Consider the following 57,671-nt stretch of genomic DNA (forward strand, 5'->3'; position numbering starts at 1 on the left):
AAAAATGATGGATAAATTGATTGAAAGCCCCTGGTTTTTAAGAATTACAGCCCTAACATTAGCTATGCTCCTATTTTTTACGGTTCAGCCAAAAGAAAAAGATAGTTCTGATGGCTTTTCATCAGGGACACAAGCGGACGTGCTTCATAATGTACCCGTACAGGTTTACTATGATGATGAGAGTTTAATCGTTACAGGAGTTCCAAAAACCGTAGATGTTACGATCAAGGGTCCAATGGCCATCGTCTTACAAACGAAAGCAGTGAGTGATTATACTGTATTCGTAGATTTACGTAAGCAAACAATTGGGGAACATAAAGTAACGATTCAACATGAAAATTTTTCTGATAAATTATCAGTACAAATGGACCCATCAACAATTGATATTTCAATTGAAGAAAGGGTAACAAGAACATTTAAAATCGATCCGGAAATTAATGAAAGACTACTGGCAGAAGACTATTACGTGAAAAGTATGACAGCGAATCCTAATACGGTAACAGTTACTGGCGCTAAAAGTGCAGTAGATAGCATAAGCTATGTAAAAGCGACAGTTACTGGCGAGCAAGGACTGAAGAGTTCCTTTGAACAGGAAGCAAATGTAAAAATACTTGATCGTGAAATGAACAAATTAGATGTCCAAGTGAAGCCAGGGAAGATTAAAGTGAATGTTGACATTGGAGAGTATACTAAGGAAGTACCTGTCGTCTTAAATCAAAAAGGGACGCCAGGTAAAGATATCACGATAAAGTCATTGACGCCCATAACGAGCAAGATGACTTTATTCGGATCAAAAGCTGCTCTTGAAAATATGGAACAACTTAATGTTGATGTAGATGTATCTAAAATCAAAAAATCTGGTATCTTTAATATTGATATTGATAAGCCAGAGGGCATTTCACGGCTGTCTGAAGACAGCATAAAAGTCCAAGCTGTAGTTGAGAAAAACGAATCGAATACTGATGAAGAAGTAATTAAAGACGAAGAACAAGAGACTGACGAGAAAGAAACTTCATCAATTATAAGCTCGAAAGAATTTAAGAATGTAGCTGTTGACGTTCGAAACCTAGATGAGGACTATAGTAGCGACTTTATCACACCAAAGAATGGTTTAGTTACATTAACTGTTAAAGGTGATGAAAAGGATTTAGCAAATCTAGATATTGATGATTTCGATATATATATTGAAGCAGCAGATAAACACATTGGAAATCATAAGCTATCTATTCAAGTTGATGGACCAAGGGATCTTACCTGGTCACTTTCTAATAACATCGCTAATCTTCGAATAGAACGAATATCTTAAACGAATTTGATTGAAGGATCGTAGATAGTTTTGAAGGAGAGAACAAAATGGGTAAATATTTCGGTACAGACGGCGTCCGCGGAGTCGCCAATAGTGAGCTGACGCCTGAGTTAGCATTTAAACTCGGTCGCTTCGGTGGATACGTTTTAACGAAAGAAGCCACAGGACGTCCAAAAGTATTAATTGGTCGTGATACACGTATATCTGGACAAATGCTTGAAGGAGCACTTGTAGCCGGTTTGCTGTCAGTAGGAGCAGAGGTAATGCGCCTAGGCGTCATTAGCACACCAGGAGTGGCTTATTTAACACGTGTTATGAGTGGTCAAGCAGGAGTTATGATATCAGCATCTCATAACCCAGTCGCAGATAATGGTATTAAATTCTTCGGTCCCGATGGTTTTAAACTTACTGATGAACAAGAAGCAGAAATTGAAGCTTTATTAGACCAAGAACAAGATGATCTACCTCGCCCAACAGGTGGTGACTTAGGATCATTAAGTGACTATTTAGAAGGCGGTCAAAAGTACATTCAATACCTGAAACAGACAGTAGAAGAAGAGTTTACGGGTATCCATATTGCATTAGATTGCGCACATGGTGCAACATCTTCACTCGCAGCACACCTATTTGCAGACTTAGAAGCAGATTTATCAACGATGGGTGCTTCACCAAACGGCTTAAACATTAACGAGAGTGTAGGTTCTACACATCCTGAAGACCTAGCTAAAATGGTAGTTGAAAAAGGCGCAGATGTTGGACTTGCATTTGATGGTGATGGTGACAGATTAATCGCTGTCGATGAAAAGGGTAATATCGTTGACGGAGATCAAATCATGTATATTTGCGCTAAACACTTCCAAGAAAAAGGACGTTTAAACAAAGATACAGTTGTATCTACGGTTATGAGTAACATGGGTTTCTATAAAGGTCTAGAAGAACATGGTATGCAAAGTATTCAAACTGCAGTAGGTGACCGTTATGTTGTAGAAGCTATGCGCGAAGGCGATTACAACTTAGGCGGAGAGCAATCAGGGCATATTGTTTTCCTTGATTACAACACAACAGGTGATGGCTTACTAACAGGTTTACAACTTGTTAATGCGATGAAATTAACAGGTAAAACATTATCTGAGCTAGCAGCTGAGATGACGATTTTCCCTCAAAAGCTAATTAATATTCGTGTAACAGATAAATACGCTGTTACAAAAAATGCACAAGTAGCGGCAGTAATTACTGAGGTAGAGCAAGAGATGAATGGTAATGGTCGTATTCTTGTTAGACCATCAGGAACTGAACCATTAGTTCGTGTAATGGTCGAAGCATCGACAACTGAGAATTGTGAAGCTTATGCAGAACGAATTGCAGCCGTTGTAAAAGAGGAAATGGGATTAACTGAATAATAGAAGAAAAAGGGCAAGCATATTTCGAGATGCTTGCCCTTTTTGTATTTTAAATCATATTAATTTAACTAACTTCTTAATCTCATAACTCGAAGTTTATCAATGGAGTAATGTATAATGCTATTTTTCGTAGAAATAGTAGTACTAATCACCAGCCTACGTTGAAATTAAATGTTAATGTTTAATTTACTTCAAATGTGGAATAGTTTTAGTGTAGGGTTGATAATGTACCCTTATTCAACAAACAACTTAGGAGTGATTGGAAATGGCAAAAGTAGCAACAGTCATAACGAATATGTTTGAAGATGTGGAATTTACGGATCCTGCAAAAGCTATGAGAGACGCTGGACATGAAGTATTTACAATTGAAAATGAAGTAGGCAATCAAGTAGAAGGTAAGCATGGTGAAAAGGTGAAAATTGATTACGCCATTGATAATGTGGAACCAGAAGATTTTGATGCATTATTTATTCCAGGTGGATTTTCACCGGATTTACTAAGAGCTGATGATCGATTTGTCAATTTTACAAAAGCATTTATGGATGCAAGAAAGCCTGTATTTGCAATATGTCATGGTCCACAATTATTGATATCCGCGAAGACTTTAGATGGCCGTGGGGCAACTGGCTATAAATCTATTCGTGTAGATATGGAAAATGCGGGAGCGATTTATAAAGATGAGGAAGTATTCGTATGCCAAAATCAATTGGTAACAAGTCGTACACCCGATGACATACCAGCATTTAATAGAGAATTACTAAAATTATTAGATAAATAATAATGAACTAACCGTTAATGTATACACATTAACGGTTGATTTTATGAAAGTGGGGAACAAAAGGTGCAATTTGAACGTATAATATAGTGGGAAATATTATTTTTCCTTGTAAACCTTTTCAAAGCATGTTTCTGATTGACTATGAATAGTGATTTAAGTATGATGAAGGTGCTGCTGTATAGAGAATTAATCTTTATACTAAAATAGTAGCTGCGCAGAAGGAGAAATCAAAAGTAGCGCATAAAACAAAGGAAAACAATTATAGCGCCAGCGCTGAAGAAATTGGACGACATAGATCTTCAGCAGACGAGGTGGAGGAGTATCGAAAGTTTCGGCGGATGCCTCCCGATCGCCATTGCCCGATCGAAATTTTGCTTATAAAACGTTTGAGTAATCGAACGGACAAAGAAGCAAAATGGCAAAGACACAGCAGCATAAGAATGTTTCCCCGACTTCTTAGGAAGACGAGGTATACTTTCTTGCGGCTAATTTTGCAAACTTCGGAGGAATTTAATATGTGTGGAATTGTTGGATATATCGGCTTTATGGATGCGAAAGAAATCCTTTTAAAAGGCCTTGAAAAATTAGAATACCGTGGATACGACTCTTCAGGAATTGCACTTCGTAATGAAGCAGGGATTACAGTCTTTAAAGAAAAAGGACGTATCGCTGATTTACGTGCAGTAGTAGAAGAAGACGTTCTAGCTAACACAGGAATTGGTCATACACGCTGGGCAACTCATGGCGTGCCAAACCAACTAAATGCGCATCCACATCAAAGTGCATCAGGTAGATTTACACTTGTGCATAATGGTGTTATTGAAAATTATCATTTATTGCAAGAAGAATTTTTACAAGGCGTGGACATGAAATCCGATACAGATACAGAGGTTATTGTGCAGTTAGTTGAAAAGTTTGTGATTGATGGAATGACTACAGAAGAAGCATTCCGTCATACATTAGCTTTACTACACGGTTCATATGCTATTGCTTTACTTGATGCAGCTGAAGAAGAAACAATCTTCGTCGCTAAAAATAAAAGTCCGTTACTAGTAGGTGTGGGTGAAGGTTTTAACGTCGTGGCATCTGATGCTATGGCAATGCTACAAGTAACAGATCAATTTGTAGAACTCCATGACAAAGAAATCGTAATCGTACGAAAAGAAGCGATGACGATTAAAAACCTAGATGGCACAGTAATAGAACGGTCTCCATATACAGCTGAGTTAGATATGAGTGACATTGAAAAAGGCACATATCCTCACTACATGTTGAAAGAAATCGATGAACAACCAAGTGTTGTTCGCAAAATCATTCAAGCTTATGAAAATGAACAAGGTGAACTGGCTATCGACCCTGCAATTGCAGAAGCATTGCACGAAGCAGATCGCTTATATATTATTGCAGCTGGCACAAGTTATCACGCTGGTTTAGTAGGTAAAGAATACTTCGAGAAAATCGCACGTATTCCAGTTGAAGTGCATATCTCAAGCGAATTTGGCTACAATATGCCACTACTATCTGAAAAACCTCTCTTTATTTTCATAACACAATCTGGTGAAACAGCAGATAGCCGCCAAGTATTAGTGAAAATTAAAGAGCTTGGTTACCCAACGTTAACAATTACAAACGTACCTGGTTCAACACTGTCACGCGAAGCAGATTACACAATGCTCTTACATGCAGGTCCAGAAATCGCTGTAGCCTCTACTAAAGCATATGTAGCCCAAGTAGCGGTATTAGCAATTGCAGCTTATGTAGAAGCAAAATCTCAAAGAATTGAAGTAAACTTCGACCTGAAAAAAGAGTTAGCTATCGTGGCGAATGCAATTCAGTCAATTGTCGATTCAAAAGAGGTCTTTGAAATAGCATCTAAAGACTATTTATCAACAACACGTAACGCATTCTTCATCGGTCGTAATATCGATTATTGTGTAAGTGTAGAAGGTGCACTGAAATTAAAAGAAATCTCTTACATCCAAGCTGAAGGTTTTGCTGGAGGAGAACTAAAACATGGCACAATAGCTCTTATTGAAGAAGGTACGCCAGTAATAGCACTTGTTACGCAAAAATCAGTTAGCCTGAACATCCGAGGGAATGTGAAAGAAGTCACAGCACGTGGTGCAAATCCATGTATCATCTCTATGGAAGGTATGGAACAAGATGGCGACGCTATTGTCCTGCCACAAGTACACCCATTACTAACACCACTTATGTCAGTAGTACCATTACAGCTTATAAGCTACTATGCAGCACTATACCGCGGTTGCGATGTAGATAAACCACGTAACTTGGCTAAATCAGTTACGGTTGAGTAGGAAATTGTTATTATAAGGATGAATTGTTGCTTTATAAAAAAGTTTGATTATTTGTAATAAAGTTTGATTAAAATCATCTCACCTCTTTAGATTTTTGGAGGAGAGATGATTTTTTTGTTGGATATTTATGTTAATATCACTATAAAGATTGTGAAGAAATGTACTTAAACTAACGGGGCAGTTTAGTTGAAGAAGGAGATTTAAAATAATCATACTCTTCTTAAAAGAAGAACCAAAGAAGTATTTCATACATAAAAAAGCGAGGTATTTGACAATTTAATCGTCAAATACCTCGTATTTTGGAACAATACTTTTTAGCAAAATGATTAATGAATATATTTAGAACTTACAAGATCATTTTTTAGGACATCGGTTGGGATTTCGAATTCTACTATACCCATATAGCCTTGTGCTACTTCGTATTTATCGAAGGAAATAACAAGTTTACCTTTATCTGAAATATAGAATTGTTGATTAGCTTTAATAGTTGTAAATTCATCTATAACTTCTTCATCAGGGTGACCTCCTCCTTTTACCCAGTACGTTTTATCTGGGTCGGATGCAGCTTGTTCACGCATTTGTTCAATAATGTTTTCACTGATCGTTTTAATATAACTATCGTCTTTAAATAGCATCGGTAGTGTAATTAAAATTTCATTTTGTTTATCAATTGTATCGTAGTGCATAGTTGTAGAAGATGATCCAACTGTATTGGCGGTATAACGGCCAATTGATAAGATTTGGTCAGTAACTGTTTTGATTTCATAACCACTATCAATCCCTGCATGACCGCCTCCAATTTCCTTTACATAATCAACCTCAGAAATAAAGTCATCATAAAGAGCCTTACCTTCTGAACGGTATTTTTCATTTAAAGTATTGGCAAGATCTTTATTTTCTAAGTTTTCAATAGAAGGTACTTTAATGTCAGCGTCATATGTGTCTTCTTTAACTTCATATTCAGTCCATGTTAAAACTTTTACGATGCTGCCAACAACAGGAATTTCTGAAAGTGTTTGTGCCATTGCAGGACTGACATTTAAACTAGCTGTAAAAAGCATTGCTGCCGCTGCAGATCCAAGTAACCATAGTGGTGCTCGGTTTTTTCTCTTCTTTTTGCCTTGCTCTAGTGCGTTTTCAACCACAAAATCAAGCTCTTTTGGAATGGGTACCTCATTATATTGCTTTTCTATTTCTTCTAATTTTTCATCCATGTGTTGTTTCTCCCTTCACATCTTGCAATTGAATTTTTAAGAGTTTTAACGCTTTATAAAGGCGAGTTTTGGCTGTACTCAACTTAATGTTTAGGATATTGGCTACATCAGCGAGCTTTAAATCTTCAAAATAGTGTAAAATGACAACTTCACGATACATTTGAGGTAACTCGTCTAACGCATGCTCTAAATCAACGTCTTCGTAGACATCCTCTTGTGCAGGTGTTAAATATTGCAATGTATCATCGTCTGTCACATGTAAGCGTTTATGCTTACGTAAAAAATCAATGGAAGTACGTACGACGATTTTATAAAACCAGCTTTTCATATACTCGACATTTTCTAGTCGATCGAGAGAAAGCATTGCTTTTTGAATACTGTCTTGTACAACATCAAGTGCGTCCTGTTCATTTTTCGTATAGTTATAAGCGAGCAAATAAAAACGTTCTTTCTGTTCACGAATAAACTGGACAAATTTCTCTTCATGTTGAAATGCATTTCTTGTTTTCATGTCCAAAGAAGCTCCTTTTTAACATTTTCAAATTGTATACAACTACTAGACGTGTGAAATGAAGAAAAAGTTGATAGCAATAAAAAACTTACCCCAATATGAGATAAGTTTTATCATTCCAAAGTAGTTACATACCAAAACAAAATAAGCCCGTATTCAAACAACGTTTATAAACAATAAGACCCCTTGGTACGTTGAACGTATCAATTAAAGGAGCTAATATGATGGTACTAATAATTTTAAAATGTATGGCTCTTTTTTCTTTATTGAACTAACGGGGCAGGATAGTTTAAGAAGGTGTTTCTTCATTCAATAAAGAATTTGATGTAAGGGGTGAAAACATTGAGTAGAATTGAATTTATTCGAAATGAAGAGAAGAAATATCACGATTATTGTTATGATAAATATAAATTATTTGAAGAAGGTTCTTGGTTACACAAACCTGTAAAAACGGTAACCGATTTATTACATTTATTTGATGGTAAAGAGAACGTAAAAGTCCTAGATTTAGGTTGTGGGGTCGGTAGAAATAGTATTCCGAAAGCTGAAGTAATCAAGAGTAAAAACGGTAAAGTTGTTTGTGTTTATCGGAAATAATTCTTATTGATGACTTAAAGTAGAGTCAAAGGTTAATTACAGCTCATGAATCGGGAGTAAAAATAAGATTGCAAAAAATTTTTAAAAATAACAACGTAGGTTTAAGAGTATTTGAAAAAACAATCGACCGAATAGATCGAATGATGAGAGGGATGGGAAAATGAGCGATATAAGGACCAAATTGATGCTGGATTTGCAAAGAATTGAGAAGGATGAGTATCAGTTACGCGAAGGTGAGCAGCATCAAGATTTCTTACCTTTGTTACTTCAATATATTGGCGATCCTCAGCCAGAATTACGGGATAACCTGATTTATCCGATGTTTTATATGTGGATTAAGGAAGAGAATAGGTTCAGTGGAGAGGTGCTGCGTAGTCTCTTAACTGTTCTGACTGGTGAAAACCATTTGTTCTATAATATTGGCAGCGAGGATGATCAGTCAGTTTTTACAAGGACGTTCTCTGCCTTGCCTATCGCTTTGATTGTGCAACGCCACAGACAGAATCCGTTTTTCAATCTAGCCGAAATTGAGCAATTAATGCATGCAATGCTACGTTATTATAAAGAGGAGAAGGATCTGCGGGGTTACCTTTCAGTAGGAGGCTGGGCTCACAGCGCGTCTCACGGTGCGGATGTTTTTGTCGAGCTGGTGCAGTGCGAGGAGAGCAGCGTCACACTGCTGCGTGAGGTTCTTGTCGCTATTTCTGGCATGCTTCATAATGGTAGACACATTTTTAGCGATGAGGATGATGAGCGGTTGGTCAACATCGTGGATACGATGATTGACAAAGAGTTAGTTACACATCAAGAAATCGCTGATTGGATTAACGGCTTAGCGCAATGCTGCAATTTGCCGAGAAGTCGCAGTCAGGTGATTGCTCGCGTGAACAGCAAGAATTTTTTACGCAGTCTCTATTTCAGAAGGGGACAAGATAGCCGAGGGAATGAGCTTAATACTGTCATGCTTGGTACTGAGGCAAAATTGAACAGGTTTTCTATCAGTTAAAGGATTAGAGTAGCGGTCCCAAAAGCCATGGGAGATATCATAGAAATAATCAAACTTTTTTATAAAAGAATGATTCAATAAAATATATTAAGAGCGTGTTTTGATTAATCTTTTTTAAAAAACATGCTCTTTCTTTTTGCTTGTTTATCAAGGCTATTAGTATTAATTTGATTAATCTTTATTATAAATATACATTTATATCAATCTTACGATTTGACCTCGTTCTTTTTCCTGTCTTTTTTTCTGGCTCTTTTATCACTCGCCCGGCTTCTCTCTCCATTTTTCCTTATCTCTCTTCCTAACTTTACTCTTGGATACAATCATTTTGTTCGGGATATAAAAGTGTATGAAAACCGGTAGGGGAGTAGGCTGAAAGCGATTAAAATTTTCATAATTGTGCATACTATATTAAAAACGGAGCTATAGTCGATGGGATATAAAGTGAAAATGACATCAGAAGAGTCGAAAAAAATTATGCAAGGTTGCAAGATCAAGGGGGAAAATACGAATTACCAGGGAATAAAAAAATCAAAAGCTATAAAAAAATAACGAATTAAATGGGGAAATAATCATTGGCGTTTTATATGTATTTAGAATGCTTGTCTAAAAAAGTGGGATTCCTACTAATAATTTATTAGAAGTAGAAAAAATTTCTTTGAATTATAAAGCCGATTTATATGTAATGAGGGGCTAACTCGTATGCTGGTTGGGGTACTACTTGGAAGAAAACATTTATAAGTTGGGCGAGGGAAGTTATTGAACCTTACATAGTTGCTGGCAATACCGCTTCCGATACAAAGAAGCACAACGAAACATTAATAAGTTGTTTTGTAGGCATCATGACTTCAGTAATGGAGGTGCTGAATTGCATATAAAAGATACTCCGTCTTCTATTGTGTAGATTTATAATAAAGTTTGATTAAAATCCTGTATTAAAATAAATAAAAGACTACTGTTCGATTTAAATGATCCACGATATAATGGTGAGAGTTTGTTCTTAGTAAATATTTCTATAAGCAGTGAGGTAGTATATGAAAAAAAGAACCACAGACATTATTTTTATCATTATTGGTGCGTTTATTTTTGCGTTAGGTGTTAATTTATTTGTTATTCCGAACGAGCTTGGTGAAGGAGGAGTAACTGGTATCACGATTATTACCTATTATTTATTTGAGTGGTCACCAGGTTTAGTCAACTTAATTCTGAATGCATTTTTGTTAATAGTCGGTTATAAATTTTTGAATAAAATAACAACGATTTATACGATTATTGCTGTAGTTTCGAACTCGCTTTTTCTTCATCTGACAGAAAGCTGGGATATTGCTTCTAATGAATTGATGGTAAATGCCATTTTTGGAGGAATATTTGTAGGGTGCGGGATTGGCCTAATCATTCGGGTTGGGGGAACAACAGCAGGTACTACAATCTTAGCAAGGATAACACAAAAGTATTTAGGATGGAGCATCAGCTATGGTCTATTGTTTTTTGATTTAATAGTTGCTTTTTCATCTTATTTTATCATTGGTGCGGAAAAGCTGATGTTGACAATTATTATGCTATATGTAGGCACGAAAGTAATGGAATTTGTAATCGAAGGCTTGAATCCGAAGAAGGCCATTACGATTATTTCTGATAAACCGAATGACATTGCCAAACAGGTGACTACATTAATGGACAGAGGGGTAACCGTATACTCAGGTCATGGTTATTACACAAAAACCCCTAAGGAAATTCTTTATATTGTTATTAGTAAGCAAGAAGTTATAAAGTTGAAACGGATTGTTCAATCTACTGATCCGAGTGCTTTCATCGCTATACACGATGTTCGTGATGTGTTCGGAGAAGGATTTATTGATATTTCTAAAGCTTAGTAAGAGGTTGTTTTAAAAGGGGTATAATTTGTAGAGTTGGTATTAGATAGATACAAAGTTTGATCAATCTTTATAATTAGCTTATACAAATAATTGCTCAAATAAAAAAGGCTCAAGAACTTTGATACGTTCTTGAGCTTTTTGGCATTTCCTAAAAGATCATTATGTAAGCATATTTTCTTGGTGTCATGAAATCAAATGGGGAGACTCAATTATTTCTATTACAGCATAACCCACCACTTCTTCTTCTATTTTGCTACTAAGATTTCACTATTAGCCCCTTCTAATAATTCGTAAAAATAACTTTGTGGAATAACTTGATCTACTGCTTGAAAATAGGTGGTAACGCTTTGGAATGATCATCCTGTCATTCTTTAACAATGATATTAACAGCATTGAAATCTTTTATATCAGCATTAACAACTCTTATATCCATTGAGTTTTTTTATTTAACAAAAATAATTTATCCATATTAACGCAAAATTTTTTTGTTATAATATACAATATGATGTTTTTTTAGTAAATAAAGGGAGTGTTAATATGATGAAATTGTGGTGGATAACTAGTCTATTTTGGTTAGTGTTATTTGCTGCTACAGCAATATTTATTGGGGTTAGAAAAGTAGATGGTTCTGGCGTAGAACAAACACCGGAATTAAGAATAGTAGCATTAATTGTATTGGGAGTTGTTTTCGTTTTTATTTTATTATTTCAATTACTTCTTCTATACTTTGCCCGAAAAAACAAAAAAATATCTACCCAATAATAAAAAAGCACCCAAATTCACCTAAAGCTACAGAACTTAAAACTCTTAAATAAAGTTGCAATGTTTTTGCCTTAGATTATTTTTCTAAGGTTTTTTTATTTAACTAAACCAGATAATAGCTTATGGATAAATATACTTAAACAAACGGTGCAGGTTAGTTCCATAAGGAATGCGTAAGTTTGTATTAGAAACACAAGGGGATATAGAAATGATGAAAAAAGTAAACACAATGCTTAAAAAACAGTTATTTAAAATTCTTAATTTCAAAAATTTAGGAGGAATTTAGCGAAAAGAATAGAATAGAATAGACACAGCAAAGAATAGCGGAGTTTAGAAAATCTTTTCAACTTCACCGTCCTAAATGCGCCTAGAGGATGGGTGTTTAGTTCTAATAATATATTTGAGTGGTTTTAAAAATTGGTGATGCTATCGAATATTCAAAATAATAATCATTACATACCGATAATACTGCGTGGTTAATTCTCAACTTACCATGTCTAGTCCACACACAGTAAAAACTGTTGGTATATTTCATACCTACAGTTTTGGTATGTTGATTGACTTTTGAAAATATAATATTTCGATACTACTAAATATAAAAATTTTAGTACTAATTATTATGTTCGTATTTAATACAGAGATTAAAATAAATTGTTTTTTACAATAATTTATTTGGGGGATGCTTATGTGGAAGATGTTAAGGACTTTTTTAATCCTAGAGAAATCAAATAAAAAAAATATTTTTGCTTGTATTATCGTTGCATTATTTGTTTTTGGCTTAGTTTTATTTGTGAAAACTGAGGATTTAGGAAACTCAGTCATAGAAAAATCGGGTGAATATCAATCGCTTTCTTCAGCTTTGAATAGATTTCAAAATGTAGATGCTACTGATAGTGGGAATGGTAGTGACTTGTATAAGAACTTAGTACTTCAGCAACAATTTGTAGCTAAGCAACGTATGGCACTAACAATGAATCTACCAGAATTGTTTTTGGATACAGCAATAGACCTTGCAAATTTAAGAGCTCAGTCATTTGATATGGAGGGGTTTGATGATGTCGCGATTTATCTACCTTCGAAAGTAGAAAATCAATTGGATAGTGTATTTTATCAATATATGAAGGAAACAGGGATTTTACTAACTATTGATTCATTATCTTTCTTTCAATTTCTCGCTTACCTATTTGGTGTGTTAGGTTCGGTTTGGTTTATATTCATGTGTATTTATTCATGTGGAATCATGATAGAAGAATTCCAACATACATCTCTGATTAAGGGTTATCCTATAGCTTTTGATAAATACGTTGTAGCTAAATGTACTTCATCGATGCTCATAGTAGGTGTATTTCTTCTAGAGTTATTTGTTTGTAGCCTGCCATTGGTTTATTTTAAGGGATTAGGAAATCCTTCTTATCCTATTGCCATCTTTAATGGTATTTTTGAAGCTTATCCAATATACAAATACATAGGTTTATCTATACTTTATATGATTAGTATTGCCATTTTTGCAATTCTATTATCAGTAATTTTAAATGTTTTATTGAAGAATATGTATTTGACGCTATTTTTAGAATTGTTATTGTTTATTTTCCCTATGTTATTTCCAAACATGATGAATCTTGTTCCATATAATCCATTTAACTATTTGAACTTTTCTAATATATTGAATGGGCAGACGCTCGATCTTGAAAACCCAGTTATCTTAAATAGCACATATGGACTTCTTTATATCTGGATGAGTATTGCCATAATGGTAATTGCTGTAAAGCTATTCTTGACTACTGGAAAACTAAAAAGGGTATAGGGGATGAGATCATGTGGGCGTATTTTAAGTTTGAATTTTTACAATTTATTAGCAATAGAAAAAATATTGCAATTTATGTCATTCTACTTTTCTTCTCGTGTGATTTTGCACTAAAAATAGCTCCAACATATAACCCAATTGAAAGAGTAGATGTAAGTGAAATTGAGGCACGGTATCTAACGAGGGAAGCATTTCTAAATAATGTTGTGATTGATGAAGGGACGCACTATTTATCGAGTTTTGCGGTTTCAATATTTCAAGAATGGAATGAATATGAAGGAGAAAGATTAGAAGCTATCAAACAGCACAACCTGAAAGAGTATGCTGAGGCTACATCTAAGTGGTATACGTACGCTGATAAGTTGACTTTTCCCAATGCAATGGGTGTCCTATACTACAATCCGGGTTACTATACGTTTGGAAATATTTATGCAACGATGGACGGACACTATGCGTATTTATATTCTGCAAGTCGTTACAAAGCATATACAGAAGGGAAATCTAATTTATCTGTAAATGTTTTCGAAGAAAGGACAGCGTTACAAACATTGCAACGCCTGCTAAACTCTTATCTGCCGCTAATTCTTATTGTTAGCTGTATACTCCTCACTGTGGATATCGTGTTGAAGGATCGACGGAATCCTACATTGTTACAAGGTTTGCCACTTTCAGATTGGAGAAAGTTAATTGTTAAAGGATTAGTTTCCTTATTAGGAAGTCTCATATCGATTATCCCACTTTCTGTAGGTCTATTGATAATTGGTGGTCGAAATGGGTTTGGTGATTTTGATTTACCTGTTCCAATTTATTCTTCTGGTAAGGATGCATTTTCAAATATATTGATGGGGGAATATCTAGTTCAAAACATGCTATTCATTGTTTTTTGGTTTTTGTTCATCATTTCATTGTTACTATTTGTAAGTGTGTTGTTGAAAAACGAGTTTGCAAATTTAGTGGTAGGTTTCATGTTTGTTATTGCTGAATTTATTTACTTTGAAAGAGGGCTTGGTGCTGTTTGGAATGTTCAATGGTATCCAACGAGCTATGTTCAAGTAGGACAAATAATTTCAGGGTATCGGAACTTTCTCTATGGCTCTGAAACACTCACTTTTGGAAGTGGAATCTTGGTAATGGGATTGTGTACGTTTATTTTTCTGGTCTTCACTTTCTTGATAAGTAATCAAAGAAAATTTAAGCTACTTTAGTTTAACAGAGATGGAGGAAAGTTATGATTGAATTAAAAAATATTGCTGTTCAGTTTTCGGGGAGAGACATTTTAAAAGACATCTCTGTAATGTTCAATTCAGGCGAAATTATTGGTTTGGTAGCTCCCAATGGAACGGGGAAGTCAACGCTTATGAATGTCATCATGAATTACATAAATCCAAATACTGGAAAAGTCATTTTAAATGATGAGTTAGAATATACAAATAAAAAGAATGAAGTGAAAATGCATCAATTAGTATCCATGATGCCTGATCAAAGTGACTTATATAATCAGATTTCTGGAAAAGAGCATCTAAAAATTTATTCCTCAATGTGGAATAGTAATCCAAAATTGATCGACAATACGATACAAGAACTAGGAATGGCATCATATATACATAAGAGTACAGGGACGTATTCTTTGGGAATGCGCCAAAGGCTGTGTTTTGCGATGCAAATTGTATCAGATACCCAAGTCATGTTAATGGACGAAGTGATGAATGGGTTGGATCCTACTCATGTTGAGCTTATTTCGCAAATACTAGTTAAAAAGAAGTCCGAAGGGAAAACGATTATTGTAGCTTCCCATTTATTAGAGAATTTAGAGAAATATGCGGATCGTATTTTCTTTATAAAAAATGGAGAGTTAATACTTGTTAATAGCATATCTCCAGGGTTTGAAGAAAGAGAAATCACAATAGTTCGAATATCAGAAATGACCGATAAGTTAAAAGAAGAGATTTCAAAAGAGTTTCCAGAAACAAAAGTGCAATCATTGTCAAACGGCACTACTTTACTAGATGTCCGCGGATATGATTCAGGTGAATTAGGAAATATTTTAGCATTTCTTAAAGAGAATCAAATAACAGAGTTTAGTTTTGGGAAAGTAACATTAAATGATTTGTATTCAATGTTTTATCAAGAAGAATGAGGTTAGATGAAATTTAGACGTTTATAAATAGTTTAACCATTTTACTCCTTTGGATAGAAATATCTAAGGGAGTATTTTTATATTTAATAAAAAAAGAACATCTGTATTTAAAAGTGAATGAAGAAAAGAACGGTTCTCTAAAAAGGTTGCTGACGAGTGTTTGTGCTCATCGACAACCTTCTTTTAATGTTTGATTATATATTTTCTTTTATTCACTTAGCTTCATTCACTGTTAAAGCAGGTCTCGTAAGTGAAAATATTGCACATAGTAAAGCTATAATAACAATTGCTCCTCCAACGGGTGCTGTACTTGTGACGGTACCTGTTTGTTCCAGTACAATACCTCCGATTGCAGATCCTAAAGAAATCCCTATTTGCAAGGCAGAATTGTTAAAGCTTTGCTGTATATCAGAAGTATTAGGATCCGTTTGAATAAGATAATTTTGTTGAGGTGGAGCAAGACTCCAACTTAGTGCGCCCCATATCATCATGACCACTAGGAATAGGAAAAGCGAAATAGTCGAGTAAGGGAGCAAAAATAATACTAAGGCGAAGGAGCCAATAACCAGTAAAATACTTTTAGGTGCCCCTAGCCAATCTCCAAGTGCTCCCCCAAATGCCCCGCCAAATACTGCTGAAATACCAAACAGTAAATAACATATGCTGATCCAATATTGGTTAAGATTTAAAGTGGATTCTAAGAAAGGAGTGAAATAAGCATAAATTGTGTAATGCCCTGCTAAAGTAAACATTGTTGCAAGATGTGCACTAGCAATTTTAAAACTTCCAAGTGCCTTTAGTTGTACAGATAGCGGCTTAACATCTCCTTCTGTAGGTATCGGTTCTAAAAATGTGTGAATGAGAATCATAGATCCGATTGATAAGAAACCAATCCCAAGAAATATTACTCGCCATCCAAAAGCATTGCTAATCAAAATACCAAGAGGTACTCCTAAAACAAGTGAAGAACTAATCCCCATATAAATAACGCCTATAGCTTTAGATCTATGAGCAGGCGAAACAATTTTTGCTGTAATAGTTAGCGATAGTACAATAATTAGTGCAGTACTCATTGCAGTTATAACCCTTGAAACCATTATTAAAGAAAAGTTAGGACTAAAATATGTCATCAAATTCCCAATGAAAAATATAAATAGTGCAATAAGATACAAACGTTTCCTTTCAATTCTTGCGGTTAGTGTAAGAAGTATAGGCCCAGAAATAGCGAATACAAGTGCAAATACGCTAATAAGCTGTCCTGCGGTACCAAGAGTCACATTTAAATCATCAGCGATAATTGGTAATATTCCACCTACAATTAATTCAACGAGTCCTACTGCGACAGTAGAAGCTGCGAGTATAAAAACTTTAAAATTCATTATAAAATTCTCCTTTTCCTACTAAATTGATAAAATAGAATACTTAGCTATTGACGGTAAAAGTAAATGAATTACTTTCCAACTTTACTCATCAATGATAAATTGTCATTATATTCATCTACGAATTACTCTTCACAAATTGGTCATCACCTAATATTGGAAAACAAAAAAACTCCTGACTACAAAAAATGAAAAGACATTTTCTGTAATCAGGAGTTTACGGTTCCTGGTAGAGACCCTCAAGCCGTATTATTGAGGTTATACATATAATTTCAATTAATTTCTAAGAAAATTTATCTGTTTTTCAGATTATCACACCATTCGTTATTACTCAAGCATAAATTTCACATCATTCGACACGAGTATTGATAATAACATTAGAAAATTGCGCTAAATAAGGATGTTTCCATTCCAAATCTGACAAGTATGTTACGAGCTTTCTGTTCATTAAGAATAAAATATGCTTTTGCTGAGCACCTTTATTGAACTAACGATTCCTGTTAGTTTAACGAATGTTTACTTCCGATGTATTCGGTTTGTAAATTTGTATTTTTACCATGATTAGTATGAAAGCAAGTAGTGAAAATGCAATACCAACCCAGATTAAATTATGTATTCCAAAGTGAGAGATAAACCAACCACTGATAGTAGTTCCAATGGCAATACCAAGATTGGAAAATGAGACAAACAAGCTATTTCCGAATTCCGGAGCTTCTCTTGCCTCTGTCGTTAACCATGCTTGACTGACAATAAGCCCCCCAGAATGCACAGCCCCCCAAATGAATACGATCACAACCATCGGAATGGAATAAGAACCGAGATAATAAGTAAATAAGTATATTACTACAAATAGTAGAGGGAACATGATAACGGTCTTTGTAATACTTTTGTGTAAAAAACCTCCAAATAAAAAATTCCCGAAAATCATAATTGTACCAAAGGCCATCAGCATGATGCTAATCCATGACCCGTTCATATGAGTCACTTGGCTTAGATATTCAGCAAAATAGCTGTACACAGAAAACATAGCTGCAAAGATAAAAATAACTGTTACGATATTTAGCCACAATTGGGGCTTGCGTAATATCCCAAGCTGTTTACCATAAGACAATTTGTCCTTAACAGGCATGGAGGGAAGCCAAGATAGTATTCCTATGAAAGCAATTATACTAACAACGGCTCCAAATAGAAAACCCGCTTCTAGTGAAATCTTTTCTGCGAGATAAGAAGTCAAAGGAACACCAAATGCAAATCCGACCGTTATTCCAGAGAAAACTTTTGTAACTGCTTTGCTACTTTTTTCCGGAGAGACAAGTTTAGCTGCTGTCACGAGGGCAACTGAAAAAAATACAGGGTGAAAAATAGCAGGGATAATGCGGAAAACTAACATCACATCGAACATAGTTGTGTAGGCATAAACAATATTTGAAATTGCAAAAATAAAAACGGAAGTTAATAGAATGACTTTACGGTTAATACCAGAAGCAAGTAATGTCAGGAATGGACCTGAAATGGCAACGACTAAAGAAAATATACTTACAAGCAATCCGGCTTGTGAAGTCGAGATATTAAATTTTTCAGTAATCTGTGGAAGTACACCTATAATACCCATTTCTGTGGTAATAATGCCGAATACGCCTAAAGCTAGAATAATGATAAGCAACGGGTTAATTTTTTTCATTTTAAATGTAATCCTCCATTCGTATATACATATCTGTATTTGTAGATATGTTAAAGTAAAAAAAGACCCCCTTCCTTTTATAGTTTCTTTTTGATGTACTCGGAAAATTCTTGTATAGTTTTTTCGTTCCGACGATAGTACGTCCACTTTCCAATTCGCTCAGATTCCAACAAGCCAGCTTTTTGCATAGTCAATAAATAACTGGAAATAACAGATTGTGCAAGTCCTGCTTTAGCTTGAATATCTCCTACGCATACACCAATTTGGAAATTGAGGTTTTGTTCTAAATAAGGTTTTTCATCAAAGAATTCCTCTGGACTTTTTAACCACAACATAATTTGACTACGAGTTTCATTAGATAAAGCTTTATAAATCAATAAAGGTTCCATGTATTTCATTATATCTATTTTTATAGATTTGTAAATGTAAAAAAGAAATTGGGAAAGAAGTAGTAAATCGAATAAGACCTCATTATATGTGCGTGAAAACTTGGAATCATATTGACGTATTCTATGAAGCAATAGAACAGCATGAATTTTTTAAAAAATGTAGTGATAGGAATTCGATAAAAAAACGATTGCTCAAGGGCAAATATAGTGTTTTCGTATATGTTCTTTATCGATTGACTTGCTCCAGTACAAACATAAAATAAAAACCTCTGCTCAATTAAATGTTAGCAGAGGTTTTATTATATCTTTTTATCGCATTAGAGAAGGGAGAGTATTTCTGAAATCTATCAACCTTCAATCTAGTTACTTTATTTAATACTAGGTAATAACTTATTTAACACTATCGCTACTATTGCCGCTGTTGCAACAGGTGAGCCAAATAAATATTGCACTGTAGTTGGTAAAGAATATAAGAAATCGTCAGGAAGTAGTGTTAACGCTAATGTCAAAATCATTGGTACAGCGATAACGTACATTTCTTTTTCATCAATTCTCTCATTCTTCATCACTTGTAAACCGCTAATCGCAATGATGCCACAAACAATAACGAATACACCACCTATTACGGCTGATGGAATCGCAGAGATTAAAGCAGCTAATTTACCTGAAAATCCGAACAATACAAACCAAGCACCGGCAGCCACAAAGACACGACGGCTTGCAATACCTGTGATAGAAATAACACCTGCATTCGTTGAGTATCCTGTCACGGGAGTTGAGCCTAATAATGAAGCGATAAAACAGCCAATTCCTTCCCCAATAACCCCACGATTAATTTGTTTATCTGTTAATGGTTTATCGATTACATTACTTACAGCAAACCAAGTACCTGTTGTTTCAGCCATTAAAACAATATAAATAATAACCATTGTAATAATCGCAGAAATGTTAAAAGTGAAACTGAAGTCTGCAAAAGGAATTTGGGGCATGCTAAACCATTTTGCTTGAGAAACTGCCGATAAATCTAATACACCCATAAATTTAGCAGCAACACTACCTGCGATTAATGCAATAATTACAGAAGTGATACGGAAAACGCGACCTTTCTTACGGAAGAAAGAACCTAGCATAACACAAATAATTAGTACTATAGCGGATATAAGAGCCAAATAGATGTTTTGGTTGATCGTAGCGCCTGCCCCTTTATAGATATTATCACTTAAACCAACAGGCATTAACGAAAGACCAACGACGAAGATAATTGTACCTCCGACAACTGGTGGAATGAAAGTTTTCACAATCTTATTGAAAACCCCAGTAAAGCCTAAAATGATTACTAAAATAGCACCGATTAAACTTGCTCCTAAAACTGAGCTCCAACCTAGTTCACCACCGCCACTAGCGACATAAATACCAACAATTGCACCAAGTGGAACATAAGATGGACCTTGGGCAATAGGTAGTTTCATACAGAAATAAGTTTGGACAATCGTTGCGATCCCTGCCGCTATAAAAGTCGATTGAATCAAAGCAGTTGCCTGCCCCGATTGTAAACCGATTAACATTGCAATCAGGAAGGGTACTACATAGACGTCCATAGCCATTACATGTTGTAAACCTAGAAGGGCTGATTGACCGAATGATACTTTTTCATCGGGTAAAACGGTTAAATGCGGGGTATTGATTTTATCTTTAGCTAGCTTATTATTTTGCGTTTCCACTAAGATGCACACCTCAAAATTTTAAGTTTGTCTAATGCCTTCATTCCACAAATAATATTTCTATTTTAACGTTAATTATGTTTCAGATTACTTTGTTCTTTCATGAACTTTGTTTCCTTGAACCCAGACTTCACTAATGTTTTCCGGTCGAACAAGATACATAATCTTTTGGAAGATATCGTTTAAATCTTCATTGACATCAAAAATCGGTAGTTTTGCAGATGCTATTTTTGTATCGATTATTTGTGCATCCCAAGTATAGTTTTCTTCTAAACGACCAATAGGTAAGCTTAAACTTTCTCCACCACCAGCAGTTGCTAAATAGAATGCTTCATTTATCGTAATACGAGAATTTGGTACACCACGTTTTTCAGCTGGAAGAGACGCATCAACACCATCTTCTAACATTCTCGATGACATGACTGCTTGTCTAGCATTATCGAATAGACTTGGTGAAAAGCCGCCAGAAACATCAGAACCTAAACCAATATCCACACCTTTTGAATGTAGGTGAGCGATTGGAATGACGCTGTTAGCGAAATAGGCATTGGAGATTGGACAATGACCTACGGCAGTACCTGTTTCAGCAAATAACTCTGCATCTTCATCATTTAAGAAATTACTATGGGCCATCACGGATTTATCGCCTAATAGACCGAAATCATGTAAGGCGAAGGCATCATTCTTTTTGAATCGATCTTGTACATAACCATGTTCCCAGTCACTTTCACTGCAGTGAGATTGAACATGCGTATTGTACTTAGCAGCTAATTCCCCTAAACCTTTTAAAGCACCATCCGTACAGCTTGGTATAAAGCGCGGTGTCACAACTGGGTACACACCTTGTTTTGTTGATTTTGCTAACGCTTTAACAGCTAAGATAAACTCTTCTGTATCTGCTAATGCTGTTTGTGTATCTGCATCACGATAAAAATCTGGGTTTTGTTCAGGGTCATCCATGACAACTTTACCAACTAGACCGCGTTGTCCCTTTTCAGCACAAATTTCAGCTAGCAATAAGCTCGCTTCTTTATGAACAGTTGCAAAATATAGTGATGTAGTTGTGCCATTAGCAAGTAGGGTGTTGACTAAGTCTTCATAGACCTCTTTTGCAAAATCTAAATCAGAAAACTTAGATTCGATTGGGAAAGTATATGTGTTCAACCAGTCATATAGGGGAATGTCTAATGCAGTTCCAGATTGAGCCCATTGCGGAGCATGAACGTGTAGATCGATAAATCCAGGTAAGAAATACTGACCATCAGTCAATTGATGAAAGTTTTCTTTATCTTGATATGTATCTAATAAAGATTGATAATCGATATGTTCTGGTGCAACGACTTTTTCAATCATGCCGTCAGCGTTAATGAAGAATAGATAATCTTTTAGAATTTGTACTTCTTTTGGTGACGTACTAGAAAAAGCCGTCCCCTTGAAAATTTGCGTATATTCAGTCATAAAAATCACCTTAATGTTCGTATTTTATTGATTATATCGATTATTATAGGGCATTCAGAATGCTAAGTCTATAAAAAAACGAATATATTGATAACTGTATTTATGAAATCTAGATGATAAATTATTCTGTTTTAGATAATAAATACTTTTTTTGTAAATTGATTTAAAATTCCCTACTCAAATTATGGCATTCTAGATTCTTATTGCGACCTTTTATTTCTTTTAAAATTGAAAATTTATGTTAAAACACAAAAAAGGGATTGTCCCGAAATTAGTGAGGTAGAATAGTTAGACTTATTTTTGATTATTTAATGAATAAGAATAAAAATAGAAAGTTAGTATTCGTGATTCAATAAAAATTATTTAGTGTAGTGATATGAATATAAACAAAAAAGCACCCCCTAACTCCTTAAAATTGCATATCTCATGTTCATTTCGATATGATAAACTTGTAGAACATTATTTAGCATAGGAGTGAAGAATATGTATCGTAAAGTAGAAGATTTTCTCGAAGATTGGTCTGCATCTTCATCGAGCGCATTACGTGTATTTAAAGAATTGACGAATGACAAGTTAGATCAAAGTATTGTGGAAGGGCATAGTACACTTGGATGGTTGGCTTGGCATTTAGTTGGTGCTGGAGCAGCATTTGGTCATTTTGCAGGACTACAAATACCAGGACCTGGCCGTGATCAAGAAGCGCCTACAGACGTAGCTGAAATAGTTGATGCATATGAGCAAGTAATAGAGGCTTATAAAGTAGAAGCAGCAAAACTAACAGATGAAGCATTACTTGAAGAAGTAAATGGTTTCGGAGGGCCGATTGCACGTGGTAAACTATTACGTGCAGTAGTTGACCATCAAACACATCATCTTGGTCAAATGACAGTGCTATTACGCCAAGCCGGATTAACAGTGCCAGGTGTAATGGGACCAACAAAAGAAATGCAATCATAATAATAAAATTGCTTGATGATCAAGCCCACCTTTATAGGTGGGCTTTTGTTGTACAATCAATTACGCTACATAATTTGCAGCTGAAGATGTAAATTGAACCATTCAGGAAATTTAAAAGTTGCCATTATTAATGATTTAACTATAAAATAGGATAGATAAGAATTGGGACTATATCCGTAGACTAATCTACTTATCTATTATTACTTATATGGTTTATGCACCGTACAATCACTTCTACCATCTTCTAGCTAAGAAATTGCCTACCTTCTATATAGGCACAAATGTGTAATACCTCCTGTAACAACACCTGTCAGAAAGACATTATGGACATCTTTGTTATTTATAGCTTAATTAATTGAATATAGTTTTTTGTGTTGGCTATAGGTTGGATTTTAACTATGGAAAGCTTTTTTAACCTGTCAATTTATTCCTTATTCTATAAATAGGTAAGGTTTTTTTGGAGAGGAATTTTTTATTATGGGGTGAGTTCAATGAAAAAGAAATTATTTAGTGTGTTAGTTTTAGTTATTTTTATGTCTTCTTTTACATTAGTTGGTTGTAATTTATTTAAATCCAATCCGTCAAATGAAGAAAGCAAAGAAGTTAATGGGAATAAAAAGGACGAGCTCGTGTTGGCGTTTGATTCTGAGCCAGAAGCTGGCTTTGATCCAACAACTGGATGGGGGCGCTATGGCTCACCTCTATTCCAAAGTACGCTTTTAAAAAGAGATGACAAACTTAACGTCGTGAATGATCTGGCGACAAGTTATAAAGTTAGTGAAGATGGTAAGGTTTGGACGGTGAAAATGCGTGAAGATGTGAAGTTCTCAGATGGTGAGCCACTAACTTCCGCTGATGTTGTTTTTACATTTGAAACAGCTATTAACAATGGATCGGTTGTTGATCTTAATGGTATGGTCAAAGTAGAAGCAGTAGATGATTATACAGTGGAATTCACATTAAAAGAACCGCAATCAACGTTTGCAAACTCTTTGGTTGCAACTGGAATTGTGCCGAAACATGCATATGGCAAAGACTATGCTGAAAATCCAATAGGTTCAGGTCCTTTTCAGCTCGTACAATGGGATAAGGGGCAGCAACTTATTGTAAAAGCTAATCCGGAATACTATGATAAAAAGTCGGATTTGAAACAGATAACGTTTTTATTTTTAAATGAAGATGCTGCATTTGCTGCTGCACAAGCAGGGACTGTAGATCTAGCATATATACCCGCTGCATTTAGTAAGCAAATAGTGAAAGGCATGAGGCTAGAAACAATACAAACAGTAGATAATCGAGGCATTGTCTTCCCGTTTGTAAAATCAGGTGAAGTAAATGAAGATGGTTTACCGATTGGAAATGATGTAACAGCAGATCCAGCTATTCGTCATGCAATTAATATTGGAGTAAATCGACAAGCGCTTGTAGACGGAGTGTTAGAGGGACATGGTACGCCAGCGTATACATCAGTAGATGGTCTTCCTTGGTGGAATTCTGAAACAGTGATAAAAGATGCTGATATGGATAGTGCCAAGAAGTTGTTGAGTGATGCGGGATGGAAAGATACAGATGGAGATGGAATTCTTGAGAAGGGTTCTTTAAAAGCTGAGTTCACACTATATTACTTAGCGAATGATGCAATTAGACAATCACTTGCCATTTCTGTGGCGGATATGATGAAACCATTAGGAATTAATATCAAATTAGAAGGCGGAAGCTGGGACATGATTGCTAAGAAAATGTATTCGAATCCTGTTCTAATGGGATGGGGTAGCCATGACCCACACGAAATGTACAATATTTATAGTAGTGAGTCTGCTGGAATAGAGTATTACAATACAGGTTATTATCAAAATAAAACGGTAGATGAATATTTTGAAAAAGCCCTTAGCTCGAAAGATGAAAAAGAAGCAATAGAGTATTGGAAAAAAGCACAATGGGATGGCACAACTGGTTTAAGTGCAAAAGGTGATGCTCCTTGGGCGTGGTTAGTAAATATCAATCACTTGTATTTGGTGAAAGATGGACTTGATATCGGAGATCAAAGAATCCATGTTCACGGTCATGGTTGGCCTGCTACAGATAACATCGTCGATTGGAAATGGACGAAATAACCATGCCTAAATCCAAAGGCGGAAAGCTTGGGTTATTTATATTGATGAAAGGTGTACGAATGGCTACATTATTGGTAGCCATTTGTTTTATTTCCTTTTTATTAGTGAAAAACTCTCCGATTGATCCAATTCAAGCCTACATTGGTGCTGATATGTTGAAAGTAGGTCCTGAGCAACGAGAGAAGATAGCTGAGTACTGGGGGTTAGATCAACCAGTTATGGTGCAATTTTTAAGTTGGGGCTCTGCTGTATTAAAAGGTGATTTAGGGACTTCGATGATTTTTAGAAGGCCTGTAAGTGAAATTATTGGTGAACGATTTTTAAATTCTCTCGTTCTTATGCTAGCAGCTTGGTTGTTATCAGGTGTTATTGGCTTTGTCATGGGTGTTGTAGCGGCTATGAAAAAAGGGACTTGGATTGACAGAATGATTAAGTGGTACTGTTTCACGCTAGCGTCGACTCCTACTTTCTGGATGGGACTTCTCATTCTTATCGTTTTTGCAGTATGGCTAGGTTGGTTTCCAGTTGGAATGGGGGTGCCAGCCGGGGTACTTTCAGAAAATGTTACTATGATCGATCGAATCCAACATCTAATTCTACCAGTACTGACACTTAGTATATTAGGTGTTGCTAATGTAGCGCTTCATACTCGCCAAAAGCTAATAGATGTTCTTGCTAGTGACTATGTATTATTCGCAAGAGCGAGGGGCGAGCAAGGTTTTGTCTTATTTTGGAGACATGGATTACGCAATGTTGCTTTGCCTGCAATTACCTTACAATTTGCGGCTTTTAGTGAATTATTTGGTGGAGCAGTGTTGGCAGAGCAAGTGTTTTCTTATCCTGGCTTAGGACAAGCTACCGTAGAAGCGGGGCTTAGAGGGGACGTTCCTCTTTTATTAGGGTTAGTTATATTTAGTACAATATTTGTTTTTGTAGGGAATTTGCTGGCTGATTTGAGCTATCACGTATTAGATCCGAGGATGAAAGAGGTGAGGAAATTATGATTCCAAGCCTGAAAAATGCGAAAATGAGATACCCACTCAATCGAAAACAACGAACGTTATTTAAAATCCTAATTTCAATTGTATTTTTAGCCATTGTTATATTAGGTGGTGTTTTACTTGATGAGGAGAGAATTATAACGAATTTGAATGAACGCAATTCAGCGCCCTCGCTAACTCATCTTTTTGGTACGGATTGGTTAGGAAGAGATATGTTTACGCGAACGGTAATGGGACTTTCTTTAAGTATAGGAGTTGGCTTGATTGGAGCAATTGGAAGTACTTTGATTGCTCTATTCCTTGGTATGGCGGCAGCAACAATGGGCAAAATGGCAGATCGTCTTATTTCATGGATCATTGATCTATTTCTAAGTGTCCCACATCTTGTAACCCTAATCCTTATTGCATTTACATTAGGAGGAGGATTCAAAGGGATTGTCATTGGACTAACCTTAACTCATTGGCCAAGTCTTGCACGAGTCATTCGGGCAGAAGTTATGCAAGTTCGTTCCGCAGAATTTGTTCAGGTTTCTCAGAAGATGGGGAAAACCAGGTGGTGGATTGCGTTGCATCATATCCTTCCGCATATTGCACCGCAGCTCCTAATTGGATTTATGTTACTTTTCCCTCATGTCATTTTACACGAGGCTGCAGTTACGTTTTTAGGCTTAGGATTATCACCGCATGAGCCAGCAATTGGAATTATTTTATCAGAATCGATGAAATACTTATCTTCAGGTATGTGGTGGCTCGCTTTCTTCCCAGGGCTTTGTCTGTTGATTGTCGTGAGAACATTTGATCAAATTGGAGAAAACCTTAGAGTGCTCATGGACCCTACTCGGACGCATGATTAATCATAAATACTACGTGTAATATTAAGAGGAGTTAACAAATGTCTATTCTTGAAGTAGAAAATTTATCAGTATCTTTTAAACAATATACAGATGGATTTAAAGAGATAAATCATAAGGTGATTTCAAGTTTAAATGTAACTCTTGAAGCAGGCGAAATTTTAGCAGTTGTAGGTGCGAGTGGATCGGGGAAAAGTTTACTTGCACATGCCATTCTTGGAATCCTTCCGAGCAACGCGAATGTTAGTGGCATCATTAAATATGAAGGTGAGGAATTAACACCTACTCGCCAAACTGCTTTTAGAGGTAAGGAAATCGCTCTTGTTCCTCAATCTGTAAATTTTTTAGATCCTCTTATGCGTGTTGGAAGTCAAGTTCGCACCGCTGTTAAAAATGGGGATGCAGTATCTGCCCAACGGAAAGTCTTTGAACGATATCGCCTTGGAAAAGAAGTTGAAGGCATGTATCCGTTTCAACTTTCAGGGGGTATGGCAAGGAGAACGCTATTATCGACAGCCATGGTAAGTGACGCAAAGGTGATTATTGCGGATGAACCAACTCCAGGACTAGATCCTATTGTTGTAAAAGAAGCATTAGATAATTTTAGGGAATTTGTCGATAACGGTTGTGCTGTCATGTTGATCACACACGATATTGAATCAGCTCTTCAAATTGCAGATAAAATTGCCGTGTTTTATGCAGGGACTACGGTAGAGATAGCACCTGTAGAGGACTTTGTAGGTAAGGGAGAGGCGATACGTCATCCCTATACTAAGGCGTTATGGAGAGCGTTACCTCAAAATGAATTTATCCCAATTCCAGGTTCGCAACCGCATCCGAGTTCATTGCCACCGGGCTGTTTGTTTGCGCCGCGCTGTGAAATGGCAACAGCTGAATGCCAACAAGCACCACCTGAAATGAGGGAACTTCGTGATGGAATGGTGAGGTGTATTCATGCAACTTGAAGCAAAGGACATTGGATTTAGATATAGTGATGGACCATGGCTATTCCAAGGAGTTAATTTAACGTTAGAACCCGGAGAGATTGTAGGTATCACAGGCCCAAGTGGACGAGGTAAAACTACCCTTTGCCGAATATTAGCAGGTTTTGAATCACCTATTGAAGGCGCTGTGTATTTTAATGGAGCTCCATTACCAAAGAACGGATACCATCCTGTTCAAATGGTCCTTCAACATCCAGAAAAAGCGATCAATCCACGATGGAAAATGCATAAAATTCTTAACGAAGGATATCAACCTGATAAAGAGTTGTTAGATTTACTAGGGATTGAGCAAGAATGGCTAACACGCTGGCCGCATGAATTATCTGGAGGAGAGTTACAAAGGTTTTGCGTTGCTAGAGCATTGGGACCGAATACTCGTTTTCTCATTGCAGATGAAATGACAACAATGTTAGATGCAAACACACAAGCACAGATTTGGCATGCTGTTATTGAAATTGCTAAAAAGAGAGAGATGGGGATAGTAGTTGTTACACATGAATATAAGCTAATGCAAAGACTTTGTCATCGTGTGATTGATTTTAATAAGTAATAGTAGAAAAGGAGGTCTCCCTTTAATGGAGACCTCCTTTTTTCTGGAAATTTTTGTGTTACCAGCATTTATCGTTAATCATTTTCTTGTTCTGCCACTTTTTCATGGATTTCTGATTCAATTGCCTGAACAAGGTTATCTTCGAGCTTTTGCTTAGGTTGAGGGTGAAACCATTGAATTTCTCCTTCATGTACAAAGCCTTTGAATTTTTCCCCCTGCACTTGCAATGAAAATTGCTGCCGCTCATGTACGCGGTCCTCAAATGCAGGTTTAATTTCAAGGTCTTTTATCTCTTTTGAAATACCATATTGTCTCATTAATGAGTGTATGGTTTTTTCAATGATTTCTACCTTCTTTTCACCAATCATTTGCTTTGGGTGAGGGTGGAGCCAATGGATCTCACCTTCATGAAAATGTCCCTTAAATTCATCCCCTTGAACTTTAAATGTAAATGCGTGTCGTTCGTGAATACGATTTTCAAATACGGTTTCAACTTCAAAATCTTCAAGTTCAGGTTTTGCATTATTATCTTCAGGCATGCGTAATCCCCTCTCACGTAAGTTTCTATTTTTATTTTTTCTCTAGATTATTATGGATATTCGGTACTTATTGAACAAGTACGATATCGAAGTAATCTATTCGTTTTATTATATAGGCTTTAATTGAGACTGTTGTTTAAAAGTGTACAGTTTAGGAGAATCCGATTTTATCTGCACAATGTGGCATTGTAAGTTGTGAAGCCCTTATAGATATCTATTTATGAATATGAAATTATTTTATCTTATTTTTAAAAGAAATAAATGACGCCGATTATGTTAGTACTTCCGTAAAGAATTAGGAGTATGATTAGTCCACTTTTCACTAATAATCTTATGGCAGCTATTAAAGATTCGTTCAATCAGTTGTGTTGAATTTGCTAAGATTCTAATGCTGAAGCCAGGCACAGCTAGTCTAGAAATCCCAACTTTAAAATCGGCTTCCTCAATTTGAATTGTTTCATAAAGTTCATCAAGGAGAGCATTATCTGTATTTTCGCTGACCGCAGCCATAGAGCCTAAGTGAGTGTAGCCTTCCATAAAACCTAGACCTGACAAGTTTTGGTTATGTGGAGTTAACTTAATATGGTCAAACATGCCAAGTTTTCCATCTAAATGAATCTCAGTGACTAATTGAACGGTATCATAGCTAAATCTTGTGCCACTAGGAGACCATCCAGGGGTAAGAATATCTGTATATAGAAAAGTTGCACCACTTTCCATATGAATTACATTCTTTTGCTTATAACGAGCATTTTCATAAGCAATCAATGGATCAGGCAGGTATTCTAAGTAACTTCCTCGCTTTAAAGAAATAGTTGTTTCCTGATAAGCAAAGCTTTTCGGTGTTTTATACACTTTCGTAGCGGATTGCGTTGTTAGTGTTACCTTAGCACCTTCGTTGGCCGATATCTCCATCTTGTATCGATCACCATCTAAATAACCACCGCCGGGATTTAAAAGATAATAGCAGACCTGTCCTGAATTATCGTGGTAAATCGGTCGCATAACTTTCAGTGCACCTTGGAAATACACATTCTTAGCGACGGTTTTTCCTCTTCGTTCTTCTAGGTCTAGAGATAAAACACCAGTCCAGTCTGTCATTTTAATCTAAACCATTTAAGAAAGCGTGTTTCTTAATCCAGTCAATCACTTCAGGTAAACCTTCATCGTTTTTTAAGTTAGTGAAAACAAAAGGCTTGTCTCCGCGGAAAACCTTTGTATCTTTCGCCATTACTTCAAGGCTAGCACCTACATGCGGAGCTAGGTCTGTTTTATTAATGATGAACAAATCGGATTTAATCATTCCTTGTCCACCTTTACGAGGAATTTTCTCACCTTGTGCAACGTCAATAATGTAGATAGAAAAGTCAACGAGTTCAGGACTAAAAGTAGCAGCTAGATTGTCACCGCCGCTTTCAACAAAAATAAGTTCAACGTCTGGATGACGTTCTACTAATTCATCAATGGCAGCGAAGTTCATAGAAGCATCTTCACGAATAGCAGTATGAGGACAGCCGCCTGTTTCTACACCGATAATACGATCTTCAGGAAGAACACCATTTTGTATTAAAAATTTTGCATCTTCTTTTGTATAAATATCATTTGTAACTACTGCCATTTTTATTTCATTTTCAAGATGGCGTGTTAATTTTTCTACAAGCATTGTTTTACCTGCACCAACAGGGCCACCAACGCCAATTTTGATTGGTTCCATTAAAACACTTCCTTTTTTTATTCGTTTTTAAACCTTTAAGACATGAATATACGAATGTTGACACGTTCGTGATTCATTTGAGATAGTTCTATTCCTGGAGAAACTATGCCGAAATCATCTTCTGTTAATTGCATAATACGATCAACGGCACCAGTTATTTCAGGTATAAATTTATGAGATATAGTTTGTCCTGCTGTTTGTCCGAGTGGTATAGCTCGTACCGCATTTTGAACTTGACTAGAAATTGCAGAATATAAATAGTACTGAATAGCTTCTGACTTTGTTACTTCGAGTCCGTGAGCTACCATTGAAAAGACAATAGTAGGGTGACCAAATGAATTCTTCTTTTTAATTTCCTCTTTGTATTTAGAGAGGGTGGGCATTTCATAAAGTGAATCTGTCAGTTGTAGCATTCTCTTTCCAATCATTTGAGTACCTTCCCGTGTTTCTCTAGGTAGGTTTTGAACAGTTAAGAGACGATCGAGTTCCCAGACCTTCTGGAGGTCATCTTCTAAAAGTGCTTCAAAAGCGAAGCGACAAGCAAGTCCATCAGAGTAGATGAGTTGCTCATGTAAATATACTTTAAGCCACTCGAAAAATGATTCCTGGTCATGTACTTTATCTTCCTGTATATAGCTTTCCAATCCAAAAGAATGACTGAAGGCACCAGTAGGGAAATTAGAATCACATAACTGGAATAAAGAAAGAATCTTACTAGTCATGACTATGACCTATATGACGGAAGGCCTGTTTTACTTTTCGTTCTTCGCGTTTAAAAGGAATACCTAGTTCTTGAAGTAACTCCTCAACTAAATAATCGTATTGAACTAACATATCATTTTCTTCAAACTGAGCTGGTAAGTGACGATTGCCAAGTTGATGAGCGATTGTCCCCATCTCTTTAATGTCTCGAGGACTGATGACAAGTAGATCATCAGATAAAACATCTATTACGATCATATTGTTTTCGTCCATATACAATACATCACCAGCAACAAGGTCACGAGGGGCTTTTAAGCGAATGCCAAGTTCGTTACCGTGATCGGTTTTAACACGTTGGATACGCTTCATTAAATGCGCGCTTTCCAAATAGACTTTCTCCATATGGCGTTTTTTTATGTCATTTGGATTCATCTGTTCTAAGTTTGTTACGATTTCTTCAATTATCATTATTTTTCACCTCAGAATAAGAAATAGCGTTGCGCCATAGGTACCGTATCAACCGGATCACAAGTCAGCAACTCTCCGTTTACTTTTACTTCATATGTTTGTGGATCCACTGTAATATTTGGTGTTTCAGAATTTAATTTCATATCTTTTTTAGTTAACGTACGAATTCCGCCAACTGGGAGAATGATTTTATTTAGACCAAGTTTTTCATGAACGCCGTCATCAAATGCTGCTTGAGAAATGAAAGTTGCTGAACTTTTTGCTAAAGCTTTTCCGTGTTGAGCATACATAGGGCGGTAAATATAAGGCTGTGGAGTTGGGATAGAGGCATTCGCATCGCCCATTAATCCAGTAACAGCAAGTCCATTTTTAAGAACCATTTCTGGTTTCACACCAAAAAACTTCGGAGACCATAGTACTAAATCGGCCATTTTGCCAACTTCAATAGACCCTACATGTTCTGATATCCCATGTGTAATGGCCGGGTTAATCGTATACTTAGCGATATAGCGCTTTGCCCGGTTGTTGTCAGCGTGTTTGCTATCGCCTGATAGAAGTCCTCTTTGTTTTTTCATTTTGTCAGCTACTTGCCATGTGCGTAGAACGACTTCGCCGACACGCCCCATCGCCTGAGCATCGGAACTAACCATACTAAATACACCCATGTCGTGTAGGATATCTTCAGCTGCAATTGTTTCTCTTCTAATTCTTGAATCTGCAAAAGCAATGTCTTCCGGAACGGAAGGATTTAAATGATGGCAAACCATGACCATATCAAGATGTTCGTCGATAGTATTTATAGTATAAGGGAGGGTGGGGTTCGTTGATGATGGCAGAATGTTATGATAACCTGCCGATTTGATTAAATCTGGTGCATGACCACCGCCAGCGCCTTCAGTGTGATACATGTGAAGAACTCTGTCTTTTACAGCAGCCATAGTATTTTCCATAAAACCACTTTCATTTAAAGTATCTGCATGAAGGGCAACTTGAATGTCATATTCATCTGCTACTCTTAATGCGTAGTCAAGCGATGAACCAGTAGCACCCCAGTCTTCATGCACTTTTAAGCCAATGACACCAGCTCTAACTTGCTCAGTTAAAGGGTCAATTGAAGCTGCATGGCCTTTACCTGTAAATCCAACGTTTATAGGAAGTCCTTCTGCTGCTTCTAGCATACGATGAATATTCCATTCACCTGGAGTAACTGTAGTAGCTTTAGATCCCGCTGCAGGACCTGTACCGCCGCCGATTAATGTTGTTGTTCCAGATGTCAACGCAGTTTGAACTTGTTCTGGATTAATAAAGTGAACGTGTGTATCAATGGCTCCAGCTGTAACAATTAACCCTTCGCCGGCAATTATTTCTGTTGATGCGCCAATGATAATATCTACATTATCCATGACAAGAGGATTACCACTCTTACCTATACCGAAAATTTTGCCATCACGGATAGCTAAATCAGCTTTGCAAATGCCTGTGTAATCTAAAATGATAACGTTTGTAATAACTGTATCCGCAACACCTTCTGCGCGGGTTGCAAGAGGGTGTTGACCCATGCCATCTCGAATGACCTTTCCTCCGCCGAAGACAACTTCTTCTCCGTATGAAGTGTAATCTTTTTCGATTTGAATAAACAAATCTGTATCAGCAAGACGGACTGAGTCACCAGTAGTTGGTCCGTACATTTCAGCATATTGTTTTCGGGACATTTTAAAACTCATGATGCATCCTCGCTTTCTAATTTGCCGTCTACTTTATTATTAAATCCATATACACGGCGTTCTCCTGCAAAATCAATAAGTGGTATTTCTTTCTCATCTCCGGGTTCGAAACGAACTGCCGCTCCAGCAGGGACATTCAATCGCTTGCCGTATGCTTCATTTCTATTAAATTGAAGTGCGTCATTTACTTCGTAAAAGTGGAAATGTGACCCGACTTGAATAGGGCGGTCTCCTGTATTGATGACATTAACAGTAACTACCTCGCTGCCTTCATTACAGATGATCTCTTCTTCTTTTAAAATATATTCTCCTGGTCTCATATAGCAACCCTCCTTTTATCTTATTGGACTGTGGACAGTTACCAATTTCGTACCGTCTGGGAAAGTTGCTTCAACCTGAATATCTTCGATCAATTCAGGAATTCCATCCATAACATCATCTTGAGTTAAAATGGTAGCACCGTATTCCATTAGTTCTGCAACAGTCTTTCCATCCCTTGCGCCTTCCAGTACTTCATACGTAATAAGGGCAACAGATTCAGGATGATTCAATTTTAGACCTCTATCCTTTCGGCGCCTTGCAAGGTCAGCTGCCACTACAATCATAAGTTTATCAATTTCACGCGGCAATAAATGCATAGTTCAAACCTCCTATTATAAAATTCAAATAATAAAACTGTTTTTATTTGAAAGAAAGGTGAAGATTAACTAAAAAATAAAATAAATATTTATATGTTTATTTTCTCAAAGAGCCCAGTAGTTAAACCTTTCTAAAGAATTTTAACATACAAATAATTTAAGATGAAGTTTAACGCAATGATGCTGGAACTAAAAATCAAGTTGACCGAGTTAAGCGTCAATTTAAAATGATATCAAGTTAGAAGTATGAGTTCATACCTATATAGATATAAGGAAATATATATATTTTAAGAGGTATTAGCCTCGTTTAAATGACTCTATTTGAGGCTTGTGAAATTTAATGCGGGGCAACATACAGCAACGCTTATCCCGGATTAAGATAATAATGCGGATTTCTCACAGTTTTTGTGTGTGCTGTTAGTATAAAAACGCATTTAACATAAGCACTAAGTGAAGGTCAATAGTAATGTAAAAGAGGATTATGTTGATACGATACCGAAATAGAAAATGAAACATAATTTAATTCATAGTGCTTCTAACCTTACAAAAGAGAAGAGGTAATTATGAATCATAACAGTGGGAAAATTGTTTGATGAAGAAGATATTTAAATTAGAATGAGAAGAGGTTTTGCTATTGAAACAAGCATTATTAGTAATTGATGCTCAACAAGAATTAATTGATGGTAACGAAAAAGAGCAATGTGTTTTGAATAAAGTAAACCTATTGGATAGTATTAATTCAGTTATAGATAAGGCGATAGATTCGAATGCATTGGTTGTCTTTATAAGAGATAAAGATGTGGCTCAAGGTGAAGGTAAAGGATTTCAAATCCATAAGGAAATTAAAGTCCCCTCCAATTCAAAGGTATTTGATAAGAAGGCTACAAACTCGTTTTATGGTACGCCATTACTGGCATTTTTAAAAGATTATGAAATAGAGCATATTGTAATTATGGGATGTAAAACAGAACATTGCATCGATACTGCTGTTAGAACTGCAACAATAAATCATTTCGATGTTACTTTAGTAGAAGATGGTCATTCAACAACAGATTCTTCAACCTTATCTGCTGAAAAGATAATAAACCACCATAATGAAATACTTCATGGTCATTATAATGTAGACAATTTTTCTGTTGTTAGAAATAGTAATGAGGATCTGTTTCAACCAACACATAACAATTATAGATAAAAAACTTAAGTTCGATGTCTCTTCATATGGAATAAAGAGGGAATGGTGGAGCTATCGTAATGTATGGAGTAATTAATTTTTAGTAGGGAGAAGTATTAGCCAGCTGGTCCTATACCATTTATCATTTTAGGACTCACATTTACAATCACTAGTTTTGTATGGTGTATATTTATTACTTATTTTTCCGCATTTATTTCCCGGAAAATTAGAGATGGCGAAAGAATGGGAATATATTTGAACAAGATTACAGGCATAATATTTATCGGGATGGGTTTGAAATTGCTTCAGACAAAGGCCCCTCAATAAATATATTGTAGATTATAGTTAATGTTTTATAAATCAAGCATCCATTTCGAAATGGATGCTTTTTTAGTGTTTAGAGTATAGTGGGTTTAAGATGGGGTATTTTGTATGTTTTCGTGATTGTAATAAATGATTTCTTAATTTTTTTAAAAAAATATGAGAATATCGATAAGTGGAGTTCGTTGTATATATTGAAAAAGCTTTTTCAATTCAAAAGGAGATCATGCCATGAGAGTTTCAGAGAAAAATTTCGTTAAACGATTAAAGAGGCAAGATGAAGCTGCACTTGAATATGTTATCGATACTTATATGCCTCTTATAAAAGCAATTGTTTATAAAATTTTACACCCCCTTGGAAAAGTGGATTTAGTCGAAGAGTGTGTGAGCGATGTTTTTTTATCAGTATGGCAAAATACGATGCAATTTAAGGGTGATGCAATCGAATTCAAAAAATGGATTGGCATGATTGCAAAGTATAAAGCCATTGACCAATACCGAGTATTAGAGAGGCGACAAGCGAGAGAGCAGGTGCTTGATGGGACAGCTAATCTTACTTCAAGAAATTTAATCCAAGATCAGGTTTTGCAGCGTGAAGAGAGAAATGAATTGCTGTTTGAGCTAAGTAAATTGGAACCAGTAGACAGAGATATATTCACAATGAAGTATTTCCTAGAGATGGCGAACGGCGAAATTGCAGACGCTCTTTTTATATCAAAAGCAGCAGTAGATAACCGCTTATACCGTGGGAAGAGAAAGCTAGCGTATTCCTTAACAAAGAGTTTGGAGGAGCGATGGACATGACAGATCAATATAAAAAGTGGGCAAATTTAAATGTGGAAGATATTGAACCAATGGATGTAACGGATATTGAAAAGGCTCGTATGAAGCAGCGTATTATTAATAAAAAAATACCTAAAATTAAACGTCCAGTTTGGCGTATTGCAGCGGTAGCGTTAATGATATTAGTTGGAAGTGCAACTACAGTTAGTTTTGCGATACCGAGTGTAGCATCACAATTCCCATTTATAAAAGGTATCGTCAATTATTTTACTTCTGACAATGATAAGTTTTATGAACAATATTCAGACTACGCAACGGATATTGAGCAATTAGAAATAAGTAATGGCATTACAATGATGATTGAAAACGCTGTATATGACGGTAATACAATTACAATTACTTACGCATTAGAAACAGAACATGATTTAGGAGTAAATCCAAGAGTTGGACAGTTCATAGACGTTGAAGGTAGTGTTGCAATTGGTGGAGGAGATTCGCTTCAACAAATTAGTCCAACGAAATATGTAGGTTTAGCACGTGTAACGCCAACATTCAAAAAAGACCTAGAAAAAGTTCAAGTGCAGTGGTCTCCTAAAAGTTTTACAAATGATACAACGGATGAAACGGTTAATGGAGATTGGAAGTTTAATTTTGAACTAGAGAAAGTCCAAGATGAAATTCAGTTAGTAAATCAATCTATAACAGATGCAGGCATGACATTAATTATAAATGAGATTCGCAAAACAGATGTTTCAACGATTATTAAGATGAAACAAATCACTGAATCGAGATTATTAAAAAAATGGCATTTGGCAAGTCCTGCTCTTGCTATTCGTGATGATGTCGGCAATGTATATCACGTTGTAGATAATGGAGGTTCAAGTATGGATAATGGTGTAACTACTGAATGGAGTCAATCAATAGGAGTCATTGATAAAAGGGCTACAAAACTTTACATTGAACCGACCATGATTTTGAGTTTAGGGGAAGCAAAAGGTAGCGAGAAATATAAAATGAAAACAATTGAGGTTTCCATTGATTAAATAACTTGATAATTGTACAAAAGTAAGAATCCATTTCGATTAATTTTGAAGTGGATTTATTTTTATTTATGCCTAATAATTTTTATATTCAAAACATAAATTATAATATTGCGAAAACTAATCACATTAGTTATTATGATAATAAAGTTAGTTTTTGAAGAAGGAGTTTGATAAATGATGAGAATTACGAAAATTGGTACGGTATTTCAGTTGTCTTTTATGCCAAGGATTTTTCCGGTTAATTGCTATTTAGTGGAGGAGGAAAATGAACTTACATTGATTGATGCTGCACTACCTTTCAGCACAAAGGGAATAATAGATGCTGCCAAGAGTATAGGAAAACCGATTACAAGAATTGTACTTACCCATGCACATAATGATCATATAGGTGCACTAGATGCGCTAAAAGAATTGTTGCCTAATGCTCAAGTAAGCATTTCTTCTAGGGATGCCCTATTATTGGATGGAAACTCCACCTTGTTACCCAATGAAAAAAACACACCAATTCGTGGTGGGGTTCCAAAGAACATTAAAACCAAACCGGATTTATTATTAGAGAATGGAGATCGTATAGGTTCATTAGAAGTGATCGCCACTCCAGGACATACACCAGGTTCCATAACTCTTTTTGATACACGTAATCGTAGTCTAATTGCAGGTGATGCCCTCATTACTAGAGGCAAAGTAGTAGTGTCAGGTTTAATGAATCCTTTATTTCCTTTCCCAGCTTTAGCTACATGGGATAAACATATAGCTCTTGAAAGTGCAAAGAAATTAATTGGTTATAAACCTAGTCTACTTGCTGTTGGGCATGGTAATATGCTGGAGCAACCAAGAACTAAAATGGAGCAAGCAATAGCTGAAGCAGAAATGAAATTTTAATAAACTAAATAGGAAGTGATATTGAAATGACTCGACGTATGAAATTAGATTTATCAATTATTTTAGAGAAAACAACAGAACTAGTTGACGAGAATGGGGTAGACCAACTTTCACTAGGCTCGTTAGCAGAGAAATTGGGGGTACGGCCACCTTCTTTGTATAATCATTTTGAAGGATTAAATGGATTGAAGCAGAAGTTAGCCATTCATGGAGTTGAAAAACTACATGAATATATGCTGCAAGCAGCAGTCGGAAAAGCAGGTGATGATGCAGTACGTGCAGTAAGTGAGTCATATATTCAATTTGTCAGAACTCACCCTGGGCTGTATGAAGCTAGCAATCGTTTCGTGGATGCTAACGATAAAGAATTACAGCGTGTCCAGGAGTCAGTAGTACAGCTAGTTGTTCAAGTGTTACAAGCCTACAACTTGAACGATGAAACGGCGATTCATATGGTTAGAGGGTTGCGAAGTATTTTACATGGATTTACATCAATTGAACAAATGGGTGGCTTCGGAATGCCACTTGATATTGATAAAAGCTTTTTAGTTCTCATCAATACTTTTATAGAAGGAATTCATTCCGTTATAAGTAACGGGGATAAAGATTTTCAAAAATGACATCTAAACAGGCGTTATTATTTCCAAATTGAAGTAAGCTTTGCTCAAACTTCTCTTGATGAGGTGGATCTATGTATTTCTACATTTGAAAAGCTGATGGTTCTGCTACCGTTTATGGTTATGAACAGTTCACAGGAAGTTTAGGTGATCGCTCAGGAACTTTTGTATTAGAACATGTCGGTAAATTTGAAAATGGTGTACTTACATCAAAACGCAATGTTGTGATAGGTTCAGGTACTGGAGATTTAAATGGTTTCAAAGGTGAAGTGAATTTCCAAACTGGTAGTGCTGAACAATTCGCAATCATATTAGAGTACCGCTTTGAGTGAAAGTGTTCTATCTGAAATATTATTAAAGCATTTTTTTACATGTCTCTATAAATTTTGTTACGAGTGCGCTTTGTTTCTCACTTTTTCTCGTACATATAGCAATTTTATGTGTCACATGGATACCTTGGACGTACACCCTAGCTAATTGATTATTTTCTACATAATCACGTACAACAAGAGATGAAATAAAATTTGCACCGTAACCAGCCATTACTGAACGAATAGTTTCATTTAATCCGTTAAATTGCAAAGCAACTTTTGGTGGCTTCACTTGGTAGGTATGACATAACGCAAAAAGGTGGTCTCTCATTGAGCTACCTTCTTCACGCATAATAAAGGGTTCCTTAACCATTTCAGCTAAAGAAATGCTCTGATTTGCATATGGATGTTGAGGTGAAACAACAAACCAAAGCTCATCTTCAAATAATTCTTCCCATTCAACTTCCTCTGGCCTTTCTGAAATTCTACCACCATAAATAGCAACATCAGCTTTATATTGTTTTAATTGCTCAAAGGCTTCTTTCGTATTTGTTGTGGTAATGACTAAATTGATATCTTCATTTGCAGATTTAAAAGTAGCTGCCCATTTAGGAATTAAGAAATTAGCGGGTAGATAGGTAGCCGCAATATGAATTGTCCCCGTTTTGGCGAGAAGGTGGTCTTCAATAAACGATTCGATATGTCCTTCAAACGCAAAAAAATTCTTAGCTTTTTCAGCTAACTCCTCTCCAAATTCCGTTAAAATTACACCTCTCCCTTGTTGCTTAAATAAAGGAGCGCCTATTTCATGTTCGAATTTTTTGATCTGGCTAGAAACGGCTGGTTGACTGATTCGCAATAATTCCGCTGCTTTAGTGAAACTGCCAGTCTGGGCAACTTGGTGAAACAACCTTAGTCCGTGTATATTCATATTCTCCTCCAACTCATAAATAAAATTTATAGATTAGTAAAAATAATATATTTTTTTTATGGTTTATTTTAACATACACTAAACCTGTAAGCATGAAAATATGGGAGGAAATGGGGTAAAAATTATGGAGAATGATTTAATTTGGAATGAAGTAGATGAGTATTTTATTGATAAACTAATACCATTTGATTCAACTCTGGAACGCGTTTTACATGTAAATAAAGAAGCGGGCTTACCTGAAATTGATGTCGCTCCAACTCAAGGAAAGTTATTGTATCTATTAGCTAAGATTAAAGGGGCAAAGAACGTATTAGAAATTGGTACACTCGGTGGATACAGCACTATATGGCTGGCACGTGCTCTACCTGAAAAAGGAAAAGTATACACACTAGAGGCAGAGGAAGAACATGCAAAAATAGCGGAACGGAATATCAGACAAGCAGGGTGTCAGGATAAAGTAGAAGTAATTGTGGGCAAAGCACTTGAAACATTGCCAAACATAAAAGAAAGAGTAATAGCCCCATTTGACTTAATCTTCATAGATGCAGATAAACCCAATAATCCTCATTACTTAAAATGGGCATTAGAATTGGCTATGCCAGGGGCGATTATTATTGCAGATAATGTAGTACGCGATGGAGAGGTAATAAACGAGACAAGTAAAGATGAACGAGTACAAGGTATACGCAAATTTATAAGCTTACTAGAAAGCGAACCTAGAATCGAGTCTACTGCCCTTCAAACAGTAGGATCTAAAGGGTATGATGGTTTTGTGATTAGTGTTGTAAAATGAGTGTTAATTTTTAGTATGATTAAGAAAGGGAACGCTTGTACGTATTGGAAGTGTTAACATATACGAAATTCATTTTTAAATATTTAAATTCAAAATCGTAACAATCTATATATCCGTAAGAATCCTAAATGCTGTCAGAAGTTGATAGCATTTAGAATTTTTTTTTTCTTAAGACTTTATGTTGAAAAATGGACATCGTTCAATTATAATTTACCTAACGATAGGTAAAAAAAGTATTTTAGTTTCTTAATAGTTATGAGAAAGATGTTGATATCACCATTTAGGAGATGGGTTATGTGAGTAAAACTATAAGGCGTATTACAGGCCTCGATTTCGCTCGTTCTTTAGCAATGTTCGGTATGTTCATTGTGAATTTTACTGTTATTACTGGAGCAGGGACGAATGGACCTGATTGGTTAGTTCATTTGACTGCACTTTTTGAAGGGCGAGCGTCGGCACTTTTTGTATTGCTGGCGGGTATCGGTATCGCGCTAATGACTCGTAAGGCAAGAGAAGGAAACAATGATCAATTGATTGGGGACATGCGAATCGTCATTTGGAAACGAGCATTATTTTTATTTATAGTAGGTTTGGGATTGTATTTAGTAGGGTGGACAGGTGATATTCTCCATTATTACGGTGTCTATTTATTTTTCATCGCATTCTTAATTAGTTTCCAACAAAAAATACTCTTATACATTGTGCTCGCAGTTGTTACGATTGCACAAATTTTACAGTTAACATTTGATGTGTTTGTAGGGTGGAATCCTTATGCATTGTACATGGATTATATGGATTTTTGGACGATTAATGGATTTTTGCGTAATCTATTCTTTAATGGTTATCATCCAATCTTCCCATGGTTTGCCTTTATATTAGTTGGATTTGTCATTGGCAGTTTTGATCTGCAAAGTAATCGTATACGTCGCAAATTATTAATCGTAGGCGTGATAATTCTTGTGTTCTCAGAAGCTCTGTCGAAGATATTGATTGCACAAACTGCCTCCATTTTAACAACCGAAGTAGCGGAGTTTTTATTTAATACAGGTCCTATATTGCCAAGTATTCTTTATATTATCTCTACAAGTGGCTCAGCCTTTATCATTTTGATCATCTCCTTATATATCACTGAGCGATTTTCAAAAAGTAAACTTGTTACATCAATCATTGCCTCTGGGCAAATGACGTTAACACACTACATCGCACATATTCTGATTGGTGTAAGTTTTTTAGAATGGATTGGTCGAGCTGAGCATCAATCACTATTCTTTATTTACAGCTTTTGTATTGTATTTTATTTTTTATGTATTTTATTTAGCGGACTTTGGAAACGAAAATACTCAAGGGGACCAGCAGAGTGGTTAATGAGATATTTAACTAAATAAAAATAGAACATAATTAAAGGCGACATTTCTTCATATTGAACAAAATGTCGCCTTTAGATTTGCAATTATCATCGATCTTACATTTTAAATTTGTTAACCAAGTCCTGCAATTCAACTGCAAGGTTTGACAACGATTTTGTAGAAGAAGAGACTTCTTGCATCGCTGCTAATTGTTCTTCCGTTGTTGCAGCTACTCTTTGAGAATGCTCAGAAGCTTCTTTTGTAGCATGTGAATTATTGACGACGGTAGCTGCAACTTCTTGAGCACTAGCGGACATTTCCTCTACAGTAGCAGCCATATCAGTTACTTTTTCTTTCATATTTTCTAGCTCACCGACGATTTCTTTAAAGCTTGTATCAGTTTTGCTGACAATATTTAGTCCATCTTGTACTTCAACTTTAACATGGTTAATGGATTCTGTTGACCGAGACATGTTTTGCTGAATATCTTTTATTAAATTTGAAATTTGCTGAGAAGATCTTTGAGATTGTTCTGCAAGTTTGCGAACTTCCTCTGCAACAACGGCGAATCCTTTGCCATGTTCGCCTGCACGTGCGGCTTCAATTGCAGCATTTAACGCAAGTAAATTTGTTTGATCGGCAATATCAGTAATTACCTTAGAAATTTCACCAATTTCATTTGAACTTGAATCAAGTAATTGTAGCACTTCGCCACTTGCATTCACTTTCTGATTGATTGAGTTAATTTGTTGTACAGTTTGTTCAACGTAAAGATTACCTTGTTGTGCTTGAGTCATAATCATTGTGCCTGCCTCAGAAATATCTGCAGCATTTTCAGCTAGATTTTGAATGGCTACAGTTACTTCTTCCAGAGATTGTGAACTCTCTAGTAGACTATTAGTACTTTCTTCTGATCCGTTCGCGATAAGCTGAATTGAATTTGTTATTTCTTCTGTTGCTTTGCGTGTTTCATCTGCGATAGCTGTTAACTGTTCTGATGATGATGCCACATGTTCTGTTGATTGACTGATTTGGGTGAGAAGTTCTTTCATGGTGGATTTCATGGTATTAAAATCATTCGTCAGTAGACCAATTTCATCATTTGTAGTTACTTCCACATCGTTCCCAGAAAAATCACCAGAGGCTGCTCGGTTTAGTTCGTGACTAATTTGAATAACTGGCTTCGTTAATCTTCTAGAGAAAAAGTAGGCAGCGATAATTCCTAGGATTACAGATAAACCTCCAATAATGCCAATTGTGATCGCTACTTTTGAGGCACCGTCATTAAATTCCCTTTCAAATGATTTGGCAGCAACTGTCCATCCCCAATTAGGTTCTTTCTGAGCGTAAGCTATATTTCCTTCAATTTTATTGGTTTTTGCATTCATCCATTTGTAAGTAAAATAACCACCTTTTTCTCCTGCTTTTAAAAGTTCTTTTCCTATGAATACACCGTCTTCTGTTTCTGTATTTATGAGTTCTGTTCCTTCATTTCTAGGATCCATCACGTTAACAGCATTTTCGTCGACGGCATAAACAAAACCGGTACCTCTAATAGTATATTCTTCTTTAATTGGTCGTATATTGTCGGCGTCCTTTTTCCCGAATAATTCAACTTTTAATTTTTCTTGAGCTTCTTCTAGTGTCAGATTTCCCGCCTCAACTTCTTGATTTAATAGAGCAATCATAGCAATAACCATATGTGTACTTTGCTGTAGTTCCTCTTTACCAGAAGCTGTTAGTTCCTTTTTTGAAGTAGAGTATGTACTGATTCCAATGATTGATGTAGGAATAATCAATAGAAGCGTACATAGTATTATTAATTTTCTTGTAAGTGTTATTTTGGCCTTTTTCATGTTTCATCTCCGAGTATATTTTTTCTTTTACTTATATCTATATCGATTTAATTTTTATAATAATAAGTGCAATTTTCAAATAGTATCGAATTTTTTTATTAATTGTTAAAAAAAATTATAGGTTCTCTGGATAAATGGAATAGAGTGATTTATTTTAGCAAATGTTTGTACAGAGCAATTTTGCAAAATTAATTTTCCGTATGTTTGTTAAAGTAAGGAATAAACAATTAAAAATAGTGCAACCTAACCTCACTAACTTATAAAAGGGAGGATTTTAATTGAGTAAAATTTTACAACTATCTATGGTGGTACTACTTATGGGTTCTTTAGCTGCATGTGGAACGAATAGAAATTCAAATGAAACGGCCACAAATGAAACAGTTAAAGATGAAACGACGAATGGCGCAAATGAAACAGTTAAGGACGAGGAAACAACAACAGAAAAAACACCGACTAATGATGAACATAAACTAGAATTGGCAGATGACGTTGCAGACAAAATTGCTAAAATGGAGGAAGTAGAAAAAGCAAATGTTATTGTAACGAATAAAAATGCTTATGTAGCGGTTACGCTGAAAGAGGGCGTTAATGGAGATAAAACGCTTGAGGATAAGATTGCAGATCAAGCAAGAGCAGCGAATGCTGATTTCAAAAATGTATATGTGTCCCTAAATCCTGATTTTGTTAAACAAATGAATGAATATGGGGAAAAAATCAGAGCAAATGAGCCGGTTGAAGGGATTTTTAAAGAATTTTCGGATACGGTAAAAAGAGTATTCCCTGATGCCCGTTAAGTATTACTGTAAGGAAGTAATTTAAAGGATAACAAGTAATTAGAGCTTGTTTTGATGATTCTATTCAAAACAGGCTTTTTCTTTTTGAAAAAATGAGAAAGTAAAAATCGACAATCTTTAGTTTAAGTAATTGTTAATAAAGTTTAGTTCATGGTAATAATCTATAATTCAATCTGTTGACAACGTAAAAAATCTCTGTTAAATTTATCTTAAATTCAAGATAAATGAATTCGAGATAATTATATTCTTCGAAAGGAGAAAAATATGATGCAAATAAATAATAATCTCAAAGCACTGACAGTATTACTTCGAGCATCACAATCTGTTCAAGATGTTGTGAGAAAAGACATGCAACAGTATGGTTTAAATCAAACCGAATTTGCAGTCTTGGAATTGCTATATCATAAGGGTGAACAGCCTATACAACATATTGGTAAGAAAATTTTAATTGCAAGTAGTAGTATTACTTATGTTGTAGATAAATTAGAGAAAAAAGAGTTAGTACATCGAAGAGCTTGTCCTGATGATCGTCGAGTAACTTATGCAACGATTACGGAATTAGGAAAAGTATTTATGGATAACACGTTTCCTAAGCATGAGAAGAAAGTCAATGCAATCTTTGAAGAATTATCCGATCAGGAATTAGAAATTTTCATTGATCTTCTGAAGAGAGTTGGCATTCACGCAAAGGATATATAAATTTTTTTAACCATATATCTCGAAATCGAGATATATTTAGTAGATAAACTAAATATAATTATGGAGGAATATAATATGAACCATTTAAAGGGAATTCACCATGTAACAGCTATAACAAGTAGTGCAGAAAAAAACTACGAATTTTTCACATATGTTTTAGGAATGCGTTTAGTGAAAAAAACAGTTAACCAAGATGATATTCAAACGTATCATTTATTTTTTGCAGATGATAAAGGGAGTGCAGGAACGGATATGACTTTCTTTGATTTCCCTGGCATCCCTAAAGGGGTACATGGTACAAACGAAATTTCAAAAACATCATTCCGTGTTCCAAGTGATACAGCATTAAATTATTGGGTAGAACGTTTTGATCGATTAAAAGTAGCACATACTGGTATTATTGAACAATTTGGTAAAAAGACTCTTTCTTTTGTAGATTTTGATGATCAGCGCTACCAACTAATTTCTGATGAAAACAATAAAGGAGTAGCTAGTGGTACACCATGGCAAGATGGGCCTGTTCCTTTAGAATATGCAATAACAGGATTAGGACCGATCTTTATCCGCATTGCAAACTTTGATTACTTTAAAGAAATGATGGAAAAAGCACTAGCATTTAAAGAAATTGCTCAAGAAGGGCCATTCCACTTGTTTGAAGTTGGCGAGGGAGGTAACGGTGCACAAGTTGTCGTGGAGTACAATACAATTCTCCCTCAAGCACAACAAGGCTATGGATCAGTTCATCACACGGCATTCCGCGTAGAAGACCGTTCTGTTTTAGAAGAGTGGATCCAGCGTATGGAAGGTTTCGGATTTAATACGTCAGGTTACGTTAATCGTCATTTCTTTGAGTCATTGTATGTAAGAGTTGCACAAGGAATTTTATTTGAGTTTGCAACGGATGGTCCTGGCTTTATGGGTGATGAACCTTATGAAACACTTGGAGAAAAGTTATCTTTACCTCCATTTTTAGAACCAAAACGTGAGCAAATCGAAAAATTAGTTCGTCCAATTGATACAGTAAGAAGCACAAAAGAGTTTATTAAAGAGTAAAAGAAAGGCAAGTATTATTTTATGAGGTGAAAGAATTGGGTTTTATTGATAAGTTGTTTGGAAAAGCTACTAAAAATACAGAAGAAGATTTAGGAGGAAACAAAATGTTGAAAATAGGTATTGTTTTAGGAAGTACACGTGAAGGTCGAGTAAGTCCGCAAGTAGGGGAATGGGTGAAGGGTCTTGCTGATCAACGTGGGGATGCAGACTATGAAATCATTGATATCGCAGATTTTAAATTACCGTTTTTAGGAGATCCAAATGGTGATACTCAAGGAATTAGCGGTTGGTCGGAGAAAATTAATGGCTGTGATGGATTCGTATTCATTGTTCAAGAATACAATCACAGTATTACGGGAGCATTAAAAAATGCATTGGATTTACTACGTGCTGAGTGGAATAACAAAGCTGCAGGTATCGTAAGTTATGGTTCAGTAGGCGGTGCGCGTGCAGCTGAACATTTACGTGGAATTCTTGGAGAATTATTAGTTGCAGATGTTCGTGTACATCCTGCATTATCATTATTTACTGATTTTGAGAACGGTAGTGTTTTCAAACCAGCCGGCGTTCAAGCGGCATCTGTTAACGATATGCTAGATCAAGTCATTGCTTGGAGTGGCGCATTAAAACCTTTACGTAAATAAAAGAAATGATAGCAGTAAGAGGAGGGAATAAAAAATTCTCTCCTTTTTTAACAACTAAAGTCAATCAAATGATAAGTTCAATTACTTGATGTTTTATCACTTGCGTAGTAAAGTGATAACAAGAACAACGATTCGGAGGAAAACATATGCGTAATAATACAATGGGGTCATTAATCTGGCTGCGTTTAATGCGTTTTACGAATCAAAGTAATCAATTGTCGAATGACTTTTTAAAACGTTTTGATTTAACAACTGCTCAATTTGATGTACTAATGCAAATTCGTATATATCAGCCCCTTACACAAAGTGAATTAGCTGAGAAGGTAACAGTTACGCAAGGTGGTATTTCGCGTATGCTAGCACGCCTTGAAAAAGAAAATTACATTGTACGTAAACAAGATTGGAAAACGAAAACAATTAACCTGACTGCGAAAGCAGAAGCTATTTTAGATCAAGCAATGCCAGAGCAACTAGCATTTCAAACTTCATTTTTTGATGATGTACTAAACGAAGAAGAACAAAAAACTCTATATGAATTAATGACTCGTGTTCATAAATATAGTCAAAAAAGAGAATTACCGCCTGAGTAATTTTTTTTTACATCATCATTTGACTAGTCAAGTTAAGAGGAGGAACAACTTTGCATACAATTTCTGGACATCATCATATTTCGATGATTACAAAAAATGCTCAATTAAATAATCAATTTTATCAAAAAGTATTAGGGCTACGTAGAGTGAAGAAAACAGTTAATCAGGATGACCCCAGCATGTATCATCTTTTTTATGGAGATTTAACAGGTAGTGCTGGAACAGAGTTATCGTTCTTTGAAATGCCTATTGCAGGAAGAACAGTCCGCGGTACAAATGCAATCACACAAATTGGTTTACTTGTACCTTCATTTGAAAGTCTTGAGTATTGGCAAAGACGCTTTGAGCTATTGGATGTAAAGCATGGAGAAATTACAAGTTATGTCGGCAGAGATGCGTTACATTTCGAAGACTTTGAAGGCTTACGAATGATTCTAATCAATAATGATGGCGAAGAAGTTCCTGAAAAATGGTCAGAATGGCAAGATTCTATCGTCGAGCCAAAGCATCGAATTTTAGGGATGGGTACAGTAGAAATAACGGTACGGTACTTAGAACGTTTAGCGAAAACTTTAAAGGATATGTTTAGTTACGTGGAAGTATCGCGTTCTGAAAAAGAAGCAATATTTCAATCTAAGGCAGGACAGTCATTTGGAGAGATTGTTATTAAACAACAGGAAGGACCAAGTGAAAAACCAGGGCGAGGGAGTATTCATCATCTAGCGATACGTGCAAAGGACGAAAATGAGTTGCGCTATTGGGATGAAGTCATAAAAGAACGAGGCTTCCACTCAACAGGGATTGTAAATCGTTTCTATTTCCAAAGCTTATACTTCCGCGAATCAAATGGGATTTTAATTGAAATTGCGACAGATGGTCCTGGTTTCACTGCAGATTCGACGGTAGAAGAGCTCGGAGGAAAATTAGATTTACCACCTTTTTTAGAAGAAAAACGTTCAGAAATAGAAGCAAAGTTAGTGCCACTTGATTAAAAGGAGCGAATGAAAATGGAACAATATCGTATTGATAAAGATAAAGGGATTGAATTTGGTTTATATTCGATTGGGGATCATTTAATGAACCCTCATACAGGTACTTTGATAAGTGCTGAACAGCGTATTCATGAATTGATTGAAGCAAGTAAATTAGCTGATGAAGCGGGACTTGATGTATTTGCAGTTGGTGAAAGTCATCAACAGTATTTTACCACACAAGCACATACGGTTATTTTAGGTGCGATTGCTCAAGCAACAAAAAACATTAAAATTGCTAGTTCTGCAACGGTATTAAGTACTTCTGATCCTGTACGTGTATATGAAGATTTTGCCACACTAGATTTAATTTCTAAAGGTCGAGCAGAAATTGTTGCTGGTCGTGGTTCACGTGTTGGAGCATATAGTTTACTTGGATATGATGTACGCGATTACGAAGAATTATTTGAAGAAAAAATGGAGCTTCTATTGAAGTTAAACAATGAGGATAAAGTAACGTGGGAAGGACAGTTCCGTGCACCGCTAAAAAGTGCTTCCATTTTACCTCAACCCGAGGGTGGACATATGCCGATTTGGCGTGCAGTAGGTGGACCACCTGCTAGTGCAATTAAAGCTGGGTATGCTGGTGTACCGATGATGCTGACAACACTTGGTGGTCCTGCTAAAAATTTTAAAGTTTCTGTTGATGCATATCGAGAAGCAGCAGAGCGCAGTGGCTTTGATCCTGCGGCGTTACCAATTGCGACAACAAGTCTTTTCTACACAGCCGAAACTACTCAGGATGCACTTCGTGAGTACTATCCACACGCTAATTCAGGCATGCTTGCTTTACGTGGTGGTGGCTATCCAAAACAACAATTTGCGCAATCGACTGATTATCGTGACGCATTAATGATTGGTAGCCCACAACAAATTATTGAAAAAATGCTCTATCAATATGAATTGTTTGGGCAACAGCGTTTTATGGCACAAATAGATTTTGGTGGCGTACCATTCGATAAAATTGCGAAGAACATTGAACTTATTGCAACGGAAATATTACCTGCCGTTAAGAAATATACAGCGAAAAAATAAGGAGTGTATATGATGAAAATTGTAGGCATCGCAGGCTCCAATGTAGGGTCAAAAACAAGAACAGCTATGGACTATACACTTAAAATAGCAAGAGAAAAATATCCGGATGCAGAAGTAACATTAGTAGATCTTGCTGAATATGAAATGGTCTTTAGTGATGGGCGAAATTATTGGGACTACGAAGGAGATACAAAATATGTAACGGAAACAATAATGGCGGCAGATACAATTATTATTGGTACACCGACATTCCAAGCGTCTATCCCAGCTACATTAAAAAACATTTTTGACTTACTACCAGTTAATGCTTTCCGAGATAAAGTGGTAAGTATGCTTGTAACAGCGGGCACTGCAAAGCATTACTTAATGTTGGAGCAGCAGTTAAAACCAATATTAGCGTATATGAAAGCACATATCGTCCAAACATATGTATTTATAGAGGAAAAAGATTTTCATAGAAAAGAAATTGTGAATGATGATGTACTTTTTCGTATAGAGCGTTTAGTAGATGACACAGTACAGCTTGTAGATGCATACGCGGAAATTCGTAAAGCAAAAGATGCAGAATACGATTTTTAATAAAGTTAATTGTATATTACACTAAAGTACTTTAAATAAAATAATAAATTTTCTAATATTCCATATAAAACATTAAGTGTTTTATATGGGATTTCTTTTTTTGAAAGAGAATTTTCATTTGTAATGTAAAAAAATTCGCCTCCATAAAGTTTATTGATATCCGATTGAACTCTTAGGGTACCTCGTTTAACAGGTAAGTTCCTAGGGTAGAGAAATAGTATATTAAAAAATTAAGGAGGAGATTTCATTGAATATTTATGAAAGCCAAACAGATGGGCAACCGGGGCAAACACAGCAGAAGCAACCGGGAATAGAATCACAAATGAACCCTCTACCAGTACAACCGACTAATTATATTGGAAGTGGTAAATTAAAAGACCGCATTGCTTTAATAACGGGGGGAGATAGCGGAATTGGGCGTGCAATTGCTATTGCCTATGCAAAAGAAGGGGCACATGTAGCCATTAATTACTTTGATGAAGATAGTGATGCAAAGGATACAAAGAAACTAGTAGAAGCAGAAGGTGTTCGCTGTCTCTTACTTCCTGGAGATGTTACAGATGAAGAAAAGTGTAAAGAACTGGTTGATACAACTGTAAGTGAATTTGGGCAACTTGATATTCTCGTTAATAATGCAGCAATACAATATACTGCTGAAAATATTGAGGATATAACTGCAGAACAATGGGACAAAACGTTTCGCTCCAATATTTACTCCGTATTTTATATGAGTAAGTTTGCAGTACCACACTTAAAACAGGGGAATTCTATTATTAATACGGCTTCGGTTAATCCTTACGTAGGCAATCCAACGCTCATGGATTATACAGCTACAAAAGGTGCCATTGTTGGTTTTACTCGTAGTTTAGCGCAGAATCTCGCCAACAAATCGATTCGTGTAAATATGGTAGCCCCAGGACCCATTTGGACGCCTCTTATTCCAGCATCATTTGATGAGGAGAGAGTTGCAGAATTCGGCATAGACACTCCACTGAGTCGTCCTGGTCAACCAGCCGATCTTGCGGGAGCATATGTTTTATTAGCTGCAGATGAAGGAGCTTATATCACAGGGCAATGTATTCATGTGAACGGTGGTATGGTCATGTCATCTTAAGTATTAATATGTGGTTTTAAAAATGATTTTCTCAGGAAGCTATAAATGAATATATTAATTTTAAGTTAAAAAATCATGATAATAGGAGAGCATGGTGCAGCCGTTTTTCCCAATTAAACCCCAACTTTTTATGGATAGCAATCAGTTAATTTTAATTGTATTCCTAACAGAAGTTGGGTTTTTTGTGAGGATTTAAAGAATCTTTTATACATATAAATTATTGAAAAGTGTTTGTTTAGCATGTAATCAAATGATTGTTAGTTTTTAGAAATAAAATATATAATGAAGGAAGAATAAGGAGGTTTTTTATTTTGCAAAATTTCACTTTTTGGAATCCTACGAAACTAATTTTTGGACAAGGACAGTTAGAGCAGTTAAAAACAGAGGTGCCGAAATTTGGTAAAAAGGTATTAGTTGTTTATGGTGGCGGAAGCATTAAGCGTAATGGCCTATATGACAATGTAATGAATATGTTAAATGAAATTGGCGTAGAGGTTTTTGAGCTATCTGGAGTAGAACCAAACCCTCGGCTTTCAACAGCTAGAAAAGGAATTGAGATTTGTAAAGCTGAGAACATTGACTTCATTTTAGCAGTTGGTGGCGGAAGTGTAATTGATTGTACAAAGCTTATTGCTGCAGGTGCAAAATATGACGGTGATGCATGGGATTTAGTAGTTAAAAAAGCATTTGCAACAGAAGCACTTCCATTCGGAACGGTTTTAACTCTTGCTGCAACAGGATCTGAAATGAACGCTGGTTCTGTTATTACGAATTGGGAAACAAACGAAAAATATGGTTGGGGAAGTACTGTCACATTCCCACAATTTTCAATTTTAGATCCAGTTAATACGTATACTGTTCCTAGAGATCAAACGATTTACGGAATGGTAGATATGATGTCGCATGTGTTAGAACATTATTTCCATCTTGAAGAAAACACTCTTTTCCAAGATCGTATGTGTGAATCATTACTGTTAACTGTTATCGAGACTGCACCAAAGCTGTTAAATGACCTTGAAAATTATGAGTATCGTTCTACGATTTTATATAACGGTACTATGGCATTAAATGGTATTTTAAATATGGGCTACCGTGGAGATTGGGCATCTCATAATCTTGAGCATGCTGTTTCTGCAGTTTATGATATTCCTCATGGTGGTGGACTTGCGATTCTATTCCCTCATTGGATGGAACACAATTTAAAAGTCAAACCAGCACGCTTTAAACAGTTAGCTGTAAGAGTATTTGGTGTTGATCCTGAAGGGAAAACTGATGAAGAAGCGGGATTAGAAGGTATTCAAAAACTTCGCGAATTCTGGAACAGCATCGGCGCCCCATCACGACTAGCTGATTATGATATTGATGATAGCAAGCTAGAAGTTATGGCTGACAAAGCGATGATTTATGGTGAATTCGGTAATTTTACAAAACTGAATAAAGAAGATGTAATGGATATTTATCGCGCATCATTGTAATGATAGAAAATTAGATTTTATATATTGAGCCATTGAGGGAATTATCTCTCAATGGCTCTTTTTTATTTCTTCGAATAATAGATGAATGGATAAAATATTTTTAACCTTACTTACGAAGAATACTATCTTAAGATATAATAATGGATACCAAAATAATAGATAGATGATTCTAAAAAATCAGGTAAATATATTTGGAACATTGTTAAAATCAAAGGAGATACAGGGATGCAGAGAGAATCACGTGCAAAAACCGCTTTATTAATCACATTTGTGGTCATCGCTTGGGGAATGTGTTGGCCGATATACAAAATGGCTCTTAATTATACACCGCCTTTGTTATATGCAGGAATGCGCACATTATTTGGTGGTATTCTATTAGCCGGAATATTATTAACACAATGGCGCAAAATCGAATGGAAGAGGAATTGGAAAGTTTATGTGATAGTTGGTTTGTTGAATACCGTTATATTTAATGGTGTACAAACAGTTGGTCTACAATATTTACCATCAGGTTTATATTCCGTTATTGTTTATTTACAACCAGTGTTAGTACCAATTTTAGCTTGGATGTGGCTAAACGAATCATTATCTGCCATTAAAGTAGTGGGGCTTGTTATAGGTTTCTTAGGCGTAGCTGCAGTATCGTTGGATGGTTTTACAGGTAATGTATCATTATTTGGTATCATGTTAGCGCTTATTACAGGTATTGGATGGGCAGTTGGTGTTGTTTATGTGAAAAAAACAAGTTCACAAGTACATGGACTATGGCTCGTCGCAATTCAAAGTATTATTGGTGGAACAATCTTAAGTATGGGGGGTATAGCAACAGAACAAATTTCAGATATAACATGGAATATTAGTTATATTAGTTGTTTATTATTTGGAACGGTTATCGCAGTCCCAGGTGCAACGGCAGCTTATTTCTATTTAATGAGTTCTGGTGAATCAAGCAAAGTAGCTTCTTTTACATTCTTAGTACCTTTAATTGCAGTTGTCATTGGTACGCTGTTCCTAAATGAACCATTTACATATTCTTTATTGTTAGGATTAGTATTGATATTAATAAGTATTTATTTAATAAATCGTCCTGAAGCAGGATTTTCTTTTGTGCGGCGTGTAGAGCATAAGCATTTATAAAGTGTGGTTTTAATTAATATAGTAAACTGCCTCAAATTGTGGATACTTAGTAATCCCTTTTTGAGGTTTTTATATGAAATTAAATAATCAAACGTTTTAGGGACATATGTCCTTCCCAAAATTAGTGCATGTGTTTTTTAATAGAGAGAACAATTTAAATAGGGGGAGTGAAGTATGCGCGGAGTTCTCTTTGCATTTTTAGGCGGGGCTTTTATTACGCTACAAGGGGTAGCTAATGCACGAATTAGCCAAGATATGGGCATTTGGCAAACTGCGACAATAACGCAATTAACGGGATTTGTCATGGCTTTGTTGATCTTCCTTTTTGTCCGAGATGGCAGCTTGCAAATGTTCAAGAAAGTAAAACCTTACTATTTGGTTGGTGGAGCCTTTGCCGCCATAATTATCTTTAGTAATATTTCGGCGATTCATCGAATTGGTGTTACGCTAACTATATCAGTAGTGCTCATTGCCCAGCTTGGTTTGACTTTTGTTATTGATATTAAAGGTTGGTTTGGTGTGGGAAAGCAACAGATGAAGTTACCACAATTTATCGGTATTGGAATGATGGTAGTGGGAGTAATTATTTTAGGTTTCTGAGAAACGTTTAGAATGACTAAGGTGGAAATATAGGAGGTGGAATCGATTCATGAAGAAATTAGATAATCGTGAGCAACTTAATTACTATTTAAAAGAGTATCAATTAGAGTCCATTTTTAATAAATCTTTAATAGAGCATTTATCCTTGTATAGCTTCGACCAGGGGGAAGATATTTGTTCACAGGGAGATTCGTCGCAATACCTTTATATACTTGTAAAAGGGAAAATCAAAATTTTTACAAGCTCCTCGGAAGGTAGAAAATTAATACTCTCTTTTAAGACCCCACTTTATCTAATTGGTGATATTGAATACGTTCAAGATGTAGATATTATTAATACAGTTGAAGCTGTTTCTCCTGTTGTTATGATTGGTATTCATTATCAATGGCTAAAAAAATATGGGAGTGAATATACGCCATTACTACGATTTTTACTTGATACCATCACAAGAAAATTCCATATAAAATCCAACTTTTTAAGCTTTAATTTGCTATATCCAGTAGAAGTGAGATTAGCTAGTTATCTATTGTCCATTTCTTTTTATGATTCTGATGCACAATATGATGGAGGACTAAGTACAAATCGTTTAGGAGATGTAGCGGATTTAATCGGAACGAGTTATAGACATCTCAATCGAGTAATCCAGCAATTATGCGCAGAAGGGCTAATTGAACGTACTAAAGAGTCAATTATCGTGACAAATCGTGAAGCATTAAGCACACTTGCCAATCACAATATTTATGAATGAATCAAATATAGATGGGAGTAGTGATGATGATTGTAGGATTAATATTAGCGCTTGTGGCAGGTGCATTAGTGGGCTTGCAAAATATTTTTAATAGCAAAGTGAATGAACATACAGGTTCTTGGGCTTCAACGACATTAGTGTTAGGAATGGGATTTTTAGCTTCACTAACGATGGGACTAATTGTTGAAGGTGGAAACGTATTTAATTTACATAATATGCAGCTATGGTATTGGTTCAGTGGATTAATAGGGGTCGGCGTCGTTATTTGCATTTTGAATGGAATCAAATTGCTTGGTCCGACGTACGCCATTTCAATTGTACTGACATCACAACTTAGTTTTGCATTATTATGGGATTCACTAGGGTGGTTTGGTTTAGAGCAAGTTCCTTTTACATTCCGGCAGTTACTAGGTGTACTAGTCATAGCTGGTGGTATAATTGTCTATAAATTTGGTGGTAGAACAGCAGAAGTGGGGGAGCAACTTTGAAAAAATATCAGACATTATTATTTGATGTAGATGATACGTTATTAGACTTCGGAGCAGCGGAGAAAGAGGCATTATACTTACTTTTTAAAGATCAAAACTTACCTTTAACGAAAGAGATAGAAGAGCGATATAAGGAAATTAATCAAGGTCTTTGGAGTGCTTTTGAAAAGGGTGAAATTGGTCGTGATGAGGTAGTAAATACGCGCTTTTCTCTTCTATTCAAAGAATATGGTAAGGAAGTTGATGGAACCTTATTAGAAAGAAATTATCGAATTCATTTAGAAGAGGGACATCAGCTTATAGAGGGTGCCTTGGAATTAATCATAGGCCTACAAGACAAATATAATTTATATATAGTGACAAATGGTATTTCCAAAACACAGGACAAACGTCTACGAGCTTCAGGATTACATACGCTATTTAAAGATATTTTTGTTTCAGAAGATACAGGTTTTCAAAAGCCGATGAAGGAATACTTTGATTACGTCTTTGCAAGAATTCCTAACTTCTTGGCAGAAGATACTTTAATTATCGGAGATTCTCTAAGTTCAGATATTAAAGGTGGACAGCTAGCAAACATTGATACATGTTGGTTTAATCCGCATATGAAGTCAAATAACACTGAAATTATGCCAACGTATCAGATTCAAAAGCTTGGTGAGTTATATCAAATACTAAATAGTAAATAAAAAATAGTAATAAAATTATTGTTATTAGTACGTTCGAAAATGCAGCCTTAAAGCTGGAAAATCGGGCGTTTTTTATTTGCATAAAAATGGGGATGTAAAAGAATTATAGAGGAGAGAATAAATGATAATTCATTTTGGTGAAAACGGGAATTGAAGGAATGCTTGTAAATCTGAAAGGACTATGACAGTATATAAGCATGCAAGCAACAACTTATATAATTTTAGTATGTCCAGCTCGTAATAGCTATTTATACGGAGCACTATAAATATTTTTAGGGGAAAATGGACCAAAATGAACGGAGGAAAAAACACGATGTTAGATTTACCAAATTGCCCGAAATGTA

The 57,671-nt window shown here is 35.8% G+C and carries 57 protein-coding genes, 3 pseudogenes and 1 riboswitch (2 of these 61 running past the window's edge); of the genes and pseudogenes, 43 read left to right on the forward strand and 17 right to left on the reverse strand.

All coding sequences use genetic code 11. The annotated features are described in order from the left end of the window. The 5 genes from cdaA to glmS form a co-directional block, all read left to right on the forward strand. A protein-coding gene (gene cdaA, locus MHH98_RS00620; RefSeq protein ID WP_038186573.1) for a diadenylate cyclase CdaA crosses the window boundary here: on the forward strand, positions 1–8 show its 3' portion. It extends 835 nt beyond the left edge of the window; 8 of the gene's 843 nt are visible here — the last part of the coding sequence; its start codon lies beyond the left edge, outside the window; the stop codon is at positions 6–8. Further along, on the forward strand, positions 5–1,306 hold the full coding sequence (locus MHH98_RS00625) for a CdaR family protein (RefSeq protein WP_051448751.1): 1,302 nt from the start codon (positions 5–7) through the stop codon (positions 1,304–1,306). Before cdaA ends, MHH98_RS00625 begins: the two co-directional genes overlap by 4 nt. A gap of 47 nt (positions 1,307–1,353) precedes the next feature. Further along, positions 1,354–2,706 carry a phosphoglucosamine mutase gene (glmM, locus tag MHH98_RS00630; protein WP_038186571.1) on the forward strand — a complete coding sequence of 451 codons (1,353 nt, stop codon included), beginning with the start codon at positions 1,354–1,356 and terminating at the stop codon, positions 2,704–2,706. 265 nt (positions 2,707–2,971) lie between these two features. After that, positions 2,972–3,484, forward strand: a complete 513-nt coding sequence (locus tag MHH98_RS00635) for a type 1 glutamine amidotransferase domain-containing protein (protein ID WP_038186569.1) — start codon at positions 2,972–2,974, stop codon at positions 3,482–3,484. 515 nt (positions 3,485–3,999) lie between these two features. After that, a complete protein-coding gene (gene glmS / locus MHH98_RS00640) occupies positions 4,000–5,802 on the forward strand; it encodes a glutamine--fructose-6-phosphate transaminase (isomerizing) (protein ID WP_038186566.1) in 1,803 nt (600 codons plus the stop codon). 326 nt (positions 5,803–6,128) lie between these two features. Here glmS and MHH98_RS00645 read toward each other — a convergent pair whose 3' ends face one another. Both MHH98_RS00645 and MHH98_RS00650 read right to left on the reverse strand, forming a co-directional pair. Then, on the reverse strand, positions 6,129–7,016 hold the full coding sequence (locus tag MHH98_RS00645; protein WP_340710458.1) for a DUF3298 and DUF4163 domain-containing protein: 888 nt from the start codon (positions 7,014–7,016) through the stop codon (positions 6,129–6,131). After that, entirely contained in the window at positions 7,009–7,527 is a 519-nt protein-coding gene (locus MHH98_RS00650; protein ID WP_038186561.1) for a sigma-70 family RNA polymerase sigma factor, read from the reverse strand. Before MHH98_RS00650 ends, MHH98_RS00645 begins: the two co-directional genes overlap by 8 nt. A 342-nt stretch (positions 7,528–7,869) precedes the next feature. Between MHH98_RS00650 and MHH98_RS00655 the strand changes: the two are divergent. The 7 genes and pseudogenes from MHH98_RS00655 to MHH98_RS00685 all read left to right on the forward strand — a co-directional run. Continuing rightward, positions 7,870–8,112: pseudogene (locus MHH98_RS00655) on the forward strand (class I SAM-dependent methyltransferase); the annotation flags it as partial. A gap of 172 nt (positions 8,113–8,284) precedes the next feature. Next, positions 8,285–9,130, forward strand: a complete 846-nt coding sequence (locus tag MHH98_RS00660; protein WP_340712170.1) for a DUF2785 domain-containing protein — start codon at positions 8,285–8,287, stop codon at positions 9,128–9,130. Between the two features lie 1,031 nt (positions 9,131–10,161). Then, positions 10,162–11,001, forward strand: coding sequence for a YitT family protein (locus tag MHH98_RS00665; RefSeq protein ID WP_038186554.1), 840 nt, complete (start codon positions 10,162–10,164; stop codon positions 10,999–11,001). A 540-nt stretch (positions 11,002–11,541) separates the two neighbouring features. Further along, a complete protein-coding gene (locus tag MHH98_RS00670) occupies positions 11,542–11,766 on the forward strand; it encodes a DUF3923 family protein (RefSeq protein WP_051448750.1) in 225 nt (74 codons plus the stop codon). A 685-nt stretch (positions 11,767–12,451) separates the two neighbouring features. After that, positions 12,452–13,570 (forward strand): hypothetical protein, encoded by a 1,119-nt coding sequence (locus MHH98_RS00675; protein ID WP_076065560.1) that lies wholly within the window; start codon positions 12,452–12,454, stop codon positions 13,568–13,570. Positions 13,571–13,581: 11 nt separating this feature from the next. Next, positions 13,582–14,775: an ABC transporter permease subunit gene (locus MHH98_RS00680; RefSeq protein ID WP_038186551.1), complete on the forward strand. Its 1,194-nt coding sequence runs from the start codon at positions 13,582–13,584 to the stop codon at positions 14,773–14,775. Positions 14,776–14,798: 23 nt separating this feature from the next. Then, the gene (locus tag MHH98_RS00685) at positions 14,799–15,707 is read left to right on the forward strand and encodes an ATP-binding cassette domain-containing protein (RefSeq protein ID WP_038186549.1); all 909 of its coding nucleotides are present in this window, start codon (positions 14,799–14,801) and stop codon (positions 15,705–15,707) included. Between the two features lie 212 nt (positions 15,708–15,919). Here the strand turns inward: MHH98_RS00685 and MHH98_RS00690 are convergent, their stop codons facing one another. The 5 genes from MHH98_RS00690 to guaD form a co-directional block, all read right to left on the reverse strand. Further along, positions 15,920–17,086 carry an MFS transporter gene (locus tag MHH98_RS00690; RefSeq protein WP_038186547.1) on the reverse strand — a complete coding sequence of 389 codons (1,167 nt, stop codon included), beginning with the start codon at positions 17,084–17,086 and terminating at the stop codon, positions 15,920–15,922. Between the two features lie 186 nt (positions 17,087–17,272). Continuing rightward, positions 17,273–17,372, reverse strand: a riboswitch (purine riboswitch). Positions 17,373–17,591: 219 nt separating this feature from the next. Continuing rightward, positions 17,592–18,767, reverse strand: coding sequence for an MFS transporter (locus tag MHH98_RS00695; RefSeq protein WP_038186546.1), 1,176 nt, complete (start codon positions 18,765–18,767; stop codon positions 17,592–17,594). 77 nt (positions 18,768–18,844) lie between these two features. Then, positions 18,845–19,156: an ArsR/SmtB family transcription factor gene (locus tag MHH98_RS00700; protein ID WP_038186545.1), complete on the reverse strand. Its 312-nt coding sequence runs from the start codon at positions 19,154–19,156 to the stop codon at positions 18,845–18,847. Positions 19,157–19,524: 368 nt separating this feature from the next. Continuing rightward, positions 19,525–20,877: a uracil-xanthine permease family protein gene (locus MHH98_RS00705; protein ID WP_038186544.1), complete on the reverse strand. Its 1,353-nt coding sequence runs from the start codon at positions 20,875–20,877 to the stop codon at positions 19,525–19,527. An 87-nt stretch (positions 20,878–20,964) separates the two neighbouring features. Continuing rightward, entirely contained in the window at positions 20,965–22,335 is a 1,371-nt protein-coding gene (gene guaD, locus MHH98_RS00710) for a guanine deaminase (RefSeq protein WP_038186542.1), read from the reverse strand. A 483-nt stretch (positions 22,336–22,818) separates the two neighbouring features. On the opposite strand from guaD, the gene MHH98_RS00715 reads away from it, so the two are divergent. The 6 genes from MHH98_RS00715 to MHH98_RS00740 all read left to right on the forward strand — a co-directional run bounded on the left by MHH98_RS00715 (position 22,819) and on the right by MHH98_RS00740 (position 28,812). After that, a complete protein-coding gene (locus tag MHH98_RS00715) occupies positions 22,819–23,292 on the forward strand; it encodes a DinB family protein (RefSeq protein WP_038186541.1) in 474 nt (157 codons plus the stop codon). Positions 23,293–23,783: 491 nt separating this feature from the next. Continuing rightward, positions 23,784–25,406 carry an ABC transporter substrate-binding protein gene (locus tag MHH98_RS00720; protein ID WP_076034711.1) on the forward strand — a complete coding sequence of 541 codons (1,623 nt, stop codon included), beginning with the start codon at positions 23,784–23,786 and terminating at the stop codon, positions 25,404–25,406. A gap of 2 nt (positions 25,407–25,408) precedes the next feature. Then, a complete protein-coding gene (locus MHH98_RS00725) occupies positions 25,409–26,410 on the forward strand; it encodes an ABC transporter permease (protein WP_051448749.1) in 1,002 nt (333 codons plus the stop codon). Further along, the gene (locus MHH98_RS00730; protein WP_076034713.1) at positions 26,407–27,261 is read left to right on the forward strand and encodes an ABC transporter permease; all 855 of its coding nucleotides are present in this window, start codon (positions 26,407–26,409) and stop codon (positions 27,259–27,261) included. Before MHH98_RS00725 ends, MHH98_RS00730 begins: the two co-directional genes overlap by 4 nt. Before the next feature lie 38 nt (positions 27,262–27,299). Continuing rightward, a complete protein-coding gene (locus MHH98_RS00735) occupies positions 27,300–28,223 on the forward strand; it encodes an ABC transporter ATP-binding protein (protein ID WP_038186535.1) in 924 nt (307 codons plus the stop codon). After that, on the forward strand, positions 28,213–28,812 hold the full coding sequence (locus MHH98_RS00740; protein WP_038186533.1) for an ABC transporter ATP-binding protein: 600 nt from the start codon (positions 28,213–28,215) through the stop codon (positions 28,810–28,812). The genes MHH98_RS00735 and MHH98_RS00740 overlap by 11 nt, the downstream gene beginning before the upstream one ends. Positions 28,813–28,886: 74 nt before the next feature. On the opposite strand, the gene MHH98_RS00745 is transcribed toward MHH98_RS00740, so the two are convergent. From MHH98_RS00745 to MHH98_RS00780, 8 genes are all read right to left on the reverse strand, one after another. Beyond that, the gene (locus MHH98_RS00745; RefSeq protein ID WP_038186532.1) at positions 28,887–29,351 is read right to left on the reverse strand and encodes a hypothetical protein; all 465 of its coding nucleotides are present in this window, start codon (positions 29,349–29,351) and stop codon (positions 28,887–28,889) included. Between the two features lie 276 nt (positions 29,352–29,627). Then, complete coding sequence (locus MHH98_RS00750; RefSeq protein ID WP_076034714.1) at positions 29,628–30,452, reverse strand: urease accessory protein UreD; 825 nt, start codon at positions 30,450–30,452, stop codon at positions 29,628–29,630. A gap of 1 nt (position 30,453) precedes the next feature. Next, the gene (ureG, locus tag MHH98_RS00755) at positions 30,454–31,065 is read right to left on the reverse strand and encodes an urease accessory protein UreG (protein WP_038186528.1); all 612 of its coding nucleotides are present in this window, start codon (positions 31,063–31,065) and stop codon (positions 30,454–30,456) included. A gap of 35 nt (positions 31,066–31,100) precedes the next feature. Further along, the gene (locus tag MHH98_RS00760) at positions 31,101–31,787 is read right to left on the reverse strand and encodes an urease accessory protein UreF (protein WP_340712171.1); all 687 of its coding nucleotides are present in this window, start codon (positions 31,785–31,787) and stop codon (positions 31,101–31,103) included. Further along, on the reverse strand, positions 31,780–32,235 hold the full coding sequence (gene ureE, locus MHH98_RS00765; RefSeq protein ID WP_038186523.1) for an urease accessory protein UreE: 456 nt from the start codon (positions 32,233–32,235) through the stop codon (positions 31,780–31,782). The genes MHH98_RS00760 and ureE overlap by 8 nt, the downstream gene beginning before the upstream one ends. A gap of 11 nt (positions 32,236–32,246) precedes the next feature. Next, on the reverse strand, positions 32,247–33,959 hold the full coding sequence (ureC, locus tag MHH98_RS00770; protein ID WP_076034716.1) for an urease subunit alpha: 1,713 nt from the start codon (positions 33,957–33,959) through the stop codon (positions 32,247–32,249). Continuing rightward, positions 33,956–34,279 carry an urease subunit beta gene (locus MHH98_RS00775; RefSeq protein ID WP_038186520.1) on the reverse strand — a complete coding sequence of 108 codons (324 nt, stop codon included), beginning with the start codon at positions 34,277–34,279 and terminating at the stop codon, positions 33,956–33,958. Before MHH98_RS00775 ends, ureC begins: the two co-directional genes overlap by 4 nt. A 15-nt stretch (positions 34,280–34,294) precedes the next feature. After that, complete coding sequence (locus MHH98_RS00780; protein WP_038186511.1) at positions 34,295–34,597, reverse strand: urease subunit gamma; 303 nt, start codon at positions 34,595–34,597, stop codon at positions 34,295–34,297. Positions 34,598–35,231: 634 nt separating this feature from the next. Between MHH98_RS00780 and MHH98_RS00785 the strand changes: the two genes are divergently transcribed. The 7 genes and pseudogenes from MHH98_RS00785 to MHH98_RS22040 all read left to right on the forward strand — a co-directional run. After that, positions 35,232–35,789, forward strand: coding sequence for a cysteine hydrolase family protein (locus tag MHH98_RS00785; RefSeq protein ID WP_038186509.1), 558 nt, complete (start codon positions 35,232–35,234; stop codon positions 35,787–35,789). Between the two features lie 102 nt (positions 35,790–35,891). Beyond that, a pseudogene (locus MHH98_RS00790) lies at positions 35,892–36,095 on the forward strand (LysE family transporter); the annotation flags it as partial. 225 nt (positions 36,096–36,320) lie between these two features. Continuing rightward, a complete protein-coding gene (locus tag MHH98_RS00795; RefSeq protein WP_076065564.1) occupies positions 36,321–36,893 on the forward strand; it encodes a sigma-70 family RNA polymerase sigma factor in 573 nt (190 codons plus the stop codon). Further along, positions 36,890–37,915 (forward strand): DUF4179 domain-containing protein, encoded by a 1,026-nt coding sequence (locus tag MHH98_RS00800; RefSeq protein ID WP_076034718.1) that lies wholly within the window; start codon positions 36,890–36,892, stop codon positions 37,913–37,915. Before MHH98_RS00795 ends, MHH98_RS00800 begins: the two co-directional genes overlap by 4 nt. A gap of 177 nt (positions 37,916–38,092) precedes the next feature. Then, entirely contained in the window at positions 38,093–38,797 is a 705-nt protein-coding gene (locus tag MHH98_RS00805) for an MBL fold metallo-hydrolase (RefSeq protein WP_038186617.1), read from the forward strand. A gap of 26 nt (positions 38,798–38,823) precedes the next feature. After that, entirely contained in the window at positions 38,824–39,417 is a 594-nt protein-coding gene (locus MHH98_RS00810) for a TetR/AcrR family transcriptional regulator (RefSeq protein ID WP_038186503.1), read from the forward strand. Positions 39,418–39,569: 152 nt separating this feature from the next. Continuing rightward, positions 39,570–39,746: pseudogene (locus MHH98_RS22040) on the forward strand (DUF3224 domain-containing protein); the annotation flags it as partial. Between the two features lie 22 nt (positions 39,747–39,768). Here the strand turns inward: MHH98_RS22040 and MHH98_RS00820 are convergent. Further along, positions 39,769–40,656: a LysR family transcriptional regulator gene (locus tag MHH98_RS00820; RefSeq protein WP_076034719.1), complete on the reverse strand. Its 888-nt coding sequence runs from the start codon at positions 40,654–40,656 to the stop codon at positions 39,769–39,771. Positions 40,657–40,780: 124 nt separating this feature from the next. Here MHH98_RS00820 and MHH98_RS00825 point away from each other — a divergent pair, with 124 nt between their 5' ends. Together MHH98_RS00825 and MHH98_RS00830 are read left to right on the forward strand one after the other, a co-directional pair. Beyond that, on the forward strand, positions 40,781–41,449 hold the full coding sequence (locus MHH98_RS00825) for an O-methyltransferase (RefSeq protein ID WP_076034720.1): 669 nt from the start codon (positions 40,781–40,783) through the stop codon (positions 41,447–41,449). Between the two features lie 287 nt (positions 41,450–41,736). Then, positions 41,737–42,834, forward strand: coding sequence for a DUF418 domain-containing protein (locus MHH98_RS00830; RefSeq protein ID WP_076034721.1), 1,098 nt, complete (start codon positions 41,737–41,739; stop codon positions 42,832–42,834). Positions 42,835–42,911: 77 nt separating this feature from the next. Here MHH98_RS00830 and MHH98_RS00835 read toward each other — a convergent pair whose 3' ends face one another. Then, a complete protein-coding gene (locus MHH98_RS00835) occupies positions 42,912–44,651 on the reverse strand; it encodes a methyl-accepting chemotaxis protein (RefSeq protein WP_076034722.1) in 1,740 nt (579 codons plus the stop codon). Between the two features lie 278 nt (positions 44,652–44,929). On the opposite strand from MHH98_RS00835, the gene MHH98_RS00840 reads away from it, so the two are divergent. From MHH98_RS00840 to MHH98_RS00915, 16 genes are all read left to right on the forward strand, one after another. After that, the gene (locus MHH98_RS00840) at positions 44,930–45,445 is read left to right on the forward strand and encodes a YhcN/YlaJ family sporulation lipoprotein (protein ID WP_076034723.1); all 516 of its coding nucleotides are present in this window, start codon (positions 44,930–44,932) and stop codon (positions 45,443–45,445) included. Positions 45,446–45,709: 264 nt separating this feature from the next. Further along, on the forward strand, positions 45,710–46,144 hold the full coding sequence (locus MHH98_RS00845; protein ID WP_076065565.1) for a MarR family winged helix-turn-helix transcriptional regulator: 435 nt from the start codon (positions 45,710–45,712) through the stop codon (positions 46,142–46,144). A 75-nt stretch (positions 46,145–46,219) separates the two neighbouring features. Continuing rightward, positions 46,220–47,197: a ring-cleaving dioxygenase gene (locus tag MHH98_RS00850; protein WP_076034724.1), complete on the forward strand. Its 978-nt coding sequence runs from the start codon at positions 46,220–46,222 to the stop codon at positions 47,195–47,197. A 104-nt stretch (positions 47,198–47,301) separates the two neighbouring features. Continuing rightward, positions 47,302–47,841: an NADPH-dependent FMN reductase gene (locus tag MHH98_RS00855; protein WP_210402642.1), complete on the forward strand. Its 540-nt coding sequence runs from the start codon at positions 47,302–47,304 to the stop codon at positions 47,839–47,841. Between the two features lie 146 nt (positions 47,842–47,987). Beyond that, a complete protein-coding gene (locus MHH98_RS00860) occupies positions 47,988–48,431 on the forward strand; it encodes a MarR family winged helix-turn-helix transcriptional regulator (protein ID WP_038186480.1) in 444 nt (147 codons plus the stop codon). Between the two features lie 50 nt (positions 48,432–48,481). Continuing rightward, positions 48,482–49,423, forward strand: a complete 942-nt coding sequence (locus MHH98_RS00865; protein ID WP_340712172.1) for a ring-cleaving dioxygenase — start codon at positions 48,482–48,484, stop codon at positions 49,421–49,423. Positions 49,424–49,438: 15 nt separating this feature from the next. After that, the gene (locus MHH98_RS00870) at positions 49,439–50,497 is read left to right on the forward strand and encodes an LLM class flavin-dependent oxidoreductase (protein ID WP_038186475.1); all 1,059 of its coding nucleotides are present in this window, start codon (positions 49,439–49,441) and stop codon (positions 50,495–50,497) included. Between the two features lie 12 nt (positions 50,498–50,509). Continuing rightward, the gene (locus MHH98_RS00875; protein ID WP_076034727.1) at positions 50,510–51,076 is read left to right on the forward strand and encodes an NADPH-dependent FMN reductase; all 567 of its coding nucleotides are present in this window, start codon (positions 50,510–50,512) and stop codon (positions 51,074–51,076) included. Positions 51,077–51,323: 247 nt separating this feature from the next. After that, entirely contained in the window at positions 51,324–52,190 is an 867-nt protein-coding gene (locus MHH98_RS00880; RefSeq protein WP_340710478.1) for an SDR family oxidoreductase, read from the forward strand. 311 nt (positions 52,191–52,501) lie between these two features. Then, positions 52,502–53,665 carry an iron-containing alcohol dehydrogenase gene (locus MHH98_RS00885; RefSeq protein WP_076034729.1) on the forward strand — a complete coding sequence of 388 codons (1,164 nt, stop codon included), beginning with the start codon at positions 52,502–52,504 and terminating at the stop codon, positions 53,663–53,665. Between the two features lie 225 nt (positions 53,666–53,890). Continuing rightward, positions 53,891–54,802: a DMT family transporter gene (locus MHH98_RS00890; protein ID WP_340712173.1), complete on the forward strand. Its 912-nt coding sequence runs from the start codon at positions 53,891–53,893 to the stop codon at positions 54,800–54,802. 174 nt (positions 54,803–54,976) lie between these two features. Beyond that, entirely contained in the window at positions 54,977–55,402 is a 426-nt protein-coding gene (locus MHH98_RS00895; protein WP_340712174.1) for a DMT family transporter, read from the forward strand. A 49-nt stretch (positions 55,403–55,451) separates the two neighbouring features. Continuing rightward, positions 55,452–56,150 (forward strand): Crp/Fnr family transcriptional regulator, encoded by a 699-nt coding sequence (locus MHH98_RS00900; RefSeq protein WP_038186465.1) that lies wholly within the window; start codon positions 55,452–55,454, stop codon positions 56,148–56,150. 26 nt (positions 56,151–56,176) lie between these two features. Next, a complete protein-coding gene (locus MHH98_RS00905; RefSeq protein ID WP_038186463.1) occupies positions 56,177–56,638 on the forward strand; it encodes a DMT family transporter in 462 nt (153 codons plus the stop codon). Beyond that, positions 56,635–57,327 (forward strand): YjjG family noncanonical pyrimidine nucleotidase, encoded by a 693-nt coding sequence (locus tag MHH98_RS00910; protein WP_076034730.1) that lies wholly within the window; start codon positions 56,635–56,637, stop codon positions 57,325–57,327. Before MHH98_RS00905 ends, MHH98_RS00910 begins: the two co-directional genes overlap by 4 nt. 313 nt (positions 57,328–57,640) lie before the next feature. Further along, positions 57,641–57,671: the 5' end (the start) of a zinc ribbon domain-containing protein YjdM gene (locus MHH98_RS00915; RefSeq protein ID WP_076034731.1), read on the forward strand. The gene runs 305 nt beyond the window's last position; 31 of the gene's 336 nt are visible here — the first part of the coding sequence; its start codon is at positions 57,641–57,643; the stop codon falls past the right edge of the window.

This window comes from Viridibacillus sp. FSL H8-0110 (assembly GCF_038003565.1).
Classification (GTDB): Bacteria; Bacillota; Bacilli; order Bacillales_A; family Planococcaceae; genus Viridibacillus; species Viridibacillus arenosi.

Coding starts and splice junctions, on each gene's coding strand:
- glmM (WP_038186571.1), top strand. CDS start 1,354: ATGGGTAAATATTTCGGTACAGACGGCGTCCGCGGAGTCGCCAATAGT.
- MHH98_RS00855 (WP_210402642.1), top strand. CDS start 47,302: ATGTTGAAAATAGGTATTGTTTTAGGAAGTACACGTGAAGGTCGAGTA.
- MHH98_RS00690 (WP_038186547.1), bottom strand. CDS start 17,086: ATGAATTTTAAAGTTTTTATACTCGCAGCTTCTACTGTCGCAGTAGGA.
- MHH98_RS00795 (WP_076065564.1), top strand. CDS start 36,321: ATGAGAGTTTCAGAGAAAAATTTCGTTAAACGATTAAAGAGGCAAGAT.
- MHH98_RS00725 (WP_051448749.1), top strand. CDS start 25,409: ATGCCTAAATCCAAAGGCGGAAAGCTTGGGTTATTTATATTGATGAAA.
- MHH98_RS00625 (WP_051448751.1), top strand. CDS start 5: ATGATGGATAAATTGATTGAAAGCCCCTGGTTTTTAAGAATTACAGCC.
- MHH98_RS00905 (WP_038186463.1), top strand. CDS start 56,177: ATGATTGTAGGATTAATATTAGCGCTTGTGGCAGGTGCATTAGTGGGC.
- ureC (WP_076034716.1), bottom strand. CDS start 33,959: ATGAGTTTTAAAATGTCCCGAAAACAATATGCTGAAATGTACGGACCA.
- MHH98_RS00870 (WP_038186475.1), top strand. CDS start 49,439: ATGGAACAATATCGTATTGATAAAGATAAAGGGATTGAATTTGGTTTA.
- MHH98_RS00685 (WP_038186549.1), top strand. CDS start 14,799: ATGATTGAATTAAAAAATATTGCTGTTCAGTTTTCGGGGAGAGACATT.
- MHH98_RS00775 (WP_038186520.1), bottom strand. CDS start 34,279: ATGAGACCAGGAGAATATATTTTAAAAGAAGAAGAGATCATCTGTAAT.
- MHH98_RS00825 (WP_076034720.1), top strand. CDS start 40,781: ATGGAGAATGATTTAATTTGGAATGAAGTAGATGAGTATTTTATTGAT.
- MHH98_RS00670 (WP_051448750.1), top strand. CDS start 11,542: ATGATGAAATTGTGGTGGATAACTAGTCTATTTTGGTTAGTGTTATTT.
- MHH98_RS00660 (WP_340712170.1), top strand. CDS start 8,285: ATGAGCGATATAAGGACCAAATTGATGCTGGATTTGCAAAGAATTGAG.
- MHH98_RS00800 (WP_076034718.1), top strand. CDS start 36,890: ATGACAGATCAATATAAAAAGTGGGCAAATTTAAATGTGGAAGATATT.
- MHH98_RS00675 (WP_076065560.1), top strand. CDS start 12,452: ATGTGGAAGATGTTAAGGACTTTTTTAATCCTAGAGAAATCAAATAAA.
- MHH98_RS00650 (WP_038186561.1), bottom strand. CDS start 7,527: ATGAAAACAAGAAATGCATTTCAACATGAAGAGAAATTTGTCCAGTTT.
- MHH98_RS00860 (WP_038186480.1), top strand. CDS start 47,988: ATGCGTAATAATACAATGGGGTCATTAATCTGGCTGCGTTTAATGCGT.
- MHH98_RS00900 (WP_038186465.1), top strand. CDS start 55,452: ATGAAGAAATTAGATAATCGTGAGCAACTTAATTACTATTTAAAAGAG.
- MHH98_RS00835 (WP_076034722.1), bottom strand. CDS start 44,651: ATGAAAAAGGCCAAAATAACACTTACAAGAAAATTAATAATACTATGT.
- MHH98_RS00715 (WP_038186541.1), top strand. CDS start 22,819: ATGTATCGTAAAGTAGAAGATTTTCTCGAAGATTGGTCTGCATCTTCA.
- ureG (WP_038186528.1), bottom strand. CDS start 31,065: ATGGAACCAATCAAAATTGGCGTTGGTGGCCCTGTTGGTGCAGGTAAA.
- MHH98_RS00850 (WP_076034724.1), top strand. CDS start 46,220: ATGAACCATTTAAAGGGAATTCACCATGTAACAGCTATAACAAGTAGT.
- guaD (WP_038186542.1), bottom strand. CDS start 22,335: ATGACTGAATATACGCAAATTTTCAAGGGGACGGCTTTTTCTAGTACG.
- MHH98_RS00820 (WP_076034719.1), bottom strand. CDS start 40,656: ATGAATATACACGGACTAAGGTTGTTTCACCAAGTTGCCCAGACTGGC.
- MHH98_RS00645 (WP_340710458.1), bottom strand. CDS start 7,016: ATGGATGAAAAATTAGAAGAAATAGAAAAGCAATATAATGAGGTACCC.
- MHH98_RS00635 (WP_038186569.1), top strand. CDS start 2,972: ATGGCAAAAGTAGCAACAGTCATAACGAATATGTTTGAAGATGTGGAA.
- MHH98_RS00760 (WP_340712171.1), bottom strand. CDS start 31,787: ATGACTAGTAAGATTCTTTCTTTATTCCAGTTATGTGATTCTAATTTC.
- MHH98_RS00740 (WP_038186533.1), top strand. CDS start 28,213: ATGCAACTTGAAGCAAAGGACATTGGATTTAGATATAGTGATGGACCA.
- MHH98_RS00665 (WP_038186554.1), top strand. CDS start 10,162: ATGAAAAAAAGAACCACAGACATTATTTTTATCATTATTGGTGCGTTT.
- MHH98_RS00730 (WP_076034713.1), top strand. CDS start 26,407: ATGATTCCAAGCCTGAAAAATGCGAAAATGAGATACCCACTCAATCGA.
- MHH98_RS00695 (WP_038186546.1), bottom strand. CDS start 18,767: ATGAAAAAAATTAACCCGTTGCTTATCATTATTCTAGCTTTAGGCGTA.
- MHH98_RS00805 (WP_038186617.1), top strand. CDS start 38,093: ATGAGAATTACGAAAATTGGTACGGTATTTCAGTTGTCTTTTATGCCA.
- MHH98_RS00720 (WP_076034711.1), top strand. CDS start 23,784: ATGAAAAAGAAATTATTTAGTGTGTTAGTTTTAGTTATTTTTATGTCT.
- MHH98_RS00680 (WP_038186551.1), top strand. CDS start 13,582: ATGTGGGCGTATTTTAAGTTTGAATTTTTACAATTTATTAGCAATAGA.
- MHH98_RS00890 (WP_340712173.1), top strand. CDS start 53,891: ATGCAGAGAGAATCACGTGCAAAAACCGCTTTATTAATCACATTTGTG.
- glmS (WP_038186566.1), top strand. CDS start 4,000: ATGTGTGGAATTGTTGGATATATCGGCTTTATGGATGCGAAAGAAATC.
- MHH98_RS00780 (WP_038186511.1), bottom strand. CDS start 34,597: ATGCATTTATTGCCGCGTGAAATTGATAAACTTATGATTGTAGTGGCA.
- MHH98_RS00700 (WP_038186545.1), bottom strand. CDS start 19,156: ATGGAACCTTTATTGATTTATAAAGCTTTATCTAATGAAACTCGTAGT.
- ureE (WP_038186523.1), bottom strand. CDS start 32,235: ATGATAATTGAAGAAATCGTAACAAACTTAGAACAGATGAATCCAAAT.
- MHH98_RS00745 (WP_038186532.1), bottom strand. CDS start 29,351: ATGCCTGAAGATAATAATGCAAAACCTGAACTTGAAGATTTTGAAGTT.
- MHH98_RS00830 (WP_076034721.1), top strand. CDS start 41,737: ATGGGTTATGTGAGTAAAACTATAAGGCGTATTACAGGCCTCGATTTC.
- MHH98_RS00875 (WP_076034727.1), top strand. CDS start 50,510: ATGAAAATTGTAGGCATCGCAGGCTCCAATGTAGGGTCAAAAACAAGA.
- MHH98_RS00895 (WP_340712174.1), top strand. CDS start 54,977: ATGCGCGGAGTTCTCTTTGCATTTTTAGGCGGGGCTTTTATTACGCTA.
- MHH98_RS00845 (WP_076065565.1), top strand. CDS start 45,710: ATGATGCAAATAAATAATAATCTCAAAGCACTGACAGTATTACTTCGA.
- MHH98_RS00750 (WP_076034714.1), bottom strand. CDS start 30,452: ATGACAGACTGGACTGGTGTTTTATCTCTAGACCTAGAAGAACGAAGA.
- MHH98_RS00735 (WP_038186535.1), top strand. CDS start 27,300: ATGTCTATTCTTGAAGTAGAAAATTTATCAGTATCTTTTAAACAATAT.
- MHH98_RS00810 (WP_038186503.1), top strand. CDS start 38,824: ATGACTCGACGTATGAAATTAGATTTATCAATTATTTTAGAGAAAACA.